Source organism: Pseudomonas sp. NFPP25 (genome assembly GCF_900116505.1).
GTDB lineage: Bacteria > Pseudomonadota > Gammaproteobacteria > Pseudomonadales > Pseudomonadaceae > Aquipseudomonas > Aquipseudomonas protegens.
In genome coordinates this window covers 282,219-338,881 of sequence record NZ_FPBG01000004.1, presented here as the reverse complement: position 1 = coordinate 338,881, position 56,663 = coordinate 282,219, and the positions used below count along the sequence as shown (strand labels likewise).

The 56,663-nt window shown below is 64.5% G+C and carries 52 protein-coding genes and 1 pseudogene (2 of these 53 cut by a window edge); 27 read left to right on the top strand and 26 right to left on the bottom strand.

What is annotated here, in order from left to right:
* Together BM382_RS17810 and dadA are read right to left on the bottom strand one after the other, a co-directional pair.
* Positions 1 to 285: the 5' portion of a RidA family protein gene (locus tag BM382_RS17810; RefSeq protein WP_011064208.1), read on the bottom strand. The gene continues 69 nt to the left of window position 1, outside the view; the window shows 285 of its 354 coding nt (coding positions 1–285); it begins with the start codon at positions 283 to 285; its stop codon lies beyond the left edge, outside the window.
* Positions 257 to 1,558 (bottom strand): D-amino acid dehydrogenase, encoded by a 1,302-nt coding sequence (gene dadA, locus BM382_RS17805; RefSeq protein ID WP_011064209.1) that lies wholly within the window; start codon positions 1,556 to 1,558, stop codon positions 257 to 259. The genes BM382_RS17810 and dadA overlap by 29 nt, the downstream gene beginning before the upstream one ends.
* Before the next feature lie 156 nt (positions 1,559 to 1,714).
* Between dadA and BM382_RS17800 the strand changes: the two genes are divergently transcribed.
* Positions 1,715 to 2,203 carry an Lrp/AsnC ligand binding domain-containing protein gene (locus BM382_RS17800; RefSeq protein WP_011064210.1) on the top strand — a complete coding sequence of 163 codons (489 nt, stop codon included), beginning with the start codon at positions 1,715 to 1,717 and terminating at the stop codon, positions 2,201 to 2,203.
* A gap of 44 nt (positions 2,204 to 2,247) precedes the next feature.
* On the opposite strand, the gene BM382_RS17795 is transcribed toward BM382_RS17800, so the two are convergent.
* Positions 2,248 to 2,601, bottom strand: coding sequence for a YkgJ family cysteine cluster protein (locus BM382_RS17795; RefSeq protein WP_011064211.1), 354 nt, complete (start codon positions 2,599 to 2,601; stop codon positions 2,248 to 2,250).
* Between the two features lie 148 nt (positions 2,602 to 2,749).
* On the opposite strand from BM382_RS17795, the gene BM382_RS17790 reads away from it, so the two are divergent.
* A complete protein-coding gene (locus BM382_RS17790) occupies positions 2,750 to 4,042 on the top strand; it encodes an NAD(P)/FAD-dependent oxidoreductase (RefSeq protein ID WP_065365035.1) in 1,293 nt (430 codons plus the stop codon).
* Positions 4,043 to 4,069: 27 nt separating this feature from the next.
* On the opposite strand, the gene BM382_RS17785 is transcribed toward BM382_RS17790, so the two are convergent.
* On the bottom strand, positions 4,070 to 4,315 hold the full coding sequence (locus BM382_RS17785; RefSeq protein WP_065365034.1) for a DUF1127 domain-containing protein: 246 nt from the start codon (positions 4,313 to 4,315) through the stop codon (positions 4,070 to 4,072).
* A gap of 180 nt (positions 4,316 to 4,495) precedes the next feature.
* Here BM382_RS17785 and BM382_RS17780 point away from each other — a divergent pair, with 180 nt between their 5' ends.
* Positions 4,496 to 5,920, top strand: a complete 1,425-nt coding sequence (locus BM382_RS17780; protein WP_019093687.1) for an aminotransferase-like domain-containing protein — start codon at positions 4,496 to 4,498, stop codon at positions 5,918 to 5,920.
* Positions 5,921 to 5,986: 66 nt separating this feature from the next.
* A complete protein-coding gene (locus BM382_RS17775) occupies positions 5,987 to 7,555 on the top strand; it encodes a phospholipase D family protein (protein WP_072443467.1) in 1,569 nt (522 codons plus the stop codon).
* A 4-nt stretch (positions 7,556 to 7,559) separates the two neighbouring features.
* On the opposite strand, the gene BM382_RS17770 is transcribed toward BM382_RS17775, so the two are convergent.
* The gene (locus BM382_RS17770; RefSeq protein WP_011064216.1) at positions 7,560 to 8,705 is read right to left on the bottom strand and encodes an MFS transporter; all 1,146 of its coding nucleotides are present in this window, start codon (positions 8,703 to 8,705) and stop codon (positions 7,560 to 7,562) included.
* 127 nt (positions 8,706 to 8,832) lie between these two features.
* Positions 8,833 to 10,326, bottom strand: coding sequence for an aldehyde dehydrogenase (locus tag BM382_RS17765; protein ID WP_011064217.1), 1,494 nt, complete (start codon positions 10,324 to 10,326; stop codon positions 8,833 to 8,835).
* 238 nt (positions 10,327 to 10,564) lie between these two features.
* On the opposite strand from BM382_RS17765, the gene BM382_RS17760 reads away from it, so the two are divergent.
* Positions 10,565 to 10,927, top strand: a complete 363-nt coding sequence (locus BM382_RS17760) for a cupin domain-containing protein (protein WP_015637468.1) — start codon at positions 10,565 to 10,567, stop codon at positions 10,925 to 10,927.
* 58 nt (positions 10,928 to 10,985) lie between these two features.
* Here the strand turns inward: BM382_RS17760 and rpmG are convergent, their stop codons facing one another.
* Positions 10,986 to 11,141 carry a 50S ribosomal protein L33 gene (gene rpmG / locus BM382_RS17755; protein WP_003177274.1) on the bottom strand — a complete coding sequence of 52 codons (156 nt, stop codon included), beginning with the start codon at positions 11,139 to 11,141 and terminating at the stop codon, positions 10,986 to 10,988.
* A gap of 11 nt (positions 11,142 to 11,152) precedes the next feature.
* Positions 11,153 to 11,389: a 50S ribosomal protein L28 gene (rpmB, locus tag BM382_RS17750; RefSeq protein ID WP_011064219.1), complete on the bottom strand. Its 237-nt coding sequence runs from the start codon at positions 11,387 to 11,389 to the stop codon at positions 11,153 to 11,155.
* Between the two features lie 475 nt (positions 11,390 to 11,864).
* On the opposite strand from rpmB, the gene BM382_RS17745 reads away from it, so the two are divergent.
* Positions 11,865 to 13,448, top strand: a complete 1,584-nt coding sequence (locus BM382_RS17745; RefSeq protein WP_011064220.1) for an ABC transporter substrate-binding protein — start codon at positions 11,865 to 11,867, stop codon at positions 13,446 to 13,448.
* 48 nt (positions 13,449 to 13,496) lie between these two features.
* Here BM382_RS17745 and radC read toward each other — a convergent pair whose 3' ends face one another.
* Positions 13,497 to 14,171, bottom strand: a complete 675-nt coding sequence (gene radC, locus BM382_RS17740; protein WP_011064221.1) for a RadC family protein — start codon at positions 14,169 to 14,171, stop codon at positions 13,497 to 13,499.
* Positions 14,172 to 14,303: 132 nt separating this feature from the next.
* Here radC and coaBC point away from each other — a divergent pair, with 132 nt between their 5' ends.
* The 4 genes and pseudogenes from coaBC to argB all read left to right on the top strand — a co-directional run bounded on the left by coaBC (position 14,304) and on the right by argB (position 18,562).
* The gene (coaBC, locus tag BM382_RS17735) at positions 14,304 to 15,512 is read left to right on the top strand and encodes a bifunctional phosphopantothenoylcysteine decarboxylase/phosphopantothenate--cysteine ligase CoaBC (RefSeq protein ID WP_011064222.1); all 1,209 of its coding nucleotides are present in this window, start codon (positions 14,304 to 14,306) and stop codon (positions 15,510 to 15,512) included.
* 5 nt (positions 15,513 to 15,517) lie between these two features.
* Positions 15,518 to 15,973 (top strand): dUTP diphosphatase, encoded by a 456-nt coding sequence (gene dut / locus BM382_RS17730; RefSeq protein WP_072443455.1) that lies wholly within the window; start codon positions 15,518 to 15,520, stop codon positions 15,971 to 15,973.
* A 300-nt stretch (positions 15,974 to 16,273) separates the two neighbouring features.
* Positions 16,274 to 17,632: pseudogene (locus tag BM382_RS17725) on the top strand (phosphomannomutase/phosphoglucomutase); the annotation flags it as partial.
* 24 nt (positions 17,633 to 17,656) lie between these two features.
* Entirely contained in the window at positions 17,657 to 18,562 is a 906-nt protein-coding gene (gene argB / locus BM382_RS17720; RefSeq protein ID WP_011064225.1) for an acetylglutamate kinase, read from the top strand.
* A gap of 151 nt (positions 18,563 to 18,713) precedes the next feature.
* Here the strand turns inward: argB and pyrE are convergent, their stop codons facing one another.
* The gene (gene pyrE, locus BM382_RS17715; RefSeq protein ID WP_011064226.1) at positions 18,714 to 19,358 is read right to left on the bottom strand and encodes an orotate phosphoribosyltransferase; all 645 of its coding nucleotides are present in this window, start codon (positions 19,356 to 19,358) and stop codon (positions 18,714 to 18,716) included.
* A gap of 81 nt (positions 19,359 to 19,439) precedes the next feature.
* Between pyrE and BM382_RS17710 the strand changes: the two genes are divergently transcribed.
* Complete coding sequence (locus BM382_RS17710) at positions 19,440 to 20,219, top strand: exodeoxyribonuclease III (RefSeq protein WP_011064227.1); 780 nt, start codon at positions 19,440 to 19,442, stop codon at positions 20,217 to 20,219.
* 61 nt (positions 20,220 to 20,280) lie between these two features.
* Here the strand turns inward: BM382_RS17710 and BM382_RS17705 are convergent, their stop codons facing one another.
* Complete coding sequence (locus BM382_RS17705; protein ID WP_011064228.1) at positions 20,281 to 20,649, bottom strand: DUF4870 domain-containing protein; 369 nt, start codon at positions 20,647 to 20,649, stop codon at positions 20,281 to 20,283.
* Positions 20,650 to 20,679: 30 nt separating this feature from the next.
* Positions 20,680 to 21,402 carry a ribonuclease PH gene (gene rph, locus BM382_RS17700; RefSeq protein WP_011064229.1) on the bottom strand — a complete coding sequence of 241 codons (723 nt, stop codon included), beginning with the start codon at positions 21,400 to 21,402 and terminating at the stop codon, positions 20,680 to 20,682.
* A 272-nt stretch (positions 21,403 to 21,674) separates the two neighbouring features.
* On the opposite strand from rph, the gene BM382_RS17695 reads away from it, so the two are divergent.
* The 6 genes from BM382_RS17695 to BM382_RS17670 all read left to right on the top strand — a co-directional run bounded on the left by BM382_RS17695 (position 21,675) and on the right by BM382_RS17670 (position 26,965).
* On the top strand, positions 21,675 to 22,538 hold the full coding sequence (locus BM382_RS17695; RefSeq protein ID WP_011064230.1) for a YicC/YloC family endoribonuclease: 864 nt from the start codon (positions 21,675 to 21,677) through the stop codon (positions 22,536 to 22,538).
* Positions 22,539 to 22,548: 10 nt separating this feature from the next.
* The gene (gene gmk, locus BM382_RS17690) at positions 22,549 to 23,169 is read left to right on the top strand and encodes a guanylate kinase (RefSeq protein ID WP_011064231.1); all 621 of its coding nucleotides are present in this window, start codon (positions 22,549 to 22,551) and stop codon (positions 23,167 to 23,169) included.
* Positions 23,170 to 23,337: 168 nt separating this feature from the next.
* The gene (gene rpoZ / locus BM382_RS17685; RefSeq protein ID WP_007921129.1) at positions 23,338 to 23,601 is read left to right on the top strand and encodes a DNA-directed RNA polymerase subunit omega; all 264 of its coding nucleotides are present in this window, start codon (positions 23,338 to 23,340) and stop codon (positions 23,599 to 23,601) included.
* A 57-nt stretch (positions 23,602 to 23,658) separates the two neighbouring features.
* Complete coding sequence (spoT, locus tag BM382_RS17680) at positions 23,659 to 25,764, top strand: bifunctional GTP diphosphokinase/guanosine-3',5'-bis pyrophosphate 3'-pyrophosphohydrolase (RefSeq protein WP_011064232.1); 2,106 nt, start codon at positions 23,659 to 23,661, stop codon at positions 25,762 to 25,764.
* Between the two features lie 24 nt (positions 25,765 to 25,788).
* Positions 25,789 to 26,169, top strand: coding sequence for a RidA family protein (locus BM382_RS17675; protein WP_007921133.1), 381 nt, complete (start codon positions 25,789 to 25,791; stop codon positions 26,167 to 26,169).
* 55 nt (positions 26,170 to 26,224) lie between these two features.
* Positions 26,225 to 26,965 (top strand): hypothetical protein, encoded by a 741-nt coding sequence (locus BM382_RS17670; protein WP_011064233.1) that lies wholly within the window; start codon positions 26,225 to 26,227, stop codon positions 26,963 to 26,965.
* A gap of 121 nt (positions 26,966 to 27,086) precedes the next feature.
* On the opposite strand, the gene BM382_RS17665 is transcribed toward BM382_RS17670, so the two are convergent.
* Positions 27,087 to 27,944 (bottom strand): SDR family oxidoreductase, encoded by an 858-nt coding sequence (locus BM382_RS17665; protein WP_011064234.1) that lies wholly within the window; start codon positions 27,942 to 27,944, stop codon positions 27,087 to 27,089.
* A 190-nt stretch (positions 27,945 to 28,134) separates the two neighbouring features.
* Here BM382_RS17665 and exbB point away from each other — a divergent pair, with 190 nt between their 5' ends.
* The 6 genes from exbB (at position 28,135) to BM382_RS17635 (ending at position 34,957) form a co-directional block, all read left to right on the top strand.
* The gene (exbB, locus tag BM382_RS17660) at positions 28,135 to 29,139 is read left to right on the top strand and encodes a tonB-system energizer ExbB (RefSeq protein ID WP_011064235.1); all 1,005 of its coding nucleotides are present in this window, start codon (positions 28,135 to 28,137) and stop codon (positions 29,137 to 29,139) included.
* Between the two features lie 6 nt (positions 29,140 to 29,145).
* On the top strand, positions 29,146 to 29,574 hold the full coding sequence (gene exbD, locus BM382_RS17655; RefSeq protein WP_011064236.1) for a TonB system transport protein ExbD: 429 nt from the start codon (positions 29,146 to 29,148) through the stop codon (positions 29,572 to 29,574).
* Complete coding sequence (locus BM382_RS17650; protein WP_011064237.1) at positions 29,571 to 30,323, top strand: energy transducer TonB family protein; 753 nt, start codon at positions 29,571 to 29,573, stop codon at positions 30,321 to 30,323. Before exbD ends, BM382_RS17650 begins: the two co-directional genes overlap by 4 nt.
* A gap of 148 nt (positions 30,324 to 30,471) precedes the next feature.
* Positions 30,472 to 31,392 carry a hydrogen peroxide-inducible genes activator gene (locus BM382_RS17645; protein WP_011064238.1) on the top strand — a complete coding sequence of 307 codons (921 nt, stop codon included), beginning with the start codon at positions 30,472 to 30,474 and terminating at the stop codon, positions 31,390 to 31,392.
* Between the two features lie 9 nt (positions 31,393 to 31,401).
* Positions 31,402 to 33,477, top strand: a complete 2,076-nt coding sequence (recG, locus tag BM382_RS17640; protein WP_011064239.1) for an ATP-dependent DNA helicase RecG — start codon at positions 31,402 to 31,404, stop codon at positions 33,475 to 33,477.
* 79 nt (positions 33,478 to 33,556) lie between these two features.
* Complete coding sequence (locus BM382_RS17635) at positions 33,557 to 34,957, top strand: aminoacyl-tRNA deacylase and HDOD domain-containing protein (RefSeq protein WP_011064240.1); 1,401 nt, start codon at positions 33,557 to 33,559, stop codon at positions 34,955 to 34,957.
* Between the two features lie 58 nt (positions 34,958 to 35,015).
* On the opposite strand, the gene BM382_RS17630 is transcribed toward BM382_RS17635, so the two are convergent.
* From BM382_RS17630 to tagH, 13 genes are all read right to left on the bottom strand, one after another.
* Complete coding sequence (locus BM382_RS17630) at positions 35,016 to 35,399, bottom strand: hypothetical protein (protein WP_015637475.1); 384 nt, start codon at positions 35,397 to 35,399, stop codon at positions 35,016 to 35,018.
* Between the two features lie 140 nt (positions 35,400 to 35,539).
* Entirely contained in the window at positions 35,540 to 36,469 is a 930-nt protein-coding gene (tagQ, locus tag BM382_RS17625) for a type VI secretion system-associated lipoprotein TagQ (RefSeq protein WP_011064242.1), read from the bottom strand.
* A gap of 83 nt (positions 36,470 to 36,552) precedes the next feature.
* Entirely contained in the window at positions 36,553 to 38,235 is a 1,683-nt protein-coding gene (locus BM382_RS17620; protein WP_230493612.1) for a formylglycine-generating enzyme family protein, read from the bottom strand.
* Positions 38,236 to 38,257: 22 nt separating this feature from the next.
* On the bottom strand, positions 38,258 to 39,460 hold the full coding sequence (locus BM382_RS17615; RefSeq protein WP_015637478.1) for an ABC transporter permease: 1,203 nt from the start codon (positions 39,458 to 39,460) through the stop codon (positions 38,258 to 38,260).
* A complete protein-coding gene (locus tag BM382_RS17610) occupies positions 39,460 to 40,176 on the bottom strand; it encodes an ABC transporter ATP-binding protein (protein ID WP_011064245.1) in 717 nt (238 codons plus the stop codon). Before BM382_RS17610 ends, BM382_RS17615 begins: the two co-directional genes overlap by 1 nt.
* Complete coding sequence (locus BM382_RS17605; protein ID WP_072443453.1) at positions 40,176 to 43,259, bottom strand: serine/threonine-protein kinase; 3,084 nt, start codon at positions 43,257 to 43,259, stop codon at positions 40,176 to 40,178. Before BM382_RS17605 ends, BM382_RS17610 begins: the two co-directional genes overlap by 1 nt.
* A gap of 2 nt (positions 43,260 to 43,261) precedes the next feature.
* Positions 43,262 to 43,996, bottom strand: coding sequence for a PP2C family protein-serine/threonine phosphatase (locus BM382_RS17600; protein WP_053160444.1), 735 nt, complete (start codon positions 43,994 to 43,996; stop codon positions 43,262 to 43,264).
* A complete protein-coding gene (tagF, locus tag BM382_RS17595; RefSeq protein WP_011064248.1) occupies positions 43,997 to 44,650 on the bottom strand; it encodes a type VI secretion system-associated protein TagF in 654 nt (217 codons plus the stop codon).
* Positions 44,647 to 48,153: a type VI secretion system membrane subunit TssM gene (gene tssM, locus BM382_RS17590; protein WP_053160448.1), complete on the bottom strand. Its 3,507-nt coding sequence runs from the start codon at positions 48,151 to 48,153 to the stop codon at positions 44,647 to 44,649. The genes tagF and tssM overlap by 4 nt, the downstream gene beginning before the upstream one ends.
* A complete protein-coding gene (locus tag BM382_RS17585; protein ID WP_011064250.1) occupies positions 48,150 to 49,475 on the bottom strand; it encodes a DotU family type VI secretion system protein in 1,326 nt (441 codons plus the stop codon). The genes tssM and BM382_RS17585 overlap by 4 nt, the downstream gene beginning before the upstream one ends.
* A gap of 6 nt (positions 49,476 to 49,481) precedes the next feature.
* Positions 49,482 to 50,816, bottom strand: a complete 1,335-nt coding sequence (tssK, locus tag BM382_RS17580) for a type VI secretion system baseplate subunit TssK (RefSeq protein WP_011064251.1) — start codon at positions 50,814 to 50,816, stop codon at positions 49,482 to 49,484.
* A 15-nt stretch (positions 50,817 to 50,831) separates the two neighbouring features.
* On the bottom strand, positions 50,832 to 51,338 hold the full coding sequence (tssJ, locus tag BM382_RS17575; protein ID WP_011064252.1) for a type VI secretion system lipoprotein TssJ: 507 nt from the start codon (positions 51,336 to 51,338) through the stop codon (positions 50,832 to 50,834).
* A 64-nt stretch (positions 51,339 to 51,402) separates the two neighbouring features.
* A complete protein-coding gene (gene tagH / locus BM382_RS17570; protein ID WP_019093139.1) occupies positions 51,403 to 52,881 on the bottom strand; it encodes a type VI secretion system-associated FHA domain protein TagH in 1,479 nt (492 codons plus the stop codon).
* Between the two features lie 392 nt (positions 52,882 to 53,273).
* On the opposite strand from tagH, the gene tssA reads away from it, so the two are divergent.
* The 4 genes from tssA to BM382_RS17550 form a co-directional block, all read left to right on the top strand.
* Positions 53,274 to 54,293, top strand: a complete 1,020-nt coding sequence (gene tssA / locus BM382_RS17565; RefSeq protein WP_011064254.1) for a type VI secretion system protein TssA — start codon at positions 53,274 to 53,276, stop codon at positions 54,291 to 54,293.
* 81 nt (positions 54,294 to 54,374) lie between these two features.
* The gene (tssB, locus tag BM382_RS17560; RefSeq protein ID WP_011064255.1) at positions 54,375 to 54,890 is read left to right on the top strand and encodes a type VI secretion system contractile sheath small subunit; all 516 of its coding nucleotides are present in this window, start codon (positions 54,375 to 54,377) and stop codon (positions 54,888 to 54,890) included.
* Positions 54,891 to 54,906: 16 nt separating this feature from the next.
* On the top strand, positions 54,907 to 56,400 hold the full coding sequence (gene tssC / locus BM382_RS17555; protein ID WP_011064256.1) for a type VI secretion system contractile sheath large subunit: 1,494 nt from the start codon (positions 54,907 to 54,909) through the stop codon (positions 56,398 to 56,400).
* Positions 56,401 to 56,518: 118 nt separating this feature from the next.
* Positions 56,519 to 56,663 carry the start of an Hcp family type VI secretion system effector gene (locus BM382_RS17550; protein WP_011064257.1) on the top strand. The gene runs 344 nt beyond the window's last position, so only the first 145 of its 489 coding nucleotides appear in the window; the start codon lies at positions 56,519 to 56,521; its stop codon lies off the right edge, out of view.

Here is a 56,663-nt window from a genome sequence, read left to right as displayed (position 1 = left end):
GGCCCGGGCCGGCGCCACGCCTTTTGGCAGCCACTGGTCCCAGACACTGTTCATGCCAGCGAAGTGGGCATCGATGTCCTTCAGGTAGATGGTCACCGACAGCAGCTTGCTCTTGTCGGTACCGGCCAGATCCAGCAGGCGTTCGATGTTGGCCAGGGTCTCGCGGGTCTGCTGTTCGATCCCGGCCTGCATGTCATCACCGACTTGCCCGGACAGATACACCGTACCGCCGTGGACAACAATCTGGCTCATGCGCTCATTGGTGAGCTGGCGCTGGATTGACATGTTTAGCTGACTCCTGAGGGTTACCGTAACGGGAAATATCGAGGCCTTCGGCGCTGATCTGCGGCTTTTTCTTGGCCATCAGGTCCGCCAGCAGGCGACCGGACCCGCAAGCCATGGTCCAGCCGAGCGTACCGTGGCCAGTGTTCAAGAACAGGTTGCGGAACGGCGTGGCGCCCACAATCGGCGTGCCATCCGGGGTAGTGGGACGCAGCCCGGTCCAGAAACTGGCCTGGGACAGGTCGCCGCCCTGAGGATAGAGATCGTTGACGATCATCTCCAGCGTTTCACGCCGGCGCGGATTGAGCGAGAGGTCAAAACCGGCTATCTCAGCCATGCCGCCGACCCGGATCCGGTTGTCGAAACGGGTGATCGCGACCTTGTAGGTTTCGTCGAGGATGGTGGAAGTCGGGGCCATGGCCGGGTTGGTGATCGGCACGGTCAGGGAGTAACCCTTGAGCGGGTACACCGGCGCCTTGATGCCCAGCGGCTTGAGCAATTGCGGCGAGTAGCTGCCCAGGGCCAGCACGTAGCGGTCGGCGGTTTCCAGCTTGCCGTCGATCCACACGCCGTTGATCCGGTCACCGGCAAAGTCGATGCGCTGGATGTCCTGGCCGAAGCGGAATTCCACACCCAGCTTGCTGGCCATTTCCGCCAGGCGCGTGGTGAAGATCTGGCAGTCGCCAGTCTGGTCGTTGGGCAGGCGCAGGGCACCGGCGAGGATGTCAGTGACGTTGGCCAGGGCCGGCTCGACCCGGGCGATGCCTTCGCGGTCCAGCAGTTCGAACGGCACGCCGGATTCCTTGAGCACGGCGATGTCTTTCGCCGCACCGTCCAGCTGCGCCTGGGTGCGGAACAGCTGGGTAGTGCCCAGGCTGCGGCCTTCGTAGGCAATGCCGGTTTCCGCTCGCAACTCGTCGAGGCAGTCACGGCTGTATTCGGACAGGCGCACCATGCGTTCCTTGTTCACCGCATAGCGGCTGGCGGTGCAGTTGCGCAGCATCTGTGCCATCCACAGGTACTGGTCGATGTCGGCCGTGGCCTTGATCGCCAGTGGCGCGTGGCGCTGCAGCAGCCATTTGATGGCTTTGAGCGGTACACCCGGAGCGGCCCAGGGCGACGCATAGCCAGGCGAGACCTGGCCGGCGTTGGCGAAGCTGGTTTCCATGGCGGCGGCCGGCTGACGGTCCACTACGGTCACTTCAAATCCGGCTCGAGCCAGATAATAGGCACTGGTGGTTCCGATAACGCCACTGCCCAAGACCAGAACGCGCATTTTCATATCCTCATCGCGGCTTGACCGCTGACGTTTGTTATTCAGAGCAAAGATGGGCGCAGTGTAAGAAACATTGAGCAGTGATTTTCACTATATAACCGCCTATATTTGGCGAGAATTCTCGGCGATATTGCTTTTCACGGAGGGGCATCCCCTATGCGCACCAACCATCAGACCCGTCGGGCCCTGGACAAGATCGATCGCAATATCTTGCGGATACTCCAGGCCGACGGACGCATTTCCTTCACCGAGCTGGGGGAGCGAGTGGGCCTCTCCACCACCCCCTGCACCGAGCGCGTGCGCCGCCTGGAGCGCGAAGGGATCATCATGGGCTACAACGCGCGGCTCAATCCGCAGCACCTCAAGGGCAGCCTGCTGGTGTTCGTCGAGATCAGCCTGGACTACAAGTCCGGCGATACCTTCGAGGAGTTTCGCCGGGCGGTGCTGAAGCTGCCCCACGTGCTGGAGTGCCACCTGGTGTCCGGCGACTTCGACTATCTGGTCAAGGCGCGGATCTCGGAAATGGCGTCCTACCGCAAGTTGCTGGGGGACATCCTGCTCAAGCTGCCCCACGTGCGCGAGTCCAAGAGCTACATCGTCATGGAAGAGGTGAAGGAGAGCCTGAGCCTGCCGATTCCGGATTGAAGCGAGAGGGTGCAGCCTTCGCCGGCAAGCCGGGGTGCTCGGGGCTAGACCAGGACCTGGCGAGTGCTGGCCATGTAGTCGTGGATCTGTTTTTCGACCCGGGGGTGGATCATCTCCACCGGGCGCCGGCCGTTGGGGCAAGGCAGGCTCGGCGTGGTGCCGAACAGGCGGCAGATCAGCGGACGCTCGTCATACACGGTGCAACCGTTGGGTCCCAGGTGCACGCAGTTGAGCTCGTCCATGGCAGCTTCCTGCTCGGCAGCGGTCTTGCGCGGCAGGCGGGACATTTCCTCCGGCGAGGTGGTCACCGGGCCGCAGCAGTCGTGGCAGCCGGGAACGCACTCGAAAGAGGGAATCTGCTGACGCAGGCTGCGGACGATTTGACGGTTACAGCTCATGAAAAAGACTACCGGGGCATGAATAGCCGTGAATTCTGCCCTAAATGCCTGGCGGCAGACAGGACCGGGCGTCCTGCGGTTGCCCCGGCGCAAAGGCCCGACTTATGCTCCGCGCATTTTTACCGACACCATCATCAGGACGCATCCCATGCCCGCCAGCCTTCAGCACGCCGCTTCCTACTATGCCGCCAGCAGCCTGCCGCAACCTGACTACCCAGCGTTGGCGGGCGATCTGACAGCCGATGTGTGCGTGGTCGGGGGCGGTTTTTCCGGGCTCAACACCGCGCTGGAACTGGCCGAGCGTGGCCTCAGCGTGGTCCTGCTGGAGGCGCACAAGATCGGCTGGGGCGCCAGCGGGCGCAATGGCGGGCAGTTGATTCGCGGCGTCGGCCACGGCCTCGACCAGTTCACCAAGGTGATAGGCAAGGACGGAGTGCGGCAGATGAAGCTCATGGGGCTGGAGGCGGTGGAGATCGTCCGCCAACGCATCGAGCGTTTCCAGATCCCTTGCGACCTGACCTGGGGCTACTGCGACCTGGCCAACAAGCCGGCCGACCTTGCCGGCTTCGCCGAAGACGCCGAGGAACTGCGCAGCCTGGGCTATCGCCACCAGACCCGGCTGCTGCAGGCCGATGAAATGCACAGCGTGGTGGGTTCCAAGCGCTATGTTGGCGGCTTGATCGACATGGGTTCGGGCCACCTGCACCCGCTGAACCTGGCCCTGGGCGAAGCCCGGGCGGCGCAGCAACTGGGGGTGCAACTGTTCGAGCACTCTGCGGTGACCCGCATCGACTACGGCCCCGAGGTCAAGGTCCACAGCAGTCGCGGCACCGTCCGGGCCAAGACCCTGGTGCTGGGCTGCAACGCCTACCTCAACGATCTCAATCCGGAATTGGGGGGCAAGGTGCTTCCGGCCGGCAGCTACATCATCGCCACCGAACCCTTGAGCCCGGCCCTGGCCCAGGAACTGCTGCCGCAGAACATGGCGGTCTGCGACCAGCGCGTGGCCCTGGACTACTACCGCCTTTCGGCTGACCGGCGCCTGCTGTTCGGGGGTGCCTGTCATTATTCGGGGCGTGACCCCAAGGACATCGCCGCCTACATGCGGCCGAAGATGCTGGAAGTGTTCCCGCAACTGGCCGCAGTGAAGATCGACTACCAGTGGGGCGGCATGATCGGCATCGGCGCCAACCGCCTGCCGCAGATCGGCCGGCTCAAGGACCAGCCCAATGTGTATTACGCCCAGGCCTATTCGGGCCACGGCCTGAATGCCACGCACCTGGCGGGCAAGCTGCTGGGCGAGGCCATCAGCGGCCAGCACGGCGGCGGTTTCGACCTCTTCGCCAAGGTGCCGCACATCACCTTCCCGGGCGGCAAGCATCTGCGCTCGCCGCTGCTGGCCCTGGGCATGCTCTGGCACCGCTTGAAGGAACTGCTCTGACCCTCCCCGTGGCTGCGCGGCGTCGGCCTACAGCCGCCAGAACGGCTTGAGACCTTCGGCCCGCGCCTCTTCCCGGCTCAGGCCGACATCGCGCAACTGCTCGGCAGTCAGCTCCAGCAACGACTTACGCGTGCGCAGCCGATGCCAGTACAGACCCAGCGGGCTCAGCCCGGGCGGTGCAGAACGTGGCAGGCGTGCCGCCAGTGCCTGCTCCTGCTCTGCCTGCAGCTCCTGACTCCGTAACGACAGACGCACATCGCTCAAGCCGTTCATCTGTATTGCTCCTGTTTGCTCAAAGTTGCCATGAGCCAATAGGATGCTTGGTGCGCAAAAACCATTACAGACTCAATACAGCGGTATTAACTCCATACAGTTTTGCCAAAAATCCTGCTGAATCCTGTATTTTTGCCCCATCTGTACCGGTCCTCGCGCCCCCCACTACGAGCCAATGCCATGACCCTCTACGTCAACCTCGCCGAACTCCTGGGCACCCGCATTGAGCAGGGCTTCTACCGCCCCGGCGATCGGCTGCCCTCAGTGCGCGCCCTGAGCGTCGAGCACGGGGTCAGCCTGAGCACCGTGCAGCAGGCCTACCGCCTGCTGGAAGACAACGGCCTGGCGATGCCCAAGCCCAAGTCCGGCTACTTCGTGCCGCCCAGCCGCGAACTGCCCGCCCTGCCCGCCGTTGGCCGCCCGGCCCAGCGACCGGTAGAGATCTCGCAGTGGGACCAGGTGCTGGAACTGATTCGCGCCGTGCCGCGCAAGGACGTGGTGCAACTGGGCCGGGGCATGCCGGACATCACCACACCCACCCTCAAGCCTCTGCTTCGGGCCCTGGCCCGCCTCAGCCGGCGCCAGGACATGCCAGGCCTGCACTACGACAACATCTACGGCGTGCTGGAGCTGCGCGAGCAGGTCGCGCGGCTGATGCTGGATTCCGGCTGCCAGCTGGGGGCCGGCGACCTGGTGATCACCACTGGCTGCCACGAGGCGCTGTCCACCAGCATTCGCGCCATCTGCGAACCGGGGGATATCGTCGCCGTGGACTCGCCGAGCTTCCACGGCGCCATGCAGACCCTCAAGGGCCTGGGCATGAAGGCCCTGGAGATCCCCACCGACCCCATTACCGGAATCAGCCTGGAAGCCCTGGAACTGGCTTTGGAACAGTGGCCGATCAAGGCCATACAGTTGACGCCCAACTGCAACAACCCCCTGGGCTACATCATGCCGGAGCCGCGCAAGCGGGCACTGCTGACCCTGGCCCAGCGCTTCGACGTGGCGATCATCGAGGACGATGTGTATGGCGAACTGGCCTACACCTACCCGCGCCCGCGCACCATCAAGTCCTTCGACGATGATGGCCGGGTGCTGCTGTGCAGCTCGTTCTCGAAAACCCTGGCCCCAGGCCTGCGCATCGGCTGGGTGGCGCCCGGCCGCTACCTGGAACGTGTACTGCACATGAAATACATCAGCACCGGCTCCACGGCCCCGCAGCCCCAGGTAGCCATCGCCGAGTTTCTCAAGAGCGGCCACTTCGAGCCGCATCTGCGCAAGATGCGCACCCAGTACCAGCGCAATCGTGACCTGATGCTCGATTGGGTCAGCCGCTACTTCCCCGCCGGCACTCGCGCCAGCCGGCCACAGGGCAGTTTCATGCTGTGGATCGAACTCCCCGAGGGCTTTGATGCTCTGAAGCTCAACCGAGTGCTGCTCGAGCAAGGGGTGCAGATTGCCGTGGGCAGCATCTTTTCCGCCTCGGGCAAGTACCGCAATTGCCTGCGGATGAACTACGCTGCCAAGCCAACCGCGCAGATCGAAGACGCGGTACGCAAGGTCGGCGCTGCAGCCATCAAGCTGCTCAGTGATACCTCGGACTGACCCCGACCCGAAGCAGGAAGCCAGCCGTCCCATGCCAACCCGTGCCGTGATGCGAGATGACCTGACTTGAACCCTATACAGGCCTTCACCTGGCTTCTGCTGCTGAGCCTCGGGCTGGGCGGCTGCGCTACCCGCGAGGTGCCGTACCAACCCAGCCAGGCCCTGCCCGCCCGTGATTCGGGCTTTGCCCAGTCGATCCGGGCCCAGGCCGCGCCCTACCAGGGGCGTTCCGGCTTTCGCCTGCTACCCAACAGCACCGAAGCGTTCATGGCCCGCGCCGAGCTGATCCGCAACACGCAAAGCAGCCTCGACCTGCAGTACTACATCGTCCACGACGGCATCAGCACCCGCATGCTGGTGGACGAGCTGCTCAAGGCCGCCGACCGTGGCGTGCGGGTACGCATCCTGCTGGACGACACCACCAGCGACGGCCTGGACCAGATCATCGCCACCCTGGCCGCCCATCCGCAGATCCAGATCCGCCTGTTCAACCCTCTGCACCTGGGCCGCAGCACCGGCCTGACCCGGGCCATGGGCCGCCTGTTCAACCTGTCGCAGCAGCATCGGCGGATGCACAACAAGCTCTGGCTGGCAGACAACAGCGTGGCCATCGTCGGCGGGCGCAACCTGGGGGATGAATACTTCGACGCCCAGCCCAACCTGAATTTCACCGACATCGACATGTTCAGCGTGGGTCCGGTGGCCGAGCAACTGGGCCACAGCTTCGACCAGTACTGGAACAGCGCCCTGAGCCGCCCCATCGGCGAGTTCCTGTCCAGCACACCTTCCACCAAGGCGCTGGACAACACCCGGCTGCGCCTCGAGGAATCCTTGCAGGACAGCCGCCGGCAGAACCAGGCGCTGTACCGGCAGTTAATGACCTACCAGACCCAGCCGCGCATGGACATCTGGCGCAAGGAACTGATCTGGGCCTGGAACCAGGCCCTGTGGGACGCTCCGGCCAAGGTCCTGGCCAAGGGTGACCCCGATCCGCACCTGCTGCTCACCACCCAGCTGGCACCGGAACTGAGCGGGGTCGGCAAGGAGCTGATCATGATCTCGGCCTACTTCGTTCCGGGGCAGCCTGGGCTGGTGTACCTGACCGGGCGCGCGGACGCCGGAGTCTCGGTGAGCCTGTTGACCAACTCCCTGGAAGCCACCGACGTGCCAGTGGTGCATGGCGGCTATGCGCCCTATCGCAAGGCATTGCTGGAACATGGAGTGAAGCTCTACGAACTGCGCCGACAACCCGGCGAGCGCGGTGGCAGCGGGCCGCACCTGTTCCACAGCGGCTCCTACAAGGGCTCCGACTCCAGCCTGCACAGCAAGGCGATGATCTTCGACCGACGAAAGAGCTTCATCGGCTCGTTCAACTTCGACCCCCGTTCGGTGCTGTGGAACACCGAGGTCGGGGTGCTGGTGGACAGCCCCGAGCTGGCTGAACATGTCCGCGCCCTGGCCCTGCAGGGGATGGCGCCGGCCCTGAGCTACCAGGTCAAGCTGCTGGACGGCAAGCTGGTCTGGGTGACCGAGGACCAGGGCCAGTTGCACAGCCTGGGCCATGAACCCGGCAACTGGTGGCGCCGCTTCAATGCCTGGCTGAGCACCCGCATCGGCCTGGAACGCATGCTCTGAGTGGCTACAACGCAGCCTGGGCTTCGCCAAAGGCCCCCTGGCGCAGCAGCAGGACAAGCAAGCCAAAAGCCCCGGCCGCCACCAGCAGCAACATGGCGTGGCCGCTCACCCACTGGCTGCCGGCCCCTGCCACCAGCGGCCCGATCAGGCAGCCAATGCCCCAGAGCTGCGCCACATGGGCATTGGCCCGCACCAGTGCATCATCGCGGTAACGCTCCCCGATCAGGATCAGCGACAAGGTGAACAAGCCCCCGGCGCTGGCCCCGAACAACACCCACAGTGGCCAGATCAGCACGGTGCCCAGCAACAGCGGAATGGCCAGGCTGGAACACAGCAGGATCACCGCGCAGCCGGTGAACAGGCCGCGCCGGGAAATCCGATCCGCCAGGGCGCCAATCGGCAGTTGCAAAAGTGCATCCCCCACCACCACGGTGCTGACCATGGCCAGGGCAATGTCTTCGGTGAACCCCTGGCTCAGGCAATACACCGGCAGCAGGGTCAGAATCAGCGCCTCGAAAGTAGCGAACAATGCAACTGCCCAGGCAATCGCCGGCAACTTCTGACAGAAGTGCCACAGGTCAAACAGGGTCACGCTGCACGACTCGGTGCTCGGCGCCCCGCTGCGCCCCAGCAGCAGGAGCGGTGATACCACCAGCAAACCCACCGCGGTCCAGAAGCCGTAATCATGCTCAGTACCCAGCACGCCCAACAGCAGGGGCCCGGCCAGCTGGCTCAAGGCATAGCTTGCGCCATACAGCGCCACCAGCCGGCCACGCCACTGCTCCACCACCAGTTGATTGATCCAGCTTTCCCCCAGAATGAAGATGATGGTCAGGACCACTCCCAGTATCAGGCGCAGCACCAACCACAACGGATAGCTGGGCAGCAGCGCCAGCAAGGCAATGGAGATCGCCCCGCCCCACAGGCACAGGCGCATCAGGCTGGCGGTGCCGAAGCGCGCCGCCAGGCGGCTGGAGATCTTCGCCCCGAGCAACACGCCAATGGCCGGCATCGCCGCCACCACGCCAATTGCAAAAGGCCCGTAGCCCCAGCTTTCGAGACGAAACGACACCAGGGGCATGGTCACGCCCAGGGCCAGGCCGACACTCAAGACTGCGGCCAAAACGGCGAAATAGGTCGCCCAACGCATTTCCACGCTCCTGTGGATCATTGTTTCGCAAGGCACAGACAACACAGCCGGACTCCCCTTGCGGAAAGTCCGGCTGCGCTATGGATCGACATCAGGCGGGGCACTGCCCCGCCTCAAACGACAAGACTCAGAGCTTGATCCAGGTGGCTTTCAGCTCGGTGTACTTGTCGAACGCATGCAGCGACTTGTCGCGACCGTTGCCCGACTGCTTGAAGCCGCCGAACGGCGCGGTCATGTCGCCGCCGTCGTATTGGTTGACCCAGACGCTGCCGGCACGCAGGGCCTTGGCGGTCTGGTGGGCCTTGGAAATGTTGGCGGTCCACACCGCAGCTGCCAGGCCGTAAGGCGTGTCGTTGGCAATCTGGATCGCCTCTTCCACGCTGTCGAAGGCGATCACCGACAGTACAGGGCCGAAGATCTCTTCCTGGGCGATTTTCATCGCGTTGCTGACACCATCAAAAATGGTCGGCTCGACGTAGGTGCCACCGGTTTCTTCCAGGGTGCGCTTGCCACCGGCCACCAGCTTGGCGCCATCGGCATGCCCGGCTTCGATGTAGGACAGCACGGTGTTCATCTGCTGGGTGTCCACCAGGGCACCGACATTGGTGGCCGGATCCAGCGGGTTGCCCGGCTTCCAGCCCTTGAGGGCCTCGATCACCAGCGGCAGGAATTTGTCCTTGATGGAGCGCTCCACCAGCAGGCGCGAGCCGGCGGTGCAGACTTCGCCCTGGTTGAAGGCAATGGCGCTGGCGGCGGATTCGGCGGCGGCCTGCAGGTCCGGAGCATCGGCGAACACGATGTTCGGGCTCTTGCCGCCGGCTTCCAGCCACACGCGCTTCATGTTGGATTCGCCGGAGTAGACCAGCAACTGCTTGGCGATCTTGGTGGAGCCGGTGAACACCAGGGTGTCCACGTCCATGTGCAGGGCCAGGGCCTTGCCGACGGTGTGGCCGTAGCCTGGCAGTACGTTGAACACGCCCGCCGGAATCCCGGCTTCCACTGCCAGGGCAGCGATGCGGATGGCGGTCAGCGGGGATTTTTCCGAAGGCTTGAGGATCACCGAGTTACCGGTGGACAGGGCCGGGCCCAGTTTCCAGCAAGCCATCATCAGGGGGAAGTTCCACGGCACGATGGCCGCGACCACGCCTACCGGCTCACGGGTGACCAGGCCCAACTGGTCGTGAGGGGTGGCAGCGACTTCATCGTAGATCTTGTCGATGGCCTCGCCGCTCCAGCTCAGGGCCTGGGCGGCGCCGGGAACGTCGATATCCAGGGAGTCGCTGATGGGCTTGCCCATGTCCAGGGTTTCCAGGAGCGCGAGTTCTTCAGCGTGCTGCTTCAACAGGCCGGCAAAGCGGATCATCACCGACTTGCGCTTGGCCGGCGCCAAGCGCGACCAGGCGCCGGAGTTGAAGGTGGCGCGGGCGTTTTCCACGGCGCGCTGGGCATCGGCGGCATCGCAGCTGGCGATGGTCGCCAGTACGCGACCGTCTACCGGGCTGATGCATTCGAAGGTGTCGCTGGAAGCCGATGCGGTGTATTCGCCGTTGATGTAGGCACGACCTTCGATTTTCAGGTCGCGGGCACGTTGTTCCCAGTCGGCACGAGTCAGGGTGGTCATACGAGTGTCCTCCTCTTATTTGTATACAAGCGCCATGCGAACTACGCCGGCACTGCTGAAGAATTCTGCCCGGCCAGCCTGTTTTCGGCCAAAGGCACCCGCCACCCTAAACCAGCGACACCTGTACTTTCAATATATTTGACAAAGCCCGGGCAAACGCCATTGCTATGTGCATTTTAATAAACATAGACTTTGGCCTTCATAGCCACTCGCGCCGCAATCACGGGGGAATACAACAATGAGCATCCACAACGTCGTCGACTTCAGCCAGGCCACCACCGAGGGCGAACGCTACCGCCCCGCTGCGGAAAAAATCCTCAAGGGCGACCCCGAGCAGGCGGTGTTCAACCATTACGCCAGCCCGTGCGGCCAGCTCAATGCCGGGATCTGGGAAGGCGCCGTAGGCCAGTGGACGGTGAACTTCACCGAGCACGAATACTGCGAGATCCTCCAGGGCGTATCGGTACTGCGTGATCACGACGGCAATGCCAAGACTCTGCGAGTCGGCGACCGCTTCGTGATCCCGGCCGGCTTCAAGGGCACCTGGGAAGTGCTGGAGCCCTGCCGCAAGGTCTATGTGGCCTTCGAACAGAAAGCCTGAATCCCGGGCACAAAAAAACCCGCTTGAAGGCGGGTTTTTTTGTCAGAAGAAAAATCAATTACTTGATTTTGCCTTCCTTGTAGATCACGTGCTTGCGAACAACCGGATCATATTTCTTGATCTCGATTTTGTCCGGAGTAGTACGCTTGTTCTTGTCGGTAGTGTAGAAGTGACCAGTACCGGCGCTCGAGATCAAACGAATCAATTCACGCATGATTAGCTCCCTTAAACCTTGCCGCCATCGCGACGGATTTCGGCCAGCACGACATCAATGCCGCGCTTGTCGATGATACGCATGCCTTTGGCAGATACGCGCAGACGCACAAAACGTTTCTCGGACTCAACCCAGAAGCGGTGATGCTGCAGGTTCGGCAGGAAACGACGACGGGTTTTGTTGTTTGCGTGGGAAATGTTATTCCCAGTCACCGGACCCTTACCGGTAACTTGACAGACTCTAGACATGCCTCAGCCCTCTAAAACCACATGCCCAACCCGGCATGGGTTGGCCGCTTAATCTCTCAGTCATTTGGCGCCAGGCGCCGCGTTTCTTTAGGGTCTTACCGGCTACACCTACAAGCGAAGGAACCGGGCCCCTAGAAAAGAGCGCTGCTTTATACCAGAAAGACCCCAGAGCAACAACAACCGCTGTGCCCAGGATGACGAAAAGTCCTGATTTTCTTGCGCCGGACGCCTGCGGCAAAGGCTACCGCAGAAATCTACCGCTCGTCGCAGAATATATTTCTCCCGATACCCCAGGCACAAAACCGCCATTGGGCGCGGTCATGCCTGCGGAAAATCACGCCTGGAACCCCGGCCGAGCCCGAGGTTTCGTCACTCGATACAAAAGGGATAGTCATTTTACAAAGAGCCCACTAGGGTAAGGCATTTCCAGACTGCACTCGCAGATGGGCTTTCGATCTGCACAAGGAACCCGACCATGCGTCTTGCCGCCCTCCCGCTCCTGCTCGCCCCTCTCCTGAGCCCCCTGGCCCAGGCTGCCGCGCTGAGCGTCTGCACCGAAGCCAGCCCGGAGGGCTTCGACGTGGTGCAGTACAACTCACTGACCACCACCAACGCATCCGCCGACGTGCTGATGAACCGCCTGGTGGAGTTCGACGCTGATAGCGGCAAGGTAGTCCCCAGCCTTGCCGACAGCTGGGAGGTCTCTGCCGACGGCCTGACCTACGTGTTCAAACTGCACCCCAAGGTCAAGTTCCACCGCACCGAGTATTTCAACCCCAGCCGCGAGCTGACCGCCGAAGACGTCAAGTTCAGCTTCGAGCGCATGCTCGATCCGGCCCATCCGTGGCACAAGATCGCCCAGAGCGGCTTTCCCCACGCCCAATCCCTGCAGTTGCCCAGCCTGATCAAGAAGATCGATGCCCTGGACCCGTTGACCGTACGCTTTACCCTGGACCACGCCGATTCGACCTTCCTCGCCACCCTGAGCATGGGCTTCGCCTCGATCTACTCGGCGGAGTACGCCGAGCAACTGCTCAAGGCCGGCACCCCGGAGAAGCTCAACAGCCAGCCGATCGGCAGCGGCCCATTCATCTTCGGGCGCTTCCAGAAAGACGCCTCGATCCGCTACAAGGCCAACCGCGACTACTTTGCCGGCAAGCCTGCGGTCGATTCGCTGATCTTTGCCATCACCCCGGACGCCAACGTGCGCCTGCAGAAGCTGCGCCGCAACGAGTGCCAGATCGCGCTGTCGCCCAAGCCCCTGGATGTCCAGGCCGCCAGCGAGGATCCGGCACTGAAGGTCGAGCACACCGCAGCCTTCATGACCGCCTTCGTCGCCATCAACAGCCAGCACCCACCCCTGGACAAACCCGAGGTACGCCAGGCAATCAACCTGGCCTTCGACAAGGGCAGCTACCTCAAGGCGGTCTTTGAAGGCACCGCCGAAGCCGCCAACGGCCCTTACCCGCCCAATACCTGGAGCTACGCCAAGGACCTGCCCGGGTACGCCCACGACCCGGAAAAGGCTCGCCAACTGCTGGCCAAGGCTGGCCTGAAGAACGGCTTCCAGACCACCATCTGGACCCGCCCTTCTGGCAGCCTGCTCAACCCCAACCCCAGCCTGGGCGCACAGTTGCTGCAATCGGACCTGGCCCAAGTGGGGATCCAGGCGGAAATCCGCGTGATCGAATGGGGTGAACTGATCCGCCGCGCCAAGGCCGGCGAGCACGACCTGCTGTTCATGGGCTGGGCTGGCGACAACGGCGACCCGGATAACTTCCTCTCGCCACAGTTCACCTGCGCCGCCGTCAAGTCCGGCACCAACTTCGCCCGCTACTGCGACCAGAACCTGGACAAGCTGATCACGGCCGGCAAGACCACCAGCGAACAGGGTGTGCGCAGCAAGCTGTACCAACAGGCCCAGACCCAGATCCAGCAGCAGGCGCTGTGGCTGCCCCTGGCACACCCGACCGCTTTCGCCCTGACTCGCAAGCAGGTCGAGGGCTACCAGGTGAGCCCCTTCGGGCGCCAGGACTATTCGAAAGTCAGCATCAAGTGAACTGCCGGCCGGCTTCAAGGCCCACCCAGGCCTTGAAGCCGGCTGCATTCAGATCCAGCCGTACTCGGCCATCGACAGCGGGTCGCCCTCCCCCACGATGAAGTGGTCCAGCACCCGCACATCGATCAACTCCAGTGCCTCCTGCAAACGTCGGGTCACTACCCGGTCGGCCGGGCTGGGCTCGCAAATGCCTGACGGATGGTTGTGGCAGAGGATCACCGCCGCTGCATTGTGCGCCAAGGCGCGCTTGATCACCTGCCGCGGGTACACCGTGGTGCTGTCGATGGAGCCCTGAAACAGCACTTCGAAGGTCAGTACACGATGCCGCGTGTCGAGAAACAGGCAACCGAACACTTCATGGGGCTCGTGGCGCAGCATCGACTTCAGGTAATCGCGCACCACCAGCGGGTTCTCCAACGCGGACTGGCGATGCAGTTTCTCCGCCAGATGCCGGCGGGCCATTTCCAGCACCGCCTGCAACAAGGCGTACTTGGCCGGGCCCAGCCCCAGTTGGCGGGTAAAGGTCAGTTGATCGGCCTCCAGCAGCCTGCGCAGGCTGCCAAAGCGCCGCAACAGATGCCGCGCCAGGTCCACCGCGCTTTTACCGGCCACCCCGGTGCGCAGGAAAATAGCCAGTAGCTCGGCGTCGGAAAGGCTGATGGCGCCCTGCTCCAGAAGCCGTTCCCGCGGACGCTCCGCCGCGGGCCAGTCACGAATACTCATCACACCTCCCTGTGCATGGCGCCGCTGTTCGACAGCGGGCGCTGTGCTATCTTAGCCCCCTCTTTTTTGCGTGGTATTTCACCTGGGGAGGGGGCATGCCACGCAGCAATCACTGAACGGAAAGACAGGCCTATGCAGCGGCTGTATCGGAAACGCATCGTGCTCGGCGTCGGCGGCGGCATTGCCGCCTACAAGAGCGCGGAGCTGGTTCGCCGACTCCTCGACCAGGGCGCCGAAGTGCGCGTGGTCATGACCCGGGGCGGCAGTGAATTCATTACCCCGCTGACCATGCAAGCGCTCTCCGGGCACCCGGTCCACCTCGACCTGCTGGACCCGGCTGCCGAAGCCGCCATGGGCCATATCGAGCTGGCCAAGTGGGCCGACCTGGTGCTGATCGCGCCAGCCACCGCGGACCTGATTGCCCGCCTGGCCCAGGGCATTGCCGACGATCTGCTGACCACCCTGGTGCTGGCCACCGATGCCATCGTCGCCATCGCCCCGGCGATGAATCAGGCCATGTGGCGCGACCCTGCCACCCAAGCCAACACCCAACTGCTGCAAAGCCGTGGCCTGAAGGTCTTCGGCCCGGCTTCCGGCAGCCAGGCCTGTGGCGATGTCGGCCTGGGCCGCATGCTGGAGGCCAACGACCTGGCCCAGTGCGCCGCCGATTGCTTCCAGCATCTGGCGCTGACCGGCAAGCACCTGCTGATTACCGCCGGGCCGACCCAGGAAAACATCGATCCGGTGCGCTACATCACCAACCATAGCTCAGGAAAAATGGGCTTCGCCCTGGCCGAGGCCGCGGTTGAAGCCGGTGCCCGGGTGACCCTGATCACCGGGCCGGTACACCTGCCAACCCCCGATAGAGTCACGCGGATCGACGTTGTCAGCGCCCGGGACATGCTCGCGGCCTGTGAATCGGCGATCCCATGCGACGTTTTCATCGCCTCTGCGGCGGTCGCGGACTACCGACCGGAAGTCGTCGCCCCACAGAAATTAAAGAAAGACCCTACGAAAGGTGACGGCCTGTTGCTGCAGATGGTGCGCAACCCGGACATCCTGGCCACCATTGCCAGCCGTCCGGATCGGCCTTTCAGTGTCGGTTTCGCCGCAGAAACCGAAAACTTGCTCGACTACGCTGCACGCAAATTGAAGGACAAGAACCTCGACCTGATCGTCGCCAACGACGTTGCCAACCCGAGCATTGGCTTCAACAGCGAGGAAAACGCCTGCAGCGTGATTGACCGGGAGTTGCACGCAACTCTCTTCGCCCAGACCAGCAAGGGCAAGATTGCCCGCCAGCTGATCTCTTTTATCGCCGAACGGCTGAACCAGGTTTAACTCGCATGCACGCTTTACAAGCCAAGATCCTCGACCCACGCATCGGCAACGAATTCCCTCTGCCGCAGTACGCCACGCCGGGCTCCGCCGGCCTCGACCTGCGAGCCATGCTCAAGGAAGACACCCTTCTGGAGCCAGGCCAGACGCTGCTGATCCCTACCGGGCTGTCGGTCTACATTGGCGATCCGGGCCTGGCAGCGCTGATCCTGCCGCGCTCCGGCCTGGGCCATAAGCACGGCATCGTGCTGGGCAACCTGGTGGGCCTGATCGACTCGGACTACCAGGGCGAACTGATGGTGTCCTGCTGGAACCGTGGCCAGACCGCCTTCAACATCGTCGTCGGCGAGCGCATCGCCCAACTGGTGCTGGTGCCTGTGGTCCAGGCGCATTTCGAAGTGGTCGAAGCCTTTGATGAAAGCCAGCGCGGCGCAGGTGGCTTCGGCCACTCCGGCAGCCACTGATCTGCCTCTCGGAGTGGGCAGCCTGCCTGCTCCGCCCCCTTGCGAGAGCAATCAAGGACCGAGGACCAGCATTTTTTTGCAGGGCGCCTGGCCCCCGCCAGGCCGGGCTGCTGACCGGTTCCGGAGGGGACGGAGCCCGTCAGATGGCACTTTCGCAGTACGAACTCTATGCTGAAAACGCCGTCATACCCTTCAGTTTGAGCCTGCCGGCCTGTCCTCCCACGGCCGTACTGCACCCCTTCAGATGGAGCACCCTCAGTGATGAGCAACGCAGCTAAAGTCGCCCCGAAATTCCCCGACAGCATCTTCCGCGCCTACGACATCCGCGGCGTTGTACCGCAAACCCTGACCGCTGAAACCGCCTACTGGATCGGCCGCGCCATCGGCTCCCAGAGCCTGGCCCAGGGTGAACCGAACGTCTCCGTGGGCCGCGATGGCCGCCTGTCCGGGCCGGAACTGGTGGCGCAACTGATCCAGGGCCTGCACGACAGCGGCTGCCACGTCAGCGACGTCGGCCTGGTGCCGACCCCAGCCCTGTATTACGCGGCCAACGTACTGGCCGGCAAGTCCGGCGTAATGCTCACCGGCAGCCACAACCCCTCGAACTACAACGGTTTCAAGATCGTCATCGCCGGCGACACCCTGGCCAATGAACAGATCCAGGCCCTGCACGAGCGCCTCAAGAGCAACAACCTGAGCAGCGCTCAGGGCAGCGTCACCCAGGTCGACATCCTGCCGCGCTACGCCGAGGAGATCATCCGTGACGTCAAGCTGGCCCGCCGCCTGAAAGTCGTGGTGGATTGCGGCAACGGCGCCGCCGGGGTGATTGCCCCACAATTGATCGAAGCCCTGAACTGCGAAGTGATCCCGCTGTTCTGCGAAGTGGACGGCAACTTCCCCAACCACCACCCGGATCCAGGCAAGCCCGAGAACCTCGAGGACCTGATTGCCAAGGTCAAGGAAACCGGCGCCGACCTGGGCCTGGCCTTCGACGGCGACGGCGATCGTGTCGGTGTGGTGACCAACACCGGCAGCATCGTCTTCCCCGACCGCCTGCTGATGCTGTTCGCCAAGGACGTGGTGGCGCGCAACCCGGATGCGGAGATCATCTTCGACGTCAAATGTACCCGACGCCTGATTCCGCTGATCAAGGAATATGGCGGTCGCCCGCTAATGTGGAAGACCGGTCACTCGTTGATCAAAAAGAAAATGAAACAGACCGGCGCTCTGCTGGCCGGCGAAATGAGCGGCCATGTGTTCTTCAAGGAACGCTGGTTCGGCTTCGACGACGGCATTTATAGCGCCGCACGGTTGCTGGAGATCCTCAGCAAGGAAAAATCCACCGCGGAAGAGCTGTTCGCCACCTTCCCGAACGATATTTCTACGCCGGAAATCAATATCCATGTGACCGAAGAGAGCAAATTCAGCATCATTGACGCCCTGCACGACGCGCAGTGGGGTGCAGGCGCCGACCTGACCACCATTGACGGGGTGCGGGTCGACTATGCCAAGGGCTGGGGCCTGGTTCGCGCCTCCAACACCACCCCTGTGCTGGTGCTGCGCTTCGAGGCTGATGATGCAGCCGAACTGCAGCGCATCAAGGATGTGTTCCACACCCAGCTGAAACGTGTTGCACCTGATCTCCAACTACCGTTTTGATTGTTTGAAGCACCGGAGCCCTGAATGACCATCGAACGCGATGCCGCCGCCAATACCGCCAAGGTCCTATCCGAAGCGCTGCCTTATATTCGCCGCTATGTCGGCAAGACCCTGGTGATCAAGTACGGCGGCAACGCTATGGAAAGCGAGGAGCTGAAAACCGGCTTCGCCCGCGACATCGTGCTGATGAAGGCTGTCGGGATCAACCCGGTGGTGGTGCACGGTGGCGGCCCGCAGATCGGTGACCTGCTCAAGCGCCTTTCCATTGAAAGCCACTTCGTCGATGGCATGCGCGTGACCGATGCGCAAACCATGGACGTGGTGGAGATGGTCCTCGGTGGCCAGGTCAACAAGGACATCGTCAACCTGATCAACCGTCACGGCGGCAGCGCCATCGGCCTGACCGGCAAGGATGCCGAGCTGATCCGGGCGAAAAAACTTACAGTGACCCGCCAGACGCCGGAAATGACCACCCCGGAAATCATCGATATCGGCCATGTGGGCGAAGTGGTCGGGATCAACACCGACCTGCTGAACCTGCTGGTCAAGGGTGATTTCATCCCGGTGATTGCACCGATCGGGGTCGGCGCCAACGGCGAGTCCTACAACATCAACGCCGATCTGGTGGCTGGCAAGGTGGCCGAAGCATTGAAAGCCGAAAAGCTGATGCTGCTGACCAACATCGCCGGCCTGATGGACAAGTCGGGCAAGGTCCTCACCGGCCTGAGCACCCAGCAGGTCGACGAGCTGATCGCCGACGGCACCATCTACGGCGGCATGCTGCCGAAAATCCGCTGCGCGCTGGAAGCCGTGCAAGGCGGGGTCGGCAGTTCGCTGATCATCGACGGTCGCGTGCCCAACGCGATCCTGCTGGAGATCTTCACCGATACGGGTGTCGGCACCCTGATCAGCAACCGCAAGCGTCCTTAAGCACCAGGCACAAAAAAGCCCCCGCCCGGGATCCCGGGCGGGGGCTTTTTTATCGACGCAATCTTTGTGGGAGCGGGCTTGCCGGCGAAGGCACTCACGCGGGCAACTCAAGGCCCAAAGGCCTCTTCACCGGCAAGCCGGCTCCTACAGGTCAGATTCCGTACTGCGCGCGGTAGGCTTCCACCGCCGGCAGATGCTGCTTGAGCGCCGGATCATCCGCCAGGAACTGCAGGACCTGGGTCAGGGAGACAATGCTCACCACCGGAATGCCGAAGTCACGCTCGACCTCCTGGATCGCCGACAACTCGCCGTTGCCGCGTTCCTGACGGTTCAAGGCGATCAGCACCCCGGCCGCCTTGGCGCCGTCCTGGGACTCGATGATCTGCATCACTTCGCGGATCGCCGTGCCGGCGGTGATCACGTCGTCGATGATCAGCACATCGCCGGTCAAGGGAGCCCCCACCAGGCTGCCGCCTTCGCCGTGAGCCTTGGCTTCCTTGCGGTTGAAGCACCAGGGCAGATCGCGCTGGTGATGCTCGGCAAGCGCCACCGCAGTGGCCGCCGCCAGAGGAATGCCTTTATAGGCCGGGCCAAACAGCACATCGAAGGGAATGCCGCTTTCGACGATCGCCGCGGCGTAGAAACGCCCCAGCTGGGCCAGCGCCGAACCGCTGTTGAACAGGCCGGCATTGAAGAAGTAAGGGCTGGTGCGCCCGGACTTCAGGGTGAACTCACCGAAGCGCAAAACCCCGCGATCGATGGCAAAACGAATGAAATCGCGCTGATACGCCTGCATGAAAAAACCCCAGATACCACGGATTTAGCTAATTAGGTAGAGCTCGGGTATCATACACGCACGTGATTTTTGGGGCCATTTATGCGGATCATCAGTGTGAACGTCAATGGTATTCAGGCTGCAGTGGAGCGTGGTTTGCTCAGTTGGCTGCAGGCACAGAATGCCGACGTCATCTGCCTGCAGGACACCCGCGCCTCTGCCTTTGAACTGGACGACCCAGCCTTCCAACTGGATGGCTACTTCCTTTATGCCTGCGATGCCGAAGTCCCTGCCCAAGGCGGTGTGGCTTTGTATTCGCGGTTGCAGCCGAAGGCGGTCATCAGCGGCCTCGGCTTCGAGACAGCCGATCGTTACGGGCGCTACCTGCAAGCCGATTTCGACAAGGTCAGCATCGCGACCTTGCTGCTTCCATCAGGGCAGAACGGCGATGAAGACTTGAACCAGAAGTTCAAGCTAATGGACGATTTCGCCCGTTATCTGGATAAACAGCGGCGCAAACGTCGCGAGTACATTTATTGTGGCTCGCTGTACGTGGCGCAACAGAAGCTGGATATCAAGAACTGGCGCGACAGCCAGCAATCTCCGGGCTTCCTGGCACCTGAGCGTGCCTGGATGGACGAGATCATTGGCAACATGGGTTATGTCGACGCATTGCGTGAAGTCAGCCGTGAAGGCGACCAGTACAGCTGGTGGCCGGACAACGAACAGGCCGAGATGCTGAACCTGGGCTGGCGTTTCGACTACCAGTTGCTGACTCCCGGCCTGCGTCGCTTTGTCCGCAGCGCTCGCCTGCCGCGCCAGCCACGCTTCTCGCAGCACGCACCGCTGATCGTGGACTATGACTGGACGCTGACCATCTAAGCGTCCTTTCACCGCCACAAAAAAGCCGACATCGCTGTCGGCTTTTTTGTGCTTGCTCGAGCTACTTGATCAGGCGCCAGGTGAAGGGGTAGCGATAAGGCACCCCTTCGCCAGCCTTGACTCCGCCGATGATGGTCAGCACCAGGGCTCCGATCGCCAGCAGGCCGAACATGAAGAACCCGATCACCACGATCATCAACAGGAAGCACACCGCCGACGCAATGGCGACGGTCAGCTGGAAGTTCAGTGCTTCCTTGCCCTGGGCATCGATAAAGGGATCGGTTTCGCGCTTCATCTGCCAGAGAATCAACGGTCCGATCAGTGTGCCGAAAGGAACCCAGATCCCCAGCAAGGCGGACAGGTGACAAAACATCGCCCATTGCCGGACTTCGTGACTCGGCGTAGGCAGCGGCAGTTGTTCATCACTCATGGTGCTCTCCTTGCTGAAGACCTGCGCCCATCAATCGGCGAGCGCGGCTTGCTGCAGTTGGAAAATCTCGTTCATGCCTTGCTGGGCCAGGGCCAGCATCGCATTCAGTTCAGCCGGCTGGAACGGCGCACCTTCGGCAGTGCCCTGCACTTCGATGAAACCACCGGTGCTGGTCATCACAACGTTGAGGTCGGTTTCGGCAGCCGAGTCTTCCAGATAATCCAGGTCCAGGACCGGTTCGCCCTGGTACATGCCGACGGATACCGCGGCAATCATCTGCTTCAGCGGATCGCCGCCTTTCAGGCCACCGCGCTTCTTGATCACTTTCAAGGCGTCGACCAGGGCCACCATGGCGCCAGTGATCGATGCGGTACGAGTACCGCCGTCGGCCTGGATCACGTCGCAATCGACATACAGGGTGACGTCGCCCAGCTTGGACATGTCCAGTGCGGCGCGCAGCGAACGGCCGATCAGGCGCTGGATCTCCAGGGTCCGACCGCCCTGCTTGCCACGGCTGGCTTCGCGCTGGTTACGCTCGCCGGTAGCCCGCGGCAGCATGCCGTACTCGGCAGTCAGCCAACCCTGGCCCTGGCCCTTGAGGAAGCGCGGCACACCGTTCTCGACGCTGACCGTGCAGATCACTTTGGTATCACCGAACTCGACCAGTACAGATCCCTCGGCGTGTTTGGTGTAGTTGCGGGTGATGCGGATCGAGCGGAGCTGATCGGCGGCGCGACCACTTGGACGTTTCATAGGGGAACACCTGTACGGGGACGGAAAACTGCCGAGCATTATAAAGCCCGCAACCGCGCCAGGGCACGCCTAAAAAGGTCAAAGGAGCATTTACACCGCGGATGAGTCCTGTTGCGACGAGCTGCAATGCATTGGCAGCGCCAGGGTTTGGGGGCTCCGACCGCACTGCGCTACAATCCTGCGCCTTCGCAGCCTGTCGGCTTCAATTCATCTTTATCAGGCCCGCCCAACCCCCTCACGGTTGGTGCCGGCGCTGAATCGGAGGTACCTCCATGGTGCACAGCATGACCGCCTTCGCCCGGGCAGAACGGGCAGGCACTCAGGGCACCCTGAGCTGGGAACTGCGCTCGGTCAACAGCCGTTACCTGGAGCCGCACCTGCGTTTGCCGGAAGCCTTTCGCGACCTTGAAGGCGCGGTCCGCGAAGCCCTGCGCCAGGGCCTGTCCCGCGGCAAGGTCGAGTGCACCTTGCGCTTCATCGAGGAAACCGCCGGCAAACCGCTGCAGGTGGATCGCGAGCGCGCCGCGCAACTGGTCGCTGCCGCCGAGTCCGTCGCCAGCCTGATCAAGCAGCCGGCCGCGCTCAACCCGCTGGAAGTCCTGGCCTGGCCGGGCGTACTGGTGGCCGACGCCACTGACCCGCAAGCCTTGAACAGTGACGCCCTGGCCCTGTTCAACCAGGGCTTGAAGGAACTGAAGAATGGCCGCGAACGGGAAGGCGCCGAACTGGCCAGGCTGATCGACGAACGCCTGTCCTCCATCGAGGAAGACGTGGCGACCCTGCGTGAACTGGTCCCGCAGATGCTCGCGACCCAGCGCCAGAAGATCCTCGACCGCTTCGCCGACATGCAGGCTGAGCTGGATCCGACCCGTCTCGAACAGGAGATGGTGCTGCTGGCACAGAAAAGCGACGTCGCCGAAGAACTGGACCGCCTGAGCACCCACATCATTGAAGTACGTCGCGTGCTCAAGTCCGGCGGCGCGGCCGGGCGGCGCCTGGACTTCCTGATGCAGGAACTCAACCGCGAAGCCAACACACTGGGCTCCAAGGCCTTCGACCCGCGCAGCACCCAAGCTGCGGTCAACCTCAAGGTGTTGATCGAGCAGATGCGCGAACAAGTGCAGAATATTGAGTAAGGCAACTGACATGACCCACAGCACCGGCACCCTGTACATCATTTCCGCGCCGTCGGGCGCGGGCAAGAGCAGCCTGGTCAAGGCCCTGACCGACGCCAAACCGGAGATTCGCGTCTCGGTCTCCCACACCACCCGTGCCATGCGCCCCGGTGAGGTGGACGGCGTGAACTATCACTTCGTCTCCCGCGAGACGTTCGTGAAGATGGGTGAGCACGGGGACTTCCTGGAGCGCGCCGAAGTGTTCGGCAACCTCTACGGAACCTCGCAAAGCCACCTGCAGCAAACCCTGGACGCAGGCCACGACCTGATTCTGGAAATCGACTGGCAAGGCGCGGAACAAGTACGCAAGCTGATGCCCCAGGCCCGTTCGATCTTCATCCTGCCACCGTCCTTGCAAGCCCTGCACCAGCGCCTGACCAACCGTGGGCAGGACAGTGACGAGGTCATCGACGGGCGGATGCGCGAGGCCGTCAGCGAAATGAGCCACTACGTCGACTACGACTATCTGATCATCAACGACGATTTCGCCCACGCGCTGGGCGACCTGAAGGCGATTTTCCGCGCCAATCAGCTGCAACAGAAACGCCAGCAGCAGCGTTTCGGCAAATTGCTGGCTGAACTCCTGGGTTAAAACAGCACTTCCCAAAACCGCTGCAAGCGCTTTACATTGGCACTTGCAGCGCGTTGAAGGGCTTGGTTAAAAAATCAGCGCTTCCCTTAACGCTGGTGATTTTTTAAACTGTTGAGTCCGCTCGCCCATCCGGGCAGCGCGCATATTGCATTTGCTACGAGGAAGACCATGGCCCGCGTAACCGTTGAAGACTGCCTAGAACACGTGGATAACCGCTTTGAGCTGGTCATGCTCTCTACCAAGCGTGCCCGTCAACTGGCCACCGGCGGCAAAGAGCCGAAAGTAGCATGGGAAAACGACAAGCCTACCGTTGTCGCCCTGCGCGAAATCGCTGAAGGCCTGATCGACTACGCAGCCATCGCCGAAGCCGAAATCGTTGAAGATGAGCCGCTTTTCGCTGCTTTCGAGGACGAGTCCAACGAGGCCGTCTGAGCCTATGCCTGGTCGACGTAGCACGGCGCGGGATCACAGCTTACGGCAGGAGACATCATGCCGAGCATAGACGCCCTCGCCGATCGCTTATCGACCTATCTCGGCACGGACCAGGTCAATCTGGTCCGCCGAGCGTATTTCTACGCCGAACAAGCCCATGACGGTCAACGCCGTCGCAGCGGCGAGGCGTACGTCACGCACCCACTCGCGGTAGCGAACATTCTTGCCGACATGCACATGGACCATCAGAGCCTGATGGCCGCGATGCTGCATGACGTCATCGAAGACACCGGCATCGCCAAGGAAGCGCTCAGCGCGCAGTTCGGCGAAACCGTGGCCGAATTGGTGGATGGGGTCAGCAAACTGACCCAGATGAACTTCGAAACCAAGGCCGAAGCCCAAGCGGAAAACTTCCAGAAGATGGCCATGGCCATGGCCCGCGACATTCGCGTGATCCTGGTCAAGTTGGCCGACCGCCTGCACAACATGCGCACCCTGGAAGTACTTTCCGGCGAAAAGCGTCGGCGGATCGCCAAGGAAACCCTGGAGATCTACGCCCCCATCGCCAACCGCCTGGGCATGCACGCCATCCGCATCGAATTCGAAGACCTGGGCTTCAAGGCGATGCACCCGATGCGTTCCGCGCGGATCTACCAGGCGGTCAAGCGCGCCCGGGGCAACCGCAAGGAAATCGTCAACAAGATCGAGGAATCCCTCAGCCACTGCCTGGCCATCGACGGCATCCAGGGCGAGGTCAGCGGTCGCCAGAAGCACCTGTACGGCATCTACAAGAAGATGCGCGGCAAGCGTCGGGCCTTCAACGAGATCATGGACGTCTATGCGTTCCGCATCATCGTCGACAAGGTAGACACCTGCTATCGCGTACTCGGCGCTGTACATAATTTGTACAAGCCACTGCCGGGACGCTTCAAGGACTACATCGCCATTCCCAAGGCCAACGGCTATCAGTCGCTGCATACCACGCTGTTCGGCATGCACGGAGTGCCAATCGAGATCCAGATTCGTACCCGGGAAATGGAAGAAATGGCCAATAACGGCATCGCCGCCCACTGGCTGTACAAATCCAGTGGCGACGAACAGCCCAAAGGCACTCACGCCCGCGCCCGCCAATGGGTCAAGGGCGTGCTGGAAATGCAGCAACGCGCCGGCAACTCCCTGGAATTCATCGAGAGCGTGAAGATCGACCTGTTCCCGGACGAGGTCTACGTGTTCACGCCCAAAGGCCGGATCATGGAGCTGCCCAAAGGCTCCACCGCGGTGGACTTCGCCTACGCGGTTCACACCGACGTCGGCAACAGCTGCATCGCCTGCCGGATCAATCGTCGCCTGGCGCCGCTGTCCGAACCCCTGCAAAGCGGTTCCACAGTGGAAATCGTCAGCGCCCCGGGCGCGCGCCCGAACCCGGCCTGGCTGAATTTCGTGGTCACCGGCAAGGCCCGCACCCATATCCGCCATGCTCTCAAGCTGCAGCGCCGCTCCGAGTCCATCAGCCTCGGCGAACGCTTGCTGAACAAGGTGCTCAACGGCTTCGACAGCTCCCTGGAAAAGGTCCCGGCCGAACGCATCCAGGCGATTCTCCAGGAATACCGCCTGGAACTGATCGAAGACCTGCTGGAAGACATCGGCCTGGGCAACCGCATGGCCTACGTTGTGGCGCGCCGCCTGCTGGGCGAAGGCGAACAGCTGCCAAGCCCGGAAGGCCCGCTGGCAATCCGCGGCACCGAAGGCCTGGTGCTGAGCTACGCCAAGTGCTGTACGCCGATCCCGGGCGATCCGATCGTCGGCCACCTGTCCGCCGGCAAGGGGATGGTGGTGCACCTGGACAACTGCCGCAATATCAGCGAAATCCGCCACAACCCGGAAAAGTGCATCCAGCTCTCCTGGGCCAAGGATGTCACCGGCGAATTCAACGTCGAACTGCGCGTAGAACTGGAACACCAACGCGGCCTGATCGCGCTGCTGGCCAGCAGCGTCAACGCCGCCGACGGCAACATCGAGAAAATCAGCATGGACGAACGCGATGGTCGCATCAGCGTGGTCCAACTGGTGGTCAGCGTGCACGACCGCGTACACCTGGCCCGCGTGATCAAGAAACTGCGCGCCCTGACCGGGGTCATCCGCATCACCCGCATGCGTGCGTAGCCCGTCCATTACAAGGAGTCATTCATGACCAAGACAGTTATCACCAGCGACAAGGCACCTGCTGCCATCGGCACCTACTCCCAGGCGATCAAGGCTGGCAACACCGTCTACATGTCCGGCCAGATCCCTCTGGACCCCAAGACCATGGAGCTGGTGGAAGGCTTCGAAGCCCAGACCGTCCAGGTGTTCGAAAACCTCAAGTCGGTAGCCGAGGCCGCTGGCGGTTCGTTCAAGGACATCGTCAAGCTGAACATCTTCCTCACCGACCTGAGCCACTTCGCCAAGGTCAACGAGATCATGGGCAAGTATTTCCAACAGCCTTACCCAGCCCGCGCCGCCATTGGCGTGGCCGCCCTGCCAAAGGGTGCACAGGTTGAAATGGATGCCATTCTGGTCATCGAGTAACACCCGCGGCGCAGCCCTCAAGGCTGCGCCGTTTTCGTTCTGAAAGGATTTCGTCATGCGCCAAGCGCTAGCTGTTTCGCTGCTCGCCGTACTGCTCGGCGGTTGTGCCAGCGACCCCGCCAAAAACGATGTGGGCGGCATCTGGATCAATCAGGTAGCGATCGACGCAGCCTCCAAGGGCGGCCCTTTGCGTGAAGCCCTCCAGGCCTACGGCCCGAACCTGGAATGGGAGCTCAATACCAAGGCTGGCCAGGCCCGCTACACCAACGGTTTCGAAACCGTCGAAGGCAAGATCATCGGCGACGGTTCCAGCACTGCAAAAGTCGAGTTCTATGGCAGCGCCGCCACCGACTTGAAGCGCAACGGCAAGCAACTGCTGCAAGTGGCCAACGACAATGAGCCCGAGCAGGTCTTCGACCGCCCCAAAGACCCCGCCCCCGAAGGCGCGCCGCTAGGCGCCAACTTCGAGCGCGCCTTGTACTCGGCGTACCTGGGTGGCAAGTGGAAGATCGTCAACGGACCGGGCCTGGGCAACGAAGTGCAGTTCCAGGCAAACGGCGCCGTCCAGGGCCTACCGGGCGCCGATCGCTACGCCTTGTGCCTGGCTGGCGACTGCGCCTCGATGAGCGGCGGCAACGATAGCATCTGGCTGCAGCTCAACGGCCAGGGCAACTCCTGGATCTTCGTGCGCAAGGATCAACAGCTGGAGATCTTCCAGGCGGTGAATACCGCCCTGGCGGATGAAGTGCCCTCGCTGACGCCGGGCAGCCAGCAGTGGTTGCTGGAAAAGCAGTAACTACCCTGTAGCCGCTGCCGCAGGCTGCGACAAGGTCCACCGGACCTTCGGCCTGTCGGCAGCGACGCCCTCGGGAAGCCGGTCGCAGCCTTCGACCGCGACCCCAAGCTGCTCGGGCAACTTAGCCCTGCGTCGTCAGAATCGCAGCATAACCTTCGCGATAACTCGGATAGCGCGGCACCCAGCCCAGCGCCCTGGCCCGGGCATTGCTGCAACGCTTGCTGCCGGTACGACGCACGCTGGCATCGTCCGCCCATTCGGTGACGCCCAGGTAATCGCGCAGCCAGTCGACGACCTCCGCCAGAGGCGCGGGCGCATCGTCCACGCCGATATAGCAATCATCCAGCGCCGTGCCACTGCGGTCCGCCTTGATCAGGAACGCCAGCAGGCCCGCGGCATCGTCCGCGTGAATACGGTTGCCGTACAACGGCGGCTCGATCGCCACGCGATAACCCCGGCGCACCTGGGTCAGCAGCCACTCGCGACCCGGGCCATAGATGCCGGTCAAGCGCACCACAGTGGCGGGAATACCGCTGCCCAGAGCCACCTGCTCGGCTTCCAGCATCATGCGTCCGGAGTAGGCCTGGGCCTCGGCCACGGAAGTCTCGTCCACCCACTCACCGTCCTTCTGCTCATAAACGCTGCTGCTGGAGACAAACAGCAAACGCTTGGGCGCCTGGCCGCGCTGCTTGAGCCAGCCCAGTACATGCTGCAGACCATCGACATAAGCCGCGCGATATCCGGCTTCGTCATGCTCGGTGGCCGCCGCGCAATACACCAGATAGTCCGGCGACTTCTGCGGCCATTGCCCGGGGCATTGCTCGCTGAACAGGTCACCTGCAATGCCCACCACCCCCTGTGGCAAGCGCGATACGTTGCGACGCAGGCCGTAAACCTGCCATTGCTCGGCCAGCAGTTGAGTCGCCAGGCGACTCCCGACATCACCGCAACCGGCGATCAATACAGAGGGGGAGGACATCAGAAAACTCCTTTGGGAAAGGTCAAGACTAGCCCTCGCACTGGACGAACGGCTAGCAATCAAGGAAAAAAAGATACTCTATTACTTCTGTTAACAAGAATTACTTGCAATAATAACCGCCCATTTTGTTCTCGGCCCTGCGAGGCCTAGAAGGACATTTCACCCTTTTCTCCTCTCAGGTCCGGCCAGCATGACAAGCAACCAACTCTCCGTCTCGCCAACCAAACGCCCAAGCCCGCTGCGCGCCATGAGCGCGGTTGCAGCGCTGTTGTGCAGCCTGCTGCTGGCACCGACCGCAGCCTTTGCCGACCAGCACGCCCCAGCCACCGCCGCAGCCCCTGCCGCGACCGCTCCAGCCGCTGAACATACGGCCACCGACCCGACCGCTCCAGCCGCAGCCCCAGTGGCCGGCGAGCCAGTCCAGGCCGAAGGCCAGCCCGCTATCGGCGAAGACGCTCCTGAAGTCCTGGAGGCCGACAACACCCTGGGCATGGCCCATGACCTGTCGCCGTGGGGCATGTACCAGAACGCCGACATCATCGTGAAACTGGTGATGATCGGCCTGGCTATCGCCTCGATCATCACCTGGACCATCTGGATCGCCAAAGGCTTCGAGCTGATGGGTGCCAAGCGCCGCCTGCGCAGTGAAATCGCTGCGCTGAAAAAGGCAACCACCCTCAAGGAAGCCAGCGCCACCGCCACCAAGGAGGGCACCCTGGCCAACCTGCTGGTGCACGACGCCCTGGAAGAGATGCGCCTCTCGGCCAACAGCCGCGAGAAGGAAGGCATCAAGGAGCGCGTCAGCTTCCGCCTGGAGCGCCTGGTAGCTGCCTGCGGCCGCAACATGAGCAGCGGCACCGGCGTGCTGGCCACCATCGGTTCCACCGCGCCGTTCGTCGGCCTGTTCGGCACCGTGTGGGGCATCATGAACAGCTTCATCGGCATCGCCAAAACCCAGACCACCAACCTTGCCGTGGTTGCCCCCGGTATCGCCGAAGCCCTGCTGGCCACCGCCCTGGGCCTGGTTGCCGCGATTCCCGCGGTGGTGATCTACAACGTCTTCGCTCGCTCCATCACCGGCTACAAGGCCCAGGTCACCGACGCCTCGGCCGAGGTCCTGCTGCTGGTCAGCCGCGACCTGGATCACCAGCCGAACGAGCGCTCCGCACAACCGCACATGGTGAAAGTGGGGTAATCAGCCATGGGCTTGCATTTGAAAGAAGGCGCAGGCGACGACCTGGCCGAAAACCACGAGATCAACGTCACGCCGTTCATCGACGTGATGCTGGTGCTGCTGATCATCTTCATGGTGGCCGCACCGCTGGCCACCGTGGACATCAAGGTCGACCTGCCCGCCTCCAGCGCCAAACCGGCGCCGCGGCCGGAAAAACCGGTGTTCCTCAGCGTCAAGGCCGACAAGCGCCTGTTCCTCGGCGAAGACGAAGTCAAGGCTGAAACCCTTGGCGCCATCCTCGACGCCCGGACCCAGGGCAAGAAAGACACGACCATCTTCTTCCAGGCCGACAAAGGTGTGGATTACGGCGACCTGATGAGTGTGATGGACACCCTGCGGGCGGCCGGCTACCTGAAAGTCGGCCTGGTCGGACTTGAGACGGCAGCCAAGAAATGATCACGACGCGCCAAAGACTGACGCGTTACAGCGGTAGCCTGGCGGTGGTGTTGGGCGTCCATGGGTTGGCGATCCTGCTCGCCCTCAACTGGTCCAAGCCACAGCCCATGCCCATTCCCCCCCAAGCCATGGTGGTGGAATTGGCACCTGCCCCTGTGCCGCCTCCACCGGCGCCGCCGAAAGTGGTGACCCCACCACAACCGCCGGCCCCCGTGGAAGAACTGCCGCTGCCGAAACTGGCCGAAGCGCCGAAGCCGACCATCTCGGTACCCAAGCCGGTGAAGCAGAAGCCCAAGCCGCAACCGCCAAAGCCGGTGGTCAAGCCTGAGCCGCCCAAGGAAAAGCCTTCCGAGGAAAAGCCCAGCGACGCCCCGGTCACACCGGCTCCGTCCAAGCAGCCCGCTCCTGCGACCCCTGGCCCGTCACCGGCCCAGGCCGCCGCCAAGGCTAACTGGCAGGGGGAATTGCAGGCGCACCTGGCCAAGTACAAGCGCTATCCGAGCGAGGCTCAGCGTCGAGGCAAGGAAGGCACCAACTCCCTGCGCTTCGTCGTCGATGCCGAAGGCAAGGTGCTGTCCTATGAGCTGGTAGGCAGATCGGGCAATGCCGATCTGGACCGGGCCACCCTGGACATGATCCGTCGTGCCCAGCCGCTGCCCAAGCCACCGGCAGACATGCTCAACAACGGCAGCGTGGAAATCACCGCCTCGTACAACTACGAGATCGACCGCAGCCGCGGCCGCCGCTGATCCACCGCAAGGGCACCTTCAAGGTGCCCTTCGCGTTTGTGCCGCCTGGAGCAGGCATTGGCGGGTGTCGCATTCCACCCTCGGTCTGATAACGTGCGTCTATCGATTGCAGCCGTTATGCTTGGCCGCAACCTCACGGACGCCCGCTATGACTCTTACAGAATTGCGCTACATCGTTACCCTCGCCCAAGAGCAGCACTTCGGCCATGCCGCCGAGCGCTGCCATGTCAGCCAGCCCACCCTGTCGGTCGGCGTGAAAAAGCTTGAAGACGAACTCGGCGTGCTGATTTTCGAGCGCAGCAAGAGCGCCGTGCGCCTGACCCCGGTGGGCGAGACCATCGTCGCCCAGGCGCAAAAGGTCCTGGAGCAGGCCCAGGGCATCCGTGAACTGGCCCAGGCCGGCAAGAACCAGCTGACCGCACCGCTCAAGGTCGGGGCGATCTACACCGTCGGCCCCTACCTGTTCCCGCACCTGATTCCCCAGCTGCACCGGGTCGCCCCGCAGATGCCGCTGTATATAGAAGAGAACTTCACCCACGTACTGCGCGACAAACTGCGCAACGGCGAGCTGGACGCGATCATCATCGCCCTGCCGTTCAACGAGGCCGATGTCCTGACCCTGCCGCTGTACGACGAACCCTTCTATGTGCTGATGCCCAGCGGCCACCCCTGGACCAAGAAGGAAACCATCGACGCCAACCTGCTCAACGACAAGAGCCTGTTGCTGCTGGGCGAAGGCCACTGCTTCCGCGACCAGGTCCTGGAGGCCTGCCCGACCCTGACCAAGGGCAACGACGGCGCCAAGCACACCACCGTGGAATCCAGTTCCCTGGAAACCATCCGCCACATGGTCGCCTCCGGCCTGGGCATCTCGATCCTGCCGCTGTCGGCCGTGGACAGCCATCACTACGCCCCCGGGGTGATCGAAGTCCGCCCCCTGACCCCGCCCGTGCCGTTCCGCACCGTGGCCATCGCCTGGCGCGCCAGCTTCCCGCGGCCCAAGGCCATCGAGATCCTCGCCGACTCGATCCGCCTGTGCTCGGTGGCCAAGCCGCCCGCCGCGAGTTAAGCGCTCGCAATGACTGAGCTGTCGAAAGTGCCGGTCACGGCACTCAAGGGCGTCGGCGAATCCATGGCCGAGAAGCTGGCCAAGGTCGGCCTGGAAAACCTTCAGGACGTGCTGTTCCACCTGCCCCTGCGCTACCAGGACCGCACCCGCGTGGTGCCGATCGGCGCCCTGCGCCCCGGCCAGGATGCTGTGATCGAAGGCACCGTCAGTGGCGCCGATGTGGTCATGGGCAAGCGCCGCAGCCTGCTGGTGCGCTTGCAGGACGGCACCGGCGGCCTGAGCCTGCGCTTCTACCATTTCAGCAATGCGCAGAAGGACGGCCTGAAGCGCGGCACCCGTGTGCGCTGCTATGGCGAAGCCCGGCCCGGCGCCTCGGGCCTAGAGATCTACCACCCGGAATACCGTGCCATCAGCGGCGACGAGCCGCCGCCGGTGGACCAGACCCTGACACCGATCTACCCCCTGACCGAAGGCCTGACCCAGCAGCGCCTGCGCCTGCTGTGCCAACAGAGCCTGGCCCTGCTGGGCCCGCGCAGCCTGCCCGACTGGCTGCCGGAAGAGCTGGCCCGGGACTATCAGCTGGCGCCCCTGGACGATGCGATCCGCTACCTGCATCACCCGCCGGCGGACGCCGATGTCGACGAACTGGCCCTGGGGCACCACTGGGCCCAGCACCGCCTGGCGTTCGAGGAATTGCTGACCCACCAGCTGTCCCAGCAGCGTCTGCGCGACAGCCTGCGCTCACAGCGCGCTCCGGTGCTGCCATTGGCCAGGAAACTGCCGGTCAAGTACCTGAAGAACCTGGGCTTCGCTCCCACCGGCGCGCAACAGCGCGTGGGCAACGAGATCGCCTACGACCTGAGCCAGCCCGAGCCCATGCTGCGGCTGATCCAGGGCGACGTGGGCGCCGGCAAGACCGTGGTCGCCGCCCTGGCCGCCCTGCAGGCACTGGAGGCCGGCTACCAGGTGGCACTGATGGCGCCGACGGAAATCCTCGCCGAGCAGCACTTCATCACCTTCAAGCGCTGGCTCGAGCCCCTGGGCCTGGAAGTCGCCTGGCTGGCAGGCAAGCTCAAGGGCAAGGCCCGCAGCGCAGCCCTGGAACAGATTGCCGGTGGCGCACCGATGGTGGTGGGCACCCACGCGCTGTTCCAGGACGAAGTGCAGTTCAAGAACCTGGCCCTGGTGATCATCGACGAACAGCACCGCTTCGGCGTGCAGCAGCGCCTGGCCCTGCGCCAGAAAGGCGTGGGCGGCCGCCTGTGCCCGCACCAGTTGATCATGACCGCCACGCCGATCCCGCGAACGCTGGCCATGAGCGCCTACGCCGACCTGGACACCTCGATCCTCGACGAACTGCCTCCCGGTCGCACCCCGGTGAACACCGTGCTGGTGACCGACAGCCGGCGCATCGAAGTCATCGAGCGGGTACGCGCCGCCTGCGCGGAAGGGCGCCAGGCCTACTGGGTCTGCACCCTGATCGAAGAGTCCGAGGAGCTGACCTGCCAGGCCGCGGAAACCACCTTCGAAGACCTTTCCAGCGCCCTCGGCGAATTGCGCGTAGGGCTGATCCACGGCCGCATGAAGGCCCCCGAGAAAGCCGCGGTGATGGCCGAGTTCAAGGCCGGCAACCTGCAACTGCTGGTGGCCACCACGGTGATCGAGGTCGGGGTCGACGTACCCAATGCCAGCCTGATGATCATCGAAAACCCCGAACGCCTGGGCCTGGCCCAGTTGCACCAGCTGCGCGGCCGGGTCGGGCGCGGCAGCGCCGCCAGTCACTGCGTGCTGCTCTACCACCCACCGCTTTCACAGATCGGTCGCCAGCGCCTGGGCATCATGCGTGAAACCAACGACGGTTTCGTCATCGCCGAAAAGGACCTGGAGCTGCGCGGCCCCGGGGAAATGCTCGGCACCCGGCAGACCGGCCTCCTGCAATTCAAGGTCGCCGACCTGATGCGCGACGCCGACCTGCTGCCGGCGGTACGCGATGCCGCCCAGGCCCTGCTGGAGCGCTGGCCGGACCATGTCAGCCCGTTGCTGGAGCGCTGGCTGCGCCACGGACAGCAATACGGCCAAGTGTGAACCAACACTCAGTTAGTGAACCCTCGCCATAACCAAGCTGGTTATACTCGTCAAATTGTAGAAAAACGGATACCAGACCATGACAGAAGTTGCCCTCGACATTGCAACCCCACACGCTCCGTCTGTTATCCGGTTGCTGCTCGGCAAGCTGGCCATCAGCTACAACGAAGTGATCGACCAGCCGGGCCTGCCGGCTGCGCGCAAGGTCCAGGCGGTACTGCTGGACGACGCCGTCGGCGCGCTGATGGTGCTGTTCCCGCAGAGCCAGTTACTGGACCTCAACCGCCTGGCCGAACTCACCGGCCGCCGCCTGACCGCCGTTTCCACCGAACGCCTGGAGCGCATGCTCGGCAAGCACAGCCTGAGCCTGCTGCCCGGCCTGCCGGCGCTCACCAGCTCACCGTGCCTGTACGAAGAAAGCCTGCTGCGCGAGCCCTGCCTGCTGATCAACTCCGGCGAGCCCGGGGTACTGCTGGAGATCACCAGCGAAGCCTTCAAGAGCATGCTCAGCAAAGCCAGCGCCGGCAACTTCGGCGAGCCCCTGAGCAGCATTCGCCCCAACCTCGACCGCCCGGACGATGACCGCGAGGAGATCTCCCAGGCGATGCAGGCCTTCACCGCGCGGCGCATCCAGCAGCGCCTGGAAGCCACCATCGAGATCCCGCCCCTGGCGGAAACCGCACAGAAGATCATCAAGCTGCGGGTCGACCCCAACGCCACCATCGACGACATCACCGGTGTGGTGGAAACCGACCCGGCCCTGGCCGCCCAGGTGGTCAGCTGGGCCGCCTCGCCCTACTACGCCTCGCCCGGCAAGATCCGCTCGGTGGAAGACGCCATCGTCCGCGTGCTGGGCTTCGACCTGGTGATCAACCTGGCGCTGGGCCTGGCCCTGGGCAAGACCCTGAGCCTGCCCAAGGACCAGCCGCAGCACGCCACGCCTTACTGGCAGCAGTCGATCTACACCGCCGCGGTGATCGAGGGCCTGACCCGCGCCATGCCCCGTGCCCAGCGCCCGGAAGCCGGCCTGACCTACCTGGCCGGCCTGCTGCACAACTTCGGCTACCTGCTGCTGGCTCACGTGTTCCCGCCGCACTTCTCGCTGATCTGCCGGCATTTGGAGGTCAACCCGCACCTGTGCCACAGCTATGTCGAACAGCACCTGCTGGGTATCAGCCGCGAACAGATCGGCGCCTGGCTGATGCGCTACTGGGACATGCCGGAAGAGCTGTGCACCGCCCTGCGCTTCCAGCACGACCCGAGCTACGACGGCGCCTATGCCGAGTACCCGAACCTGGTGTGCCTGGCCGTGCGCCTGCTGCGCAGCCGGGGCATCGGCTCCGGGCCCCACGAGGATATCCCCGACGCCCTGCTGGAACGCCTGGGCCTGACCCGGGACAAGGCGGACGACGTGGTGAGCAAGGTGCTGGAAGCCGAAGTACTGCTGCGGGAACTGGCTTCGCAGTTCAGCCAGGCCTGAGCCCATTCGCCGGCCCGCCCGCTCCTGCAGGAGGCGGCTTGCCGGCGAAGTTTCCCGGTCAAGCCTTGGGCTTGGCCTTTTTCGGTTTCAGGTACTTGGTCAGCCCCTGGAACCAGATCACCAGGGCCGGGTTGCCCTTGATCTGGATCGACTTGTCCTGAATACCGGTCATGAATGCCAACTGCTTGTTCTTCGCCTGCAGGGTGGCGAAGCCGTAGGCGGCATCCTTGAAGGCGATGGCGAATGCCGGCTCGGGATAGAACCCCGAACGGCTGGTGACGCGCTGGTCCTTGACGAAAAAATGCCGAGCAACCTTGCCGTCGAGCGTCTGCAGCTGGAACACCAGCTCCTTGTCACCCAACTGTTGCTGGAAAGCAGGATTGTTGCGGCTGGCTTTGCCCATCAACAGGCCAAGCACCCAGAGAAGAAAACGGAATTTCATGCACGGCGCCTCAGTGGAATTATTGGATGGCCGGCGCAGTTTAACCTGTAACTCGAAGAGCGCCAGCCGATCTGTTCGATTGCTCGGAGATCGGCTGGCGTTCAACGCTTATCGCGACATCTTGTCAGACAATCACCAACTCAGACGTTAGGGCAAGGCACCGGTGCCCAGTCACCCAGGTCCGGGTTCTTGCACATGCTGTTGACCTGGGTCTGGCCGGTGGTCGCGACCTTGTTGCTCTCGGCCTGCTTGATCTTGGCATCCTGGATCGACCTCTCGGTGCTCACCGCTTCCTGAGGCACGGTCGGCAGCTTGGGCTGCTTGACCTTCTGTGGCTGTTTTCTCTTGCCACCGGTGGTCACCGTGGTGGTATCGGCGGTGGCGACTTTCACCACGTCGGTACGCTGCACGCCCACTTGCTGTAGATCCTGCTCGTAGGCCTGGTTGTACTTGCTCAGGTCTTCGCTGGCACGGCCGTTCACCGCGGTGATCAGGTCGTTGGACTCTTTCAGGCCGCTGACGATTTCCGCCAGGCGCTTGCGCCCTTCCACGTCATTGATGGTGTTGGCCTTGCGGGAGCTGATCAGGCTGTCGAAGGCGCGCTGGTAGCAGGTCTGGGAAGCGCGGGCATAGGCCGTGCTGCGGTCGATGTCGGCCGCGCTCTTGTTGACGTCGGCAGCGTAGGAAGCGATGCGCTGGTTGTCGTCGGCGATCTGCTTCTGGCGCTCGGTGTAGTAACCGGCTGCGCCACCGGCCAGGGCACCGCCTGCGGCACCGATGGCGGCGTTGCGGCCACGGTGGTCGCCGTCACCGGTCAGGGCACCGAGCAAAGCGCCGCCGGCAGCGCCCAGGGCAGCACCGGTGACCACCGACTTGGTCATGTCCGAATCCGTGGCGCGCAGGTGCTGCACCGGCTCGTAGCAGCTCGGGTAGTACTCGACCTTGGTGGTCGAGGCGACCTTGGACACCGGAGAGGTCGCGCAACCGGTCAATACGGTGCTGAACCCGGCGGCAACCAACAGCAGGTGACGCTTGGACGTTGAAGCAAATGGGTTGCGGGAAAAAAGCATGTTCGTGATCTCGATTAAGTTTGACCAACTCGGCGCGACGCAATGTCGTCCGAGATCCTCCAGGCTCGACAGACAGCGGCCGGTCATGACTTCTGACCGGTCGATGCGAGCAGTTCCTTCAAAATCGTCGCCGGGTCGGCTCGCCGTTGCTGGCGATAATTCCCGACATGGCGAACGAATAACGTAGCGCGCGTCACCAGGCTCTTGCCGAGCACCGGCTTGCGATTGAGCTCTTCCTTGATTCGTTGAAATTGCGCCTGGATCACCGCGTCGGTGTAACGGGTGCCCGTGGCCAGGTTGTCGATGTAGATCGCCACCGCCCCGTCCAGCGCGCTGCGGCCGTTGTCGATGGCTTCGGCGAACAGCTTGGCGCTGGGCTCGTCCTTGGCATCGATGGCCTGCTGCTGGCTCTTCTTCAGGTTGGTCAGGCGGATGTTGTAGTTGTTGATGGTCTCGGCCACCAGGGCCGACGACTGGATCAGGTTGCCGGCCGCCTCCTCGCGCTGCTGGGCGATCAGCGAGACGTTGCGCTTGAGCTCTTCGTTGACCAGCCCCAGCTCCGCCTGCAGGCGCGGGTCGACGCTGGCGGCGATGATGGCGTCCAGGCGCTTGGTGGGGTCCTGGGCGTCGTCGATGGCATCGGTCAGGGACGCCAGGCGGCCTTCCTTCTGCCACTGGGCGAACAGCTCCTTGTAGCGCGAACGGGGCGCCGACAGCGCGCCGATGGCCACCCGGAAACCGGTGGTTTCGTTGCTCTGCTCAGTGCCGTCGGCGCCAAACAGCGGGTACTCGCGGCGCATCCCGGTGAACAGCGTGCCTTCGCCTTCCAGGTAGTTGCCGCCCTTGACCACGAAACCGCCGTAGGTGCCCTGGCGGCGCCCGGCGCGCACCAGCTGGAAGGACTCCTGGACCATCTCGGCGGCGTTGCCGATCACGTCGAACATGCCGATGGGGTTGGGCAGCTTGGTGCCGATGGGCATCAGGCGCGCGGCCTGGCCGGTGCCGCCGGCCACCTGGTTGAACACCGCCCAGTCCGCCAGCGGGCCGTCGTCTTCGCTGCCCTCCACGCGCCGCGGGAACAGGCGGCCTTCCAGCTCCTGGCGGCTGACCGCCTGGCCGCCGCGGGCGGCGTATTCCCACTCCACCTCGGTGGGCAGGCGCACAAAGCCCAGGCCACCGTCTTCCGAGGAACTGCCACGGCCGCTGACCGGCAGCAGGTCGCGGTGGTTCTTCATCAGCCAGGCGCTGTACACCGCGGCAAAGCGCTCGGCCTCGAAACGCGACAGCTTGACCTTGGGCAGGCGCCCCTGCAGGCCCTCCGGCGCCTCACAGGCCGGGGCCGGATCACCGCTGGCCAGGGACTGGGCCTGGGCCATGACCTGAGCGTACTGGCGGGCAGTGACCTCGTACTTGCCGATGAAATACAGCATTGGCTTGAGGGGCACCCCGGCGCCACTTTTCGGCAGCGCCGGGCCAATGGTCTTGCCCCAGGCGCCAGGCAGGTCCTTGAGGGTGAACTGGCCGTTGATGTAGTCCCGGCGATAGCCGGAAATGAACGACTGCTGGTAACCGCTCTCGCCCTCGCTGAAGGGGTAGCCGAGGTTCACCTCACGGTCGTCCAGGGTGCCCTGGGCCAGCACGTAGACGTAGCGGAACACCATCTCGCCGTCGCAGGGCAGCGGCAGGCTGACGTCGTCCGGCAACGGCTTGGGGTTGTCCATCTTGTTCGCCGGTTCTTCGGCCCACACGGCCCCGGCCAGGGTCATGGCCAGCACGGTGCTGATCAACTTATACATCGCGAATTCCTTCACAGGCTTCTATGCGCGACACCCGCCAGCCGCCCAGCGCGGCGGCCAGGGTACTGACGCCCAGCGTCGCCAACAGGGCCAGCCCGTAATGGGCCGGCAGCAGGTGGCTGGCGTATTCGCCGGGCGCCTGCATGAACAAATGATTCAGCCCGGCCTGGGCCAGGCCATACAGGGCGCCGCTCAACAGCGCGGCAAAACCGGCGCTGTACAGCGCCTGGGCCACCACGAACAGCAGCAGCGCACCGGTGGAAAACCCCAGCAGGCGCAACACTGACAGCTCCCGGCGCTTGCGCTCCACCGCCGCCAGGGCCCCGGCGAAGATCGCCGCGAAGGCACCCGCCAGGGCCAGCCCGGCGATCACCCAGAAGACGATGGCCAGGTTGCGGCTCAAGGACTGCACCTGGGCTATGGTCTGGGCCTGGGTCGACACCAGCAGGCCGCGCTCGGCGAAATACAGACGCAATGGCTCGACATCCCCCAGGTCGCGGGCATACAGGCGAAACGCCGGGTAAACCCGCTGCCCGGCAGTTGCCTGGGCATCGCCGAGCCAGCCCAGGGCCGCCACAGCGCGTCCGTCGCGGTAATCCTCGGCGGCCTCCAGCAGCGCCAGCGGGGCGAACAGCGCGTCCCGGGCAAAGGCCTCCAGCGGTAGAACGCCCTCCACCTGGACCCGGGTCCGCTGTACCTCGCTGCGCCCCGCCACCTGCCGGCCAAAGGTCGCCTGCAACCAGTCCCCCGGCTGCACCCCAAGCTTCTCGGCGGCGGTGCGGCTGAGCAGCACGCCACTCATGCCCCGGGGCGCCGGCAAGCGCCCGAGCAAGGGGTCGCCGGCCGCGGTGGGGAGCATTTCCACGGTCAGGCCGATATCCCCCGTGCCCCGGGACAGGTCCGCGGTGGCGGCGATCTGCCGGGTACGCGGCAAGGCAAAGGCCACGTCCGGACGCTGCCCCAACTGGGCGATGAAGTCGGCGCTGAAGCGCCCGCCGCCCAGGGGAATGATCTCGCGCACCGCCGGGTCCTTTTCCAGGCGCTCGGTGAGGCTGCTCACCAGCCCGAACTTGAGCCCGAACAGCACCAGCAAGGGGGCGATCACCGCCACCAGGGCCAGCACCGAACAGGCCGACAGCCAGCTGTCGGCCCGGTAGTCCTGCCAGGCCAGTGCCGCGGTCAGGGAGGCGCGCATCAGCAGGCCTCCCCAAGCGTGGCAGTGACTCCGCCATCGGCGTCGCGCTGGCAGGCGATGCGTCGTACCTGCAAGCCGTTGGCCCGGGCCAGGGGTTCGTCGTGGGTGGCGATCACACAGCACACCCCCTGGTCCCGCGACTGCTGCACCAGCAGTTGCATCACCCGCTGAGCGTTCAAGGGGTCCAGGGCCGCTGTCGGCTCGTCCGCCAGCAATACCTGAGGGTTGTGGGCCAGGGCCCGGGCGCAGCTGACCCGCTGGCGCTGGCCCACCGACAGCGCGGCGGGTTTCTTGTGCAGCTGGTCGGCGATCTCCAGGCGCTCGGCCAGGCGCCGGGGAATGCCCTCGTCCGCCAGCCCCAGCAACTGCCGGGGCAGGCTGATATTCGCGCGCACGTCGAGAAAGCCCAGCAGGCCGCCGGTCTGCAGCACATAACCCAGGTGCCGGCTGCGCAACTGCGCCAGCGCGCTGTGGCCGTCGCCGCGCCAGATCCCGGCAATGTCGATGGCATCCCTGGCCGGGGAGAACTCGAAGCGCGCCGCCGAATCCGGGGCCAGCACCAGCGCCAGCAGGTCCAGCAGCGTGCTCTTGCCGCAACCGCTGGGGCCGACCACCGCCAGTTGATCACCGGCACGCAGTTGCAGCCTGGGGATCACCAGGCTGTAGCGTTGGCGACCCTCGCCGCGGCTCTTGTGCACCTGCGCCAGATTGAGCATCACGGCAGGGTCGACAACGGAACGCGGTACAGGGCATCACCCGGCTCGGCATCACCGAAGCGCACCCAGTTGGCCAGGTCGTTATGGAAGGTTTCGTAGAGGCGGATCTTCGAATCCAGCTCGTCGATGAAGTCTTCCTGCTCGGCCACGCTCAGGGACAGCCACAGGTCCTGGGTCATGTTCAGCGACTTGCTGCGGTACGGCAGGCCTTCCAGGTATTCCCCCAGCACGCCGCCGTCGGCCAGGTTGCCGCCCTTGCGCAGGGCCGACGGGTCGCGGCTCATGTAGGCACTGGCGCTGGCGATTTCCTGGAAGAAATCCTTGGGCGAGGTCTGGGTCTTGCGCGCCGCGTCGACGATCAGTTTCAGCGACTGCTGCAAGTCGTTGAGTTGCAGCTTGGTGAGCATCACACAGACCTGGAACGCCGGCAGCGCCGGGTTGGTCAGGTCGCGGTCGGCGGTCCAGGCGCTGACCAGCTGGGGCGCCTGGCTGGCGGACTTGCGGCCGAGGAAATCCATGTGCATGGCGTAGCCGATGGCCGCCGACTTCTGCGCGATGCTCGGCGCCGCCGCCAGCACCGGGACTTCCTGGCTCTGGTTGCTGCGCACCTGATGCACCAGGTCGGCGAACACCGTGCCGATCTCGTCGACCCGCTCGCCAAACTTGCCCACATCGCCACCGGGCACCGGAATGTACAGGTCGCCGATCTTCGGGTTGGCGTCGGCGGTCAGCACCCGGTACTGGGTTTCCGCCTGGGCGTGGTTCTTCTTGCCGGCATCGGTACGCAGGTGCAGGGCGTAGATCTTGATCTGCTTGCCCAGGGCTGCCTGGCGCACTTCCGCCTCGTTCATCTGGGTGCGGCTGTAAGGGTCGTTCTTGCGCAGCGCCCCGGCATCGCTGACCAGCAGGATCAGGCGGCCGCCATAGCCCTTCCAGTCCATGCCCTCCACGGCCTGCATCACGCCGGCAAAGGCGTCTTCGTTGAACGAATGGCTGGAGACACTGGTGGCCTTGACCTGGCTCACCAGCTCCTGGAAGCGCTGGGGATCGCGACCCTGGTCCAGGGTCACCAGGGTCTTGGTCACGTACTCCAGGCCCGGGGTCTTGCTGGTGTTGTTGCGAAAGCCCACCAGGCCGAAGCTGACGCTGTCCAGCTCGCCGCGCTGGGCGATCTTGCTTTGCAGCTCGTGCACCACATCGCGCACCTGGTCGATGTAGGGCTGCATCGACACCGAGGTGTCCACCACCAGCACCACCGCAGTGCGGAAGGCATCGCCGGCCGCCGGCGGAGTATTGGCCGGCAGGCGCTTGCCGCTACTGTCACTGATGCTCTGCGGGCTGTTGCCCGGGTCGATGGAAGCCACATTGAGCAACTGCACCGGCTGGCCGTTGTCGTCGAAACTCTCCTTGGAATCGAAGATCGGCAGCAGGTAGAACTGGTCCTGTGGCACCGCGCTGGCGTTGGGTTCCAGGGCCAGCACCTGCTGTTCGTCCTGGGGGTTCTTCTGTGCCTTGAGCAGCAGGTTCTTGGCCGCCGCAGGGTCCGCCAACAAACGCTCCAGCTCGCTGGCCTGACGCACGAACATCACCGGTGCACGACCGGAACGCTCGGTGAATTTCAGCACCAGGCTCTGCTTCCAGTCGCTGACCTGTTCGGCCGGCAACCAGCCGGCGCTGCGACCGTCACTGGCGGCCCCCAGGCGCAGCCAGGAGCGGCCGTCGAGGTTCTTGCGCTGATACACGTAGAGCACCGAGAACGCCGGCACCGCCTGGCCCGGCGCAGCCCCAGGCTCGCTGGAGAAACTCGCCCCTGGCTTGCTCAGCACCCGCTGGAACAAGGTTTTCTTGCCCGGCATCAGCAGCGGTCGCTGGCCGCCGTCGACATCCGCGGCCACCGGCTGACTGGCCGGGGGCGCCACCACCGCAGGCGTGGTGCCGGCTGTCGAGGCGGTCTTGGGTTCTGGCGCCGGGCTGTCGCCCGACAGCCACCAATAACCGGCGCCCGCCACTGCCAGGGCCACCGCCACGGCGACCCCAGCCAGGGCCAGCACCGGGCCGCGCCGCTGTTCGGAAGGCCCGCTGCCGGCTGGCGGCAGATTGGCCGTGCGCGGCGGCGCGGGCGGCTCCTCGGGCGGCTCGCGGCGCGGCGCCGGTCGGGGCGCCTGCTGCGGGATCTCGATGGACACCGGGGTCAGCCCGGCCAGGTCGTTGCCCTGAGGTACAGGCTGCGACGCAGCCTGGGGTGGCAGCGGCAAGGGCTGGATCAGCGTCGCTTCCACCTCGGCGGTGGCGGCCGGCAGGTTGTCCAGGGCCGCCAGCAAGGCGGCGGCATCCGGGTAGCGCTCGGCCGGGTCCTTGGCCAGCAGCTTGCGCAGGATGTGCTGGTAGCGACCGTGGTGCAGCGGCAGCTCCGGCAGCGGCTCGGTCAGGTGGGCCAGGGCTGTGGACAGCGCGTCGGTGCCGTTGTAAGGCAGCTCGCCCACCAGGATTTCATACAGCACCACCCCCAGGGCATAGAGGTCGGCGCGGCCGTCGATGTCCTGGCCACGAGCCTGTTCGGGGCTCATGTAGCTCGGGGTGCCCACGGCAAAACCGGCCTGGGTGAACTGGGTGCGGTCGTCCAGGGACTTGGCGATGCCGAAGTCCGAGAGCACCGCGGTGCCGTCGGCGCGGAACAGGATGTTGGCCGGCTTCACATCGCGGTGTACCAGCCCCTGGGCATGGGCATAGCCCAGGGCCGAGGCGATCTGGCGGATATAGGTCAGGCCCTGCTCCGGGGTCAGCCCGGCGGCGATGCGCTCTTTCAGCGTGCCGTTGGGCAGGTACTCCATGGCCATGTAGTACAGCTCGCCGACATTGCCGATGTCGTGGATGGTCACGGTGTGCGGGTGCGACAGCCGCGCCAGGGTCTTGCCCTCGCGCAGGAAGCGCTCGCAGAAGCTCGGGTCGGCGGCCAGCGCCGCGGCCATCACCTTGAGTGCCACCTTGCGTTCCAGGGAACGCTGGGTCGCCAGGTACACGCTGGCCATGGCGCCTTCGCCAATTTCGCCCTGGATGTCAAAGCCGGGAATCAGAATGTCCATGGTCAGTGTCCTGCGGCCTTGATCACGATGGCGGTGATGTTGTCCGGAGCGCCCCGGGTCAGGCCCAGGTGGATCAGGCTGCGCACCACGTCATTGGGCTCGCTGTGGCTGAGCACGTCACGCAGCTCAAAGTCCTCGGCGGTCTTGTTCAGGCCGTCGCTGCACAGCAGGAAGGTGTCGCCGTCCTGCACCTGCAGGTCGACCTGGGACAGCTCCAGCTGGGCCTCGACGCCAATCGCCCGGGTCACGATGTTGGCCCGCGGGTGCACCCGCGCCTCGGCCTCGCTGAGCAGGCCGCTGTCCTGCAGGTCCTGGACGTAGCTGTGGTCCCGGGAAATGCCTTCCAGCTGTTCGTCCCGCAACCGGTACAGGCGGCTGTCGCCGGCCCACAGGCACACGGCCCGTGCCCCGCGTACCGCCAGCAGCACCACGGTGCTGCCCATCATGGTCACCCCACGGTTGGCGGTTTCCTCGCGCACCGCGGCGTTGACCGCGGCCAGGCCGTTGCGCAGCGCGGCGACATAGTCGTCCAGGCTGTCGGCGGCCGGAACCGCCCGCAGGCTGTCGACGATCAGGCTGCTGACATAGTCCCCGGCGGCGTGCCCGCCCATACCGTCGGCCACCAGCCACAGGCCGGTCTCCGGGGCTTCGAGCCAGGCGTCTTCATTGATTTTCCGCACCATGCCGACATGGCTGTAGCTGGCGGACTGGTAGGACAGTTGCGGCGCTGAACGCATTTAGACGGCACCCTCTTGTCCGAGCAAAAATTGCGCAAATTCACTGGCCGGCGGCAGGCCCTGGCAGCGCAACAGCATTGGGCTGATGTACTGCGAACCGCGCCCCCACCAGGCACTCGATCCCGCGCAGGCCTGGGCCGCGAGTACCGCGCCCCGGGCCTGTGGATCGCTGACGTAAAACCGCTGCAGGCCGGCGTAGTGGCTGCCTTCGATCCGGCTGGCCGGGCTTGGCGCGCCCAGGGCCTGCAAGCCCTCTTCCAGGGCTTCGAAACTGGCGCCCTCTTCCAGGGTCGCCAGCAACAACTCTTCCACCTGTTCGAACCACTGCTCCGGGCCGCCGACCAACGAAGCCAGGTCAGCCTCGGGCTCCAGCAGCGCAGCCACGGTCAGGGGGAAATAGCGCCCCACCCGGTCGATGCTCGGCATCACCACCCCGACCGCCGCCTGGGGCCCGCAGACCCCGGGGGCCAGGGCGAAGCGCCACAACGGGCTGATCAGGTAGGCGTTCAGCCACTGCTCACCCAGGGCGTTCTGGCTGGCCAGCAGCCCCGCCGCCAGCCAACTGTCCCAGGGGCCGATGAAACTCTGTGGCAGGCCACGGCTGACAAAATCGCCGCGGCTGGCCAACTTGCCGTACAGGCCGGGCGCCGTCATAGCCGCTCCGGCAGGCTGAAGCCACTGAGCACCCGGCTCTTGAACGGGTTGAAGGCGCTGCTGGCCCGCAGCTCGTAGGAAATGCTCGCACCGTCCACCCGTAGCCGCAGGTTGAAGCGGTCCGGCGAATTGGTGGCGGTCAGGTCCGACTGCTCCAGCAGGCGGAACCAGGCCCAGGGGCCATCCAGGGTGATCCCGGAACGCCCGGTGGCCGAAGGCGGCATGATCGACAGGCGCACCACGCCGATGCTCCCCGGGTTGGGCCATTGCATGGCCACCGGCCGGCTCGGGCCGTGGTCGTAGCTCAGTTGCTGGCCGTCCAGGTCGAGCAGGAACTGGCTGATATTGGCGTCCATCGCCACCGGCTTGAGTTCGAAACGCACGGCCGGCTGGGTACCGCCACTGGAGCGGAAGAAGGCGTCGCGAATGTTCGAAGCGCGCTGGAAGGTCTGCAGCACGCCTGGGGAAATCCCCAGCTTCTGCGCCGCACCCGGCTGCCAGCTCCAGGTGGTGGTCGAGGTGTTGACGTAGGGCTGCAGGTACTTGCGGAAGTAGTTGTCCATCACCCCGCCGGTGCCGAAGAACTGGCCGAAGTCTTCCAGGGTCGCGTCCCGGGAGCTGCCCGGCGACATCGGGTAACGGCCGCTCAGGGACTGGCGATAGACGTTCACCACTTCGCTGACCCAGGCCGCGTTCAGCTGGTTGCGCACCCCGCCCATCATGGTGTTGGTGGTGGAGCCCACCACCGACTTGACCAGCCCCTGGACCACCGGAGGCTGGCGCTCGGCGGTCAGGCTGACCCGCGCCGCAGCGGCGCTGGCCTGGTTCTTGGCCTCGCCCAGCAGCGCGTCGCCGCTGGCCCCGACCATGGCACTGACCTGCACGTACAGGGCGTTCATGTCCGCCAGCAGGCCGTCGATGGCCGCGGGCTCGCCCTCGCCCTTGCTCACCAGGCTGTTGAGTTCGGCGAAGTGCGCGCTCACCGGGTCTTCGCTGCTGGCCACGGCAGCCGGGTTGGCCGACTGTTCCTGGCCCAGCAGGGTACCCAGGCGTTGCTTGAGCTGGTCCACACCGCCCTCGACCTTCTGGCCCTGGGCCGCCAGCAGGCGTTCTTCCTGTTGCAGGTCGGTTTCCTTGGCCACGGCCACCAGCAGCTTCTTCAGCGGCGAAGTGGGCCCGGACAGAATCCGCAGCACGTCGGCGGCCTGGGCCACGCTGGTGATCGGCACGAAGTCGATGTCCGCCAGTAAGGCGTCCCACTGGCGCAGGTAATCCTGGAAGTACAGGCGGCGCACGTCGGCGGCAAGGCTGGCGACGTTCTGCTGGTCGGCCTGATCGCGACCCAGCACCCACTGTTCTTCCGCCAGGGTGCCTGCCTGGTTGAGGCTGGCCAGGAGGAAGCCCTGGCGGTAGCCCTTGGCGGTGAACAGCCCGCTCAGGGGCTCGCTCAACGGCTTGCCGCTCTTGCGGGTGAACACCAGCGCGGCGTCACGGCCACCGGCCTCGCTGAGGCGAAAGTCCGGCACGCCGTCCGGCAGCTTGGCGCGCTTGACCCGGTCATACACCCGCTGGGCCACCGGCAGCTGTTGCAGCTGGCGGCGCAGGTCGTCGATCAGGCGCTGGTCCAGGCGCGCGTTGGGCGGATGCTTCTCGAACAGCGCCTGCAGGTGGCCGGTCAGGGCCTGGCGTTGCTCGGGCGGCAGGTCGCGGGCCAGGGTGTGATCCCAGTCCAGGGTGATCCAGGCCTTGATGAAGTCCGGGTCGTAGTGCTCGCTGTCCGCCAGCATCAGGTAGGCCTTGAGCCCTTCGTAGAGGAAGTCCGAGTTGCCGCCGCTGTGCAGTTGCTCTTCGATGCGGGTCATCAACCGTGGGGCGAACACCGCCACCAGCAGCTTGCGATAGACGCTGGCGGACTCGGCTTCGAGCATGTCGCCCTGGTAAAGGCCCAGGCCTTCGGCCCAGCCCGGTGCGTCGCCGGCCAGGTGGCGGGTGGCGTTGAGCAGCGGCAGCACCGCCAGCACATCGCGCTGGGCCGGGCTGAGGTTCTGCACGTCCTGGCGCACCGGGCCGACGCGCTGGTCGACCTGGGCAATGTAGGCCTGGTTGGCCCTGTAGCTGATGATCCACAAGGTGCTGACCACCAGCACCAGGGCTACGGTGCCAGCCAGGGCGCCACGGGCGATCCATTTGCGCCGGCGCTCGACCTTGGGGTTGACCCCCACCAGCCCGCGCTCGGCAAAGGCCACGGCACTGAACAGCTTCTCGATGAAGTAGCTGCGCCCGGTGCCGGTCTGCCGCGCCAGGTGCTGGCGGTCCAGGTTCATGCTCTGGGCCATGGCGCCGATCAGGCGGTCGATCGGGCTGCCTTCCTGGGTGCCGCTGGTGAAGTACACCCCGCGCAGCAGTACCCGCTCTTCGAAGGCATTGGGCTTGAACACCCCTTCCAGGAAGCTCTGCAAGGATTCCTTGAGCGCTGCGAACTGCTGCGGAAAGCCGTAGATCAGGTCGCGCCGCGCCGGGTCGCGTTCCTGCTGCAGGCGTTCCACCAGGCGCTCGTTGAGCCGCTGCTCCAGGGCCGCCAGTTCCGCCGGCAGGTGGGCCAGGGGGCTGTCACCGCTCTTGCCGTCGTCCAGGGCGAAGGTCATGCCCCAGACCTGGGCCCGCTCTTCCTTGCTCAGGGAGTCGAAGAACTCCATGAAACCCGGCACCAGATCGAGCTTGGTGAGCATCAGGTAGATCGGGAAGCGCACTCCCAGCTGGGTGTACAACTCCTGGATCCGCAGGCGGATCGCTGCGGCGTGGGCAGCGCGCTCCGCTTCGCTGCCGAGCAGCAGGTCGGAGAGGCTGATGGCAACGAAGGCGCCATCGATCGGCCGCCGCGAGCGCTGGGTTTTCAGCAGGTCGAGAAAGCCCAGCCAGGCCGCCTTGTCCACCGTGGCGTGGCTGTCCTGAGTGGTGTAGCGGCCGGCGGTATCGAGCAGCACGGCCTGGTCGGTGAACCACCAGTCGCAGTTGCGGGTGCCGCCCACGCCGCGTACGGCACCGGCGCCCAACTGGGCGGCCAGGGGGAAATGCAGGCCGGAATTGACCAGTGCGGTGGTCTTGCCGGAACCCGGCGGACCGATGATCACGTACCACGGCAGCTCGTAGAGATTGCGTCGCTCGTCACCGCCGAGCTTGGCCTTCTTCAGCAGCGCCAGGGCTTCGTCCATGCGCTGGCGCAGGGCGGCCAGTTCCTCGGCAGTGGCCACGCTGTCCGGGTCCGGCGGGGTGTCGGCGGCCAGGCTCTGCAAGACCTTGGCCGCATTCCGACGGGCCTGGATGATGCAAAACACCCGGTAGCCGATCCATAGCGCGAAGATGAAAATGATCAGCGCCCAACGCCGGCCTTCCGGTACCAGGAACTCCAGCAACGGGCCAATGAACCAGATGATCAGGCTCAGGGCGATCAGCCCCAGCAGCGGGATCACCCAGCGAATCACAAAACTGAAAAACGCCTTCACTCGACCCCCTCCGCCAATACGCTGATTTCTACCCGACGATTACGTGCCCGCCCTTCGGCGGTGGCATTGGTTGCCAGTGGCTCGGTGTCGCTGCGGCCTTCGGCGCTGAAGCGCTCCGGCTGCCCGGTCTTCGCCGCGAGGATCTGCAACACCGATTCGGCGCGCGCCTGGGACAGCTTCCAGTTGGACGGGAAGCGCAAGGTGGCGATCGGTCGGTTGTCGCTGTGGCCGGTGATCCGTACCTGGCCCTTGACCTTGCGCACGGCGTCGGCGATGCGCAGCATCAGCGGCTGGTAGTCGTCGAGGATGCTGGCGCTGGCCGAGGCGAACAGCTCGTCGCCACGGATGGTCACCACCGAACGGTCGACGGCATCTTCCACCGCCACCCGCCCGGCCTTGATGTCCTCGGCGAGGAAGCCCGCCAGGCGCGGACGCTCGACAATCTTCGGCTGGATCACCGGGCGGTCCAGGGTCTGCACCGGGATCTCGCCCAGGGCATGGATGTTCTTGAACACCGGCTCGGCGTCCGCCGCCAGTTTCAGGCGCAGGCCGAACAGCAGCGCCAGGAGCAGGGCCACGCCGATGGCGATGCCGACCCAGGGCGGCATGAACTGGGCCAGCCGGTCACGGGCCACGGTGACCCCGCGCCAGTGTGGCGACAGCTCGCGCTCGTGCTCGCCACGGGCGCTGCGGATGGTGGCCGCGGTGCGCTCGCGCAGGGCCTCGAGCTGGCTGCGACCATCGATCATCACCCGGTAGCGGCCTTCGAAACCCAGGCACATGCACAGGTACAACAGCTCCAGCAGGTACAGGCGCTCGCGCGGGCTTTGCAGGCAGTGCTCCAGCAGCTGGAAGACCTTCTCGCCGCCCCAGGCCTCGTTGTGCACGGTGATCAGCAGGCTCTGCTTGCCCCAGTCGCTGGTGCTGCCCCAGGGCGTGCTCAGCACGGCTTCATCCAGGGCAGTACAGAGCGCATAGCGCGCCAGCAGCACGTCGTTGCGCGGCACGCCGGCGGCTTCCGCGCGCTCCTCGAACTGGCGCAGGTAGGCCAGCAGTTGCGCCCGCAGGCTGGCCGGCGCCGGGTGCGCCAGGGTGCTGCGCAGCCTTGTGAGCAAGGCCAGCAGTGGGCCCGCGGCGCTTTCCAGGGGGTTCAGGCCACGGGCCTGGCCGGCCGGCAGCGGCGCCGCCGGCATGGCCAACGACGGCGCGGGCGCAGCAGCTGGGCGCCCGGGCTCGGGAGCACGGCCACCGGGGCGCGGCATGAATTGGGTACGGTCGTTGGGCGGGGACGGCTGCCCTGGCGAATCGTCGAAAGGATGCATCGCGACTTATCCTCGAATGGCCCAGAAGGCCAGGTTCAAGCCCGGGAATTCTCCCGCGACGTGGAACGCGAAGCCGCCGGAGTGAACCAGTTGTTTCCAGTGCTCGCTGCCACGGTCCAGCTCGTAGTAGGTCGAGCCTGCGTGGTACGGCAGTTGCCGCGGCGCCACCGGCAGCGGCAGCAGGCCGATGCCCGGCAGCTGCAGGTTGACCAGGTCGCGGATGTGCTCCACCGAACCCACCTTGCTCTGCTGGGCGAAGCGCCCGCGCAGGGTTTCGCCCGGCACGTCGGCACGCACCACCAGGATGAAGCTGGCGTTCTCCAGCAGGGTGCGGTCGGCCAGCATCGCCACGTGTACGCCGTAGGCTTTCTCGACGATGGGGATCGGCGTTGCCTTGCTGTCGATCAGCATCGACAGCGCTTCACGCAGGGCCTGCATCACCGGGGCGAAACTCATGGCCAGCTCATCGTGCTGGTACTGCGGGTATTGCTCAGGGCGCCGGGCGCTGTGGGTGAAGGTCGAGAACTCGCCGGCCAGGCTCACCAGCTCGCTGAACAGGCGCTCGGGGTGCAGCGGGCTGATCTGGCTCAGGTGGTTGACCAGGGGCTGGGCGCGGTTCACCAGTTGCAGGAGCATGAAGTCGGCGATTTCCGAAGCGCCCCCCGCGCCCGATGCCACCACGCGCCCGGCCAGGGCTTCGCCGCGCTGGTGCAGCAGGCCCAGCAGCTCGCTGCGAAAGGCGCTCAACGGCTTGGACGCGGCCACGTCCAGCACCGGCGGAATGTAGCTGTCGTCCAGCACCAGAGCACGGTCGGCGCGTTTCTCCTTGACCCGCACCACGCCAATGGCGGCGTAGTCGCTGAGGCCGTCCTGGGCGGTGAGCAGGCGCAGGGCCCGAGAGCCCACGGCCACCGGCGCGCGGTTCTCGAACGGTGCGTTGTCGTCACGCACCTCGCGCACCTGGCTCAGGTAGCGGGCACCGCCCAGCTCTTCGCCCTCGTCCACGGTGTCCCGGGCGCCGGCGCGCTTGAGGGGCAGCGCCAGGTACACCAGGCCGTCACGCAGGTTGTCGTCGATGCACAACGGGCTGGGCGCCAGGTCGTCATGGGGAATGTTGAACGGCGTGCCGTCGGGCAGCAGGCCACGGGCGCTGACGATGGCCAGCTTGCCCTGGGCCAGCAGGCCCTGATCGATACGCAGCTCGGAGAACCCCCAGGCTCCCGTCGACAGCGGGCGGCTGCGGGCGTCGATGAGGTTTTCCAGGTAACGGTCATGCTGCTGGAAGTGCTGGGTTCCAATGAACATGCCTTCCGACCAGACCACGCGATTGTTCCAGGACATGGTTGCTCCGATTGCCTATTGGGCAGGGCTGGATGGGGATGCCACGAGCTCGGCGCTGACCGCGCGGACGTCGAGGACGATCTGATATTGGTTGCTCAGGCGCTGCGCGGTGTTGACCCCGACCCGCCACAGGGCCTGGTCCACTTCGCGATAGCCCACCAGCAGGCCGACCTGACGGGTGGCCGGGTCCAGGGTGCGCTTGAGGGTGAACTGGTCGCCGGGCTTGACCAGCACTTCATCCTGGTCGATCAGGTCCGGGCCGAGGGTAGCCGGCGCCCGCTCCGCCAGGGCGAAGTAGTCGGCGCGCATGAAGGTGGCCGGATTCTTCAGCTCGAAGATCCGTACCCGCACCGGCGTGCTCTGGCCATCAGGCCCGGGGTTGAGCCCGCTGACCGCCTGGAAATGCAGCTCCACAGTCGTGGCGCCGGGCGCTTCCTTGGCCGGTTCGCCGGGAGGTGGTGTGTCCTTGGCACAGGCCGCCAGTACCAGCATGGCAACCAATGTCAGCAATCGTTGAATCATCCTGCGTCCTCAATGACGTATCAGCTGTCCGTGTATCCGTGTTTTTCGGGTGTTCCAGGCGCGCTCAGGAACGGCGCAGCCGGTGGGTGTGTTCTTCATAGGCGCGGCTGAACTCACGACCGAAGAGGTCCTGGAAATCGTCCTGGGCCTCTTGGGAAATCTGTTTGTAGAGTGCAGTGAACTGCTGCCAGTTCTGCGCCTGGCGCGAGCCGCTGAACAGGTTGCCCAGGCCGCCGGGGCGAGCCATGCGAGCTTCCAGTTCAGTGGGCTCGAAGCGCCCCAGCAGGTGCTTGATGGCCGCTTCCACACCGGCCATGACCGCCAGCTGGTGGGCCCGCAGGTCATCGAAGCTGTCCTGCACGGCCTGATCCGGAGCCATGAATGCCTGGTTGCTGTGGCGCAGCAGCAGGAGCATGGCCTCGTCCACATTGGGGGCGAACTTCAGCGGGTTGTTTTCCACCGGGCGGATCATCGTCTGCTGCATGCGGAACTCGCCCTTGAGGCTGCTACGGGCACGCAATACATCGATCAGGCCCTCGACCATCAACCGGTAGCTGCGACCCAGGCTTTCCATCTGGGCCTGGGCCTGCTGCGGCTCGATACGCAGTTGATCGAGCCCGGCCCCGCGCAGGAAGGCCTGGAGCAGATCCCCCTGGGGGGCGACCGGGGCCGGCGCGGGCGTGACAACAGGAGCCAGCTCCACTTCGGAAACCACCGGTGCCACGGGCGCCTGGGCGATCGGCTGCGGCTGCGGCTGCGGCTGCGGCTGCGCGGGCTCTGCCGCGAACGAGGCCTGGTGGGCAATCGGCGCGGCAGCAACCACCGGCGGGGCAACCACGGGCGGCGCACTGGGCACTGGCGCAGGGCTTGCGGGCGTCGAGCCGAACAGGTCCCAGTCCTCCGGAATCACCGCCCCGCCCTGGGGCGCCGATGGCTCAGGCGGTGCCACGGGCTGGGGCACCGCGGTGGGGGTCGGCGGGCGAAAATCGTGCTGCTCGGCCGGCACGTGGTCCGGTTGGGTGGCCGGCGGGGTCGCGCTGGGGGCGAGAAAGTCGAACAGATCGGGAAAGGTGTCCTGGGCCGAGGCACCCTGGAAGTGCGCCACCGGGGCCATGGAAATCGGTTCGATGGGGGTCGGCGAAGCCGCCTGACGCCCCATCAGCGCCTCGAAACTATTGGAGCTGTCCCCGGAAAAGGGTTCAGCCCCCGGGCGGTTCAGACTGAAATCGATGCGCGCACTGATTTCATAATCGCCAATGCGAATAACCTCGCCATCTTCCAGAGGCTCGCTGCTACCCCGGCGCATACGAATACCGGCACGGACTAACTCCACACCATTAGTACTGTTATCGGTCAAATAATAACGGCCATCCTTGTATTGGATGACACAGTGCCGCGCGGAAACTAAGCGTTCGGGATCAGGAAGTACCCAGTCATTATCGGAACTGCGGCCAATTGCCATCATTCCCTGGTCCATTAGTTTTTCAGGGCATTGACCAGGGGTAATCTTGTGATAACTAGTGATAGTCAAACACAGCGACATCGCGCCTCCTTGCTGTACTTCCGCGTGCGAACCGGCGAAGGGAAAAAAGTTCCGTGAAAAAATGAAAAGTCCGCAAAAAATCCTTTAAACAGCGCCGTTCACAGCATGATCGCTTAACTTAAACTACACGCATGACAAAAGCTTTTCGTACCGCCCCGATCTGACTCGCCGGTCAAGGAGCTATAAGGCGACATAACACTGTCATGCGGGGCGAATAGCTTACCTTGACAAGGCACAACTACTACACCAAAAATGCACAACTTCTTGAACACGGATGATGGCTCACTAGTATCAACGAGTCCATATAAACCAAGAAATGTGCGCGAGTTCACAAACAAACTAGTGCATTAATTGCCTGACTGTCCTGCAGGCTGATAGGGAGATCAAACCAGGTGGATGTACCGATGTTGCTCGCCGCGGTTTCAGCAACTTCGCCTTGTGGCGAAGACCTGGAATATGACGCGGATTTCTTGCACTTGGAGCGGGCCGCACAGGGCCAGCCCGAGCGCAGCATGGGCGACTCGATCCTGCCGGCCGAGCCGCCGGACTGGCGCAGCATCCAGCAACAGAGCCTGGACCTGCTGGCGCGCAGCAAAGACCTGCGCATCACCCACTTCCTCCTGCAGAGCACCCTGGCCCTCGAAGGCCTGCCGGGCCTGGCCACCAGCCTCGAACTGATCGACGGCCTGCTCCGGGATTACTGGGCGGACCTGCATCCGCGCCTGGACGCCGACGACGACAACGACCCCACGGTGCGTATCAACGCCCTGGCCGGCCTAGCGTCCGACACCACCATCGGCCTGCTCCGCGAAGCCATCCTGACCCGTTCCCGGACCTTCGGCCCGGTGAGCCTGCGAGCCGCGCTGAACGCCGCCGGCCTGCAGCACTTTTCCGGCGAGAGCCTGGGCTCCGACCACCTGGCCGGCGCCCTGCAAGACAGCGACCCCGAGCACCTGGATGCGATTCGCAGCGCCTTGAGCGCAGCCCGCTCGGCGGCCGAAAGCATCGAGAAACAGGTCAGCGAACAAGTAGGCTCGGCCAGCGGTGTAGACCTCACGGCCCTCAAGCAACCCCTGCGCCTGGCGCTACAGGTGCTGGGCCAGCACGCCCCGCAAGGCGCGCAGAACGCGGTCGAGGAACACGCCGATGGGCCGTCCACCGAAGAGCCAGGTGCGCCCGCAGCGCCAGCCCCGGTACGGGTTTCCGGCGAGATCAGCAGCCGCGAAGACGTGCTGCGCAGCCTTGACCGGCTGCTGGCCTACTACAGCCGCCACGAGCCTTCGAGCCCGTTGCCGGTGCTGCTCAACCGGGCCAAGAACCTGGTCAACGCCGACTTCGCGGCCATCGTGCGCAATCTGATTCCCGACGGCATGTCCCAATTTGAAAACCTGCGCGGCCCTGAATCCGACTAACCCCGGAACAACCGAGCAGTATCGTCAGCGGCAACCACCGACCGACGCCAACACCGTCGCAGCAGCGACCAGGAGCACAACGTGGCGAAGCAAAGTTCTCAAAAGTTCATCGCGCGCAACCGCGCGCCCCGGGTGCAGATCGAGTACGACGTCGAACTCTACGGCGCCGAGAAAAAGGTCCAGCTGCCCTTCGTCATGGGCGTGATGGCCGACCTCGCCGGCAAGCCCGTGGAGCCCCTGGCGGCCGTGGCCGATCGCAAGTTCCTGGAAATCGACGTCGATAACTTCGACTCGCGCCTCAAGGCCATGCAGCCTCGGGTGGCCTTCCACGTGCCCAACGAACTGACCGGCGAAGGCAACCTGAGCCTGGACATCACCTTCGAGAGCATGGACGACTTCAGCCCGGCGGCCGTGGCGCGCAAGGTCGATTCGTTGAACCAGTTGCTGGAAGCCCGCACCCAGCTGGCCAACCTGCTGACCTACATGGACGGCAAGACCGGCGCCGAAGAAATCATCATGAAAGCCATCAAGGATCCGGCGTTGCTCCAGGCCCTGGCCAGTGCGCCAAAGCCTGCTGACTCCGAGCCGAACGCGTAAATCAGGACCAACGATCATGACCGAATTGATGCGTGACAATCAGGCGCAACCCGGCGCCACCGAGCAGGCCAGCGAATTCGCATCGCTGCTGCTGCAGGAATTCAAGCCCAAGACCGAGCGTGCTCGCGAAGCCGTGGAAACCGCGGTGCGGACCCTGGCCGAACAGGCCCTGGCGCAGACCGACCTGGTGTCCAACGACGCCATCAAGTCGATCGAGTCGATCATCGCCGCCATCGACGCCAAGCTCACCGCCCAGGTCAACCAGGTGATCCATCACCCGGAATTCCAGAAGCTGGAAAGCGCCTGGCGCGGCCTGCACTACCTGGTGAACAACACCGAGACCGACGAGCAGCTCAAGATCCGCGTGCTCAACATCTCCAAGCCGGAGCTGCACAAGACCCTGAAGAAATTCAAGGGCACGGCCTGGGACCAGAGCCCGCTCTTCAAGAAGATGTACGAAGAGGAATACGGCCAGTTCGGCGGCGAGCCCTACGGCTGCCTGGTGGGCGACTACTACTTCGACCAGTCGCCACCGGATGTCGAGCTGCTGGGCGAGCTGTCCAAGGTTTGCGCCGCCATGCACTCGCCGTTCATCGCCGCGGCTTCGCCGACCGTGATGGGCATGGGCTCGTGGCAGGAACTGTCGAACCCGCGCGACCTGACCAAGATCTTCACCACCCCGGAATACGCCGGCTGGCGCTCGCTGCGTGAATCGGAAGACTCGCGCTACATCGGCCTGACCATGCCGCGCTTCCTGGCGCGCCTGCCATACGGCGCCAAGACCGACCCGGTGGAAGCTTTCGCCTTCGAGGAAAACACCGACGGCGCCGACAGCTCCAAGTACACCTGGGCCAACGCCGCCTACGCCATGGCCGTGAACATCAACCGTTCGTTCAAGCATTTCGGCTGGTGCTCGCGGATCCGCGGCGTGGAGTCCGGTGGCGAGGTGGAAAACCTCCCGGCCCACACCTTCCCCACCGACGACGGTGGCGTGGACATGAAGTGCCCGACCGAGATCGCCATCTCCGACCGTCGTGAAGCGGAACTGGCGAAGAACGGCTTCATGCCACTGCTGCACAAGAAAAACACCGACTTCGCCGCCTTCATCGGCGCCCAGTCGCTGCAGAAGCCGGCCGAATACGACGACCCGGACGCCACCGCCAACGCCAACCTGGCCGCGCGCCTGCCGTACCTGTTCGCCACTTGCCGCTTCGCTCACTACTTGAAGTGCATCGTGCGCGACAAGATCGGCTCCTTCAAAGAGAAGGACGAGATGCAGCGCTGGCTGCAGGACTGGATCCTCAACTACGTCGACGGTGACCCGGCGCACTCCACCGAAACCACCAAGGCCCAGCACCCACTGGCCGCGGCAGAGGTGGTGGTCGAGGAAGTCGAAGGCAACCCCGGCTACTACAACTCGAAGTTCTTCCTGCGCCCGCACTACCAGCTCGAAGGGCTGACCGTGTCGTTGCGCCTGGTATCCAAACTGCCGTCCGCCAAGGGCGCCTAACCCATAACCGACTCAAACCTGCGGCCGCAGCCACAGGCCGCGCGAGGTCCCCAGGGCCTCGCGCAGCGGCGACAGAAGCTGAATCAACATCGTGGCAAGTGCCACACAGGGAGAAAACATGGCTGTTGATATTTTCATCAAGATCGGTGACATCAAGGGCGAGTCCATGGACAAAGCCCACAAGGACGAAATCGACGTGTTGAACTGGAGCTGGGGCATGTCCCAGTCCGGCAACATGCACGTTGGCGGTGGCGGCGGCGCGG

Bases quoted from the DNA above. Each gene is read 5' to 3' on its own strand.
- dadA (WP_011064209.1), bottom strand. From the start codon at position 1,558: ATGCGCGTTCTGGTCTTGGGCAGTGGCGTTATCGGAACCACCAGTGCC.
- BM382_RS17800 (WP_011064210.1), top strand. From the start codon at position 1,715: ATGCGCACCAACCATCAGACCCGTCGGGCCCTGGACAAGATCGATCGC.
- BM382_RS17795 (WP_011064211.1), bottom strand. From the start codon at position 2,601: ATGAGCTGTAACCGTCAAATCGTCCGCAGCCTGCGTCAGCAGATTCCC.
- BM382_RS17790 (WP_065365035.1), top strand. From the start codon at position 2,750: ATGCCCGCCAGCCTTCAGCACGCCGCTTCCTACTATGCCGCCAGCAGC.
- BM382_RS17785 (WP_065365034.1), bottom strand. From the start codon at position 4,315: ATGAACGGCTTGAGCGATGTGCGTCTGTCGTTACGGAGTCAGGAGCTG.
- BM382_RS17780 (WP_019093687.1), top strand. From the start codon at position 4,496: ATGACCCTCTACGTCAACCTCGCCGAACTCCTGGGCACCCGCATTGAG.
- BM382_RS17770 (WP_011064216.1), bottom strand. From the start codon at position 8,705: ATGCGTTGGGCGACCTATTTCGCCGTTTTGGCCGCAGTCTTGAGTGTC.
- BM382_RS17765 (WP_011064217.1), bottom strand. From the start codon at position 10,326: ATGACCACCCTGACTCGTGCCGACTGGGAACAACGTGCCCGCGACCTG.
- BM382_RS17760 (WP_015637468.1), top strand. From the start codon at position 10,565: ATGAGCATCCACAACGTCGTCGACTTCAGCCAGGCCACCACCGAGGGC.
- rpmG (WP_003177274.1), bottom strand. From the start codon at position 11,141: ATGCGTGAATTGATTCGTTTGATCTCGAGCGCCGGTACTGGTCACTTC.
- rpmB (WP_011064219.1), bottom strand. From the start codon at position 11,389: ATGTCTAGAGTCTGTCAAGTTACCGGTAAGGGTCCGGTGACTGGGAAT.
- BM382_RS17745 (WP_011064220.1), top strand. From the start codon at position 11,865: ATGCGTCTTGCCGCCCTCCCGCTCCTGCTCGCCCCTCTCCTGAGCCCC.
- radC (WP_011064221.1), bottom strand. From the start codon at position 14,171: ATGAGTATTCGTGACTGGCCCGCGGCGGAGCGTCCGCGGGAACGGCTT.
- coaBC (WP_011064222.1), top strand. From the start codon at position 14,304: ATGCAGCGGCTGTATCGGAAACGCATCGTGCTCGGCGTCGGCGGCGGC.
- dut (WP_072443455.1), top strand. From the start codon at position 15,518: ATGCACGCTTTACAAGCCAAGATCCTCGACCCACGCATCGGCAACGAA.
- argB (WP_011064225.1), top strand. From the start codon at position 17,657: ATGACCATCGAACGCGATGCCGCCGCCAATACCGCCAAGGTCCTATCC.
- pyrE (WP_011064226.1), bottom strand. From the start codon at position 19,358: ATGCAGGCGTATCAGCGCGATTTCATTCGTTTTGCCATCGATCGCGGG.
- BM382_RS17710 (WP_011064227.1), top strand. From the start codon at position 19,440: ATGCGGATCATCAGTGTGAACGTCAATGGTATTCAGGCTGCAGTGGAG.
- BM382_RS17705 (WP_011064228.1), bottom strand. From the start codon at position 20,649: ATGAGTGATGAACAACTGCCGCTGCCTACGCCGAGTCACGAAGTCCGG.
- rph (WP_011064229.1), bottom strand. From the start codon at position 21,402: ATGAAACGTCCAAGTGGTCGCGCCGCCGATCAGCTCCGCTCGATCCGC.
- BM382_RS17695 (WP_011064230.1), top strand. From the start codon at position 21,675: ATGGTGCACAGCATGACCGCCTTCGCCCGGGCAGAACGGGCAGGCACT.
- gmk (WP_011064231.1), top strand. From the start codon at position 22,549: ATGACCCACAGCACCGGCACCCTGTACATCATTTCCGCGCCGTCGGGC.
- rpoZ (WP_007921129.1), top strand. From the start codon at position 23,338: ATGGCCCGCGTAACCGTTGAAGACTGCCTAGAACACGTGGATAACCGC.
- spoT (WP_011064232.1), top strand. From the start codon at position 23,659: ATGCCGAGCATAGACGCCCTCGCCGATCGCTTATCGACCTATCTCGGC.
- BM382_RS17675 (WP_007921133.1), top strand. From the start codon at position 25,789: ATGACCAAGACAGTTATCACCAGCGACAAGGCACCTGCTGCCATCGGC.
- BM382_RS17670 (WP_011064233.1), top strand. From the start codon at position 26,225: ATGCGCCAAGCGCTAGCTGTTTCGCTGCTCGCCGTACTGCTCGGCGGT.
- BM382_RS17665 (WP_011064234.1), bottom strand. From the start codon at position 27,944: ATGTCCTCCCCCTCTGTATTGATCGCCGGTTGCGGTGATGTCGGGAGT.
- exbB (WP_011064235.1), top strand. From the start codon at position 28,135: ATGACAAGCAACCAACTCTCCGTCTCGCCAACCAAACGCCCAAGCCCG.
- exbD (WP_011064236.1), top strand. From the start codon at position 29,146: ATGGGCTTGCATTTGAAAGAAGGCGCAGGCGACGACCTGGCCGAAAAC.
- BM382_RS17650 (WP_011064237.1), top strand. From the start codon at position 29,571: ATGATCACGACGCGCCAAAGACTGACGCGTTACAGCGGTAGCCTGGCG.
- BM382_RS17645 (WP_011064238.1), top strand. From the start codon at position 30,472: ATGACTCTTACAGAATTGCGCTACATCGTTACCCTCGCCCAAGAGCAG.
- recG (WP_011064239.1), top strand. From the start codon at position 31,402: ATGACTGAGCTGTCGAAAGTGCCGGTCACGGCACTCAAGGGCGTCGGC.
- BM382_RS17635 (WP_011064240.1), top strand. From the start codon at position 33,557: ATGACAGAAGTTGCCCTCGACATTGCAACCCCACACGCTCCGTCTGTT.
- BM382_RS17630 (WP_015637475.1), bottom strand. From the start codon at position 35,399: ATGAAATTCCGTTTTCTTCTCTGGGTGCTTGGCCTGTTGATGGGCAAA.
- tagQ (WP_011064242.1), bottom strand. From the start codon at position 36,469: ATGCTTTTTTCCCGCAACCCATTTGCTTCAACGTCCAAGCGTCACCTG.
- BM382_RS17620 (WP_230493612.1), bottom strand. From the start codon at position 38,235: ATGACCCTGGCCGGGGCCGTGTGGGCCGAAGAACCGGCGAACAAGATG.
- BM382_RS17615 (WP_015637478.1), bottom strand. From the start codon at position 39,460: ATGCGCGCCTCCCTGACCGCGGCACTGGCCTGGCAGGACTACCGGGCC.
- BM382_RS17610 (WP_011064245.1), bottom strand. From the start codon at position 40,176: ATGCTCAATCTGGCGCAGGTGCACAAGAGCCGCGGCGAGGGTCGCCAA.
- BM382_RS17605 (WP_072443453.1), bottom strand. From the start codon at position 43,259: ATGGACATTCTGATTCCCGGCTTTGACATCCAGGGCGAAATTGGCGAA.
- BM382_RS17600 (WP_053160444.1), bottom strand. From the start codon at position 43,996: ATGCGTTCAGCGCCGCAACTGTCCTACCAGTCCGCCAGCTACAGCCAT.
- tagF (WP_011064248.1), bottom strand. From the start codon at position 44,650: ATGACGGCGCCCGGCCTGTACGGCAAGTTGGCCAGCCGCGGCGATTTT.
- BM382_RS17585 (WP_011064250.1), bottom strand. From the start codon at position 49,475: ATGCATCCTTTCGACGATTCGCCAGGGCAGCCGTCCCCGCCCAACGAC.
- tssK (WP_011064251.1), bottom strand. From the start codon at position 50,816: ATGTCCTGGAACAATCGCGTGGTCTGGTCGGAAGGCATGTTCATTGGA.
- tssJ (WP_011064252.1), bottom strand. From the start codon at position 51,338: ATGATTCAACGATTGCTGACATTGGTTGCCATGCTGGTACTGGCGGCC.
- tagH (WP_019093139.1), bottom strand. From the start codon at position 52,881: ATGTCGCTGTGTTTGACTATCACTAGTTATCACAAGATTACCCCTGGT.
- tssC (WP_011064256.1), top strand. From the start codon at position 54,907: ATGACCGAATTGATGCGTGACAATCAGGCGCAACCCGGCGCCACCGAG.